The organism is Mesorhizobium sp. M0047 (genome assembly GCF_040323315.1).
Classification (GTDB): Bacteria; Pseudomonadota; Alphaproteobacteria; order Rhizobiales; family Rhizobiaceae; genus Mesorhizobium.
The window spans coordinates 1-48,294 of sequence record NZ_JAMYUW010000050.1 but is presented as its reverse complement, the minus strand read 5'-3'; the positions used below and the strand labels follow the sequence as shown (position 1 = coordinate 48,294).

Genomic DNA, 48,294 nt, shown 5'->3' with positions numbered 1-48,294 from the left:
CCGCTCCCCCCTCATTCAACCACACACCAAACCCCCCCCCCCCTCTACCCCCCCCCCGCCCCCCTCGCCCCCCCCCCCGCCCCGCCCCCCCCCCCCCCCCCCCCCCCCCCGCCCCCCGGCTTCCGTGCTGATCATCTTCCCATCGGAGGCCAGGCGAATAATTCCAAACCGAGCGTTCTGTTGCTCAAAAGTGGATCAGTAAAATATCGCGATGTCATTCAGACCCTTGCTTGGTCACGGACGGATTCGGAGCCGGGAGGAGAAGTCGGAAGCCCTGCAAACGGCAGCCTGGGTCGACTCTTCGGTCGTTTTCGACAATCGGCGCTGGGTGTGCCGGGACGCAGAGCTCCGCTGGACAGCTCCCCACCATCTGATCGTACTGACTGAGGAAGGCGGGACATCGCATACATCGATCCGCTCCGGGGAAAAGTCCGTCTACGACGGGATGGATCGTCCGGGAGACCTCACCTTCGTCCCCGCCGGCGCGGAGCGGCTCGGCATCTATCGGGATGTCAATCTTTCCTATTCGGCCCTGTGGATCGATCCCGAATTTCCAGGAAGCGAAAGGCTTGCGGATACGCCGATCCTGGTGAACAGGAGCGATAGTGTCATCGCAACGCTTTTGAGTTCGCTCCGGGTCGAGATGGCGCTCGGTCACAGGCCGGACACCGGCTATGTCGAGCATCTGGCTGCGCTCGTCAGCATGCGCGTGGCGATGCTGGCCGGCAAGCAGCTCCCGGCCCCGCGTTACGGCCGTCTCAGCCGCCGCACGTTTGCCCGCATCCGGGAATACATCGAGGCACGTATCAACTCCGATATTTCGCTGCGCGAGCTGGCGGCTGTCGCAGAGATGGGAGTCGACACGTTTGCGCGCCGCTTCAAGGCGACGACCGGTCTTGCACCCTACGCCTATGTGATCGAGGAACGGGTCCGGCGGGCGGAGGTCGTTCTGCGTGAAACCGGGTCATCCATCAGCACCATTGCCTTTCGCTTCGGCTTCTCGAGCCAGAGCCACTTCACCGCGACGTTCCGGCGCCTCAGAGGCCTGACTCCTCGGGCCTACCGGGTGCAGTTTTCTCCGGAATCCTGATAGTTCCGCCGATTTCCTGAAAGAAATGCCGAGCCTGCCGGACCACGTCCATAAGCGTCAATGAGCGCACCCGACGCGCCCGCTGTCGGGCCGGGGTCGCTGTCGACCCCTTATCACTGCGCCCGGGAGATCACGCATGGCTGAGACGGACAACAGGAACGGACCGACACGTCGAGCGGTGCTGGAGGGAGGGGCCGCGACCGGTCTGCTGCTGGCAACCGGGCTACCGGTTGAAGCCCAGCAAATGGAGCCCGCCGTCGCAGCCGCATCCACCACGCCGGGACCAACGATGCCGGTGTCGCTGCGCATCAACGCCAGGGACTTTGCCGTCGAGCTCGATCCGCGGACAACGCTGCTCGACACGTTCCGCAATCATCTCGGCCTTAACGGTTCGAAAAAAGGCTGTGATCACGGCCAGTGCGGCGCCTGCACCGTCCTCGTCAACGGGCGTCGGATCAATTCTTGCCTGACGCTCGCTGTCATGCATGAGGGCGACGAGATCACCACTGTCGAAGGGCTCGCCGACGGCGACCGGCTTCATCCCGTTCAGGCCGCCTTCATTGCACGCGACGGCTTCCAGTGCGGATATTGCACGCCCGGCCAGATCTGCTCTGCGGTTGGCATGCTGGGCGAGGCCAGGGAGGGTTGGCCGAGCCATGCCAGCGACGAAGTGGCGGCAGCCTCGGTCGCGCTCGACGATGCCGAGATCCGCGAACGGATGAGCGGCAATATCTGCCGTTGTGCTGCCTATCCGAACATCGTCGCCGCCATCCGCGACGCGGCAGGGGAGGCGTGAGAGATGCGGGCTTTCACTTATGAGCGCGCCGGGAGGGCGGAAGAGGCGGCCGCCGCGGTTGCCAATCGGCCGGATGCCAAATTCATCAGCGGCGGCACCAATCTCCTCGACCTGATGAAGCTCGATATCGAGCGGCCGGCGCATCTCGTCGACGTCAGCCGCCTGCCGCTCGACCGGATCGAGGAAACGGAGGAGGGCGGCCTGCGCATCGGCGCGCAGGTCCGCAACAGCGATCTTGCCGCCGAGCCGCGGGTGAGGTCGCAATACCCGATGCTCTCGCAAGCGCTGCTGGCGGGAGCTTCCGGTCAGATCCGCAACAAGGCATCGACCGCCGGCAATCTCCTGCAGCGCACGCGCTGCTTCTATTTCTACGACCGCAACATGCCGTGCAACAAACGCGAGCCGGGTTCCGGTTGTGCCGCGCTGCAAGGCTTCAATCGCATGCATGCGATCCTCGGTGCAAACGAAGCCTGCATTGCGGTTCATCCCTCCGACATGGCGGTTGCCATGGTCGGGCTCGACGCCAGGATCGAGACCTTGTCGCCAGTTGGCGAAGCTCGCACCATTCCGATCGGCGATCTTCATCGCCTGCCCGGGACAACGCCCGACGTGGAGACCACGCTCGGTCATGGGGAGATGATCACCGCGGTCACCTTGCCGCCTCCTCCGCCCGGTCGGCAACTCTACCGCAAGGTGCGCGACCGCGCCTCCTATGCTTTCGCGCTGGTGTCGGTGGCGGCGGTCGTCGAGAAAAGTGGCGATCGCATACGCAGTGCCCGCATCGCCATGGGCGGGGTCGCGGCCAAGCCCTGGCGCGCGACCGCGGCTGAGCAAACGCTCGCCGGCTCGGTGGCGTCCGATAGCGCTTTTACCGAAGCAGCCGAAGCCGCGCTGGCCGAGGCAGTCGGGCATGGCGACAATGATTTCAAGATCCCGCTGGCCAAACGGACGCTGCGGCACACGCTTGCCGCAGCCGCGGTCGAGCGCGCGTAAGGTCACGCAGAGACGATGGCCCCGAAGGGCCGTTCCTAGATGTTTGTCCCGCAGTCGACGGGCCGGTGGCAGGGAGATCGACATGAAACTCACACGACGCGCCGTTACAGCCGCCGGTGGCGGCCTTCTCGTCTCCCCCGCCGCCGCTTGGGGCGCCACGTCAGATATTGAGCTTCGTCGCGAACTTGAAGCGGCCGTGGAAGCCTTCTTTGGCGGCTGGGCTTCCGGCGACTGGTCGGCTTTCCTCGATCGTTGCGACGAGACGATGACCTTCCAATTTCCGGTTGGTGAGCAACGGGGTAGACACGAACCGCCGAACGGCAAGCGCGCGCTCGCAGCGTGGACCGCCGCACATAAAGCGCAGGGTAACAGGATCACGGAATCGATCGTTGATCTTAAGCTCTTCGCCTCCGATTGGATCATCATTTGCGATCGCGGGAGTGGGACGATCGGCGGCGGGCCCTATACGGGCCTGCACGCGCTTTTCATGCGGGCCGGCCCGACGGGGCGGCTGATCGAGTTTCGAGAGTATTTCGGCGATATTGCTACGTGAACAGCAGCTGCGCGGCGATCACAAAGAGCCGTGCTGCGGCTATGTGAGTTTCCGAGAGCTAAACATTCCAGGTGAGCCCATGCACAAGACCACGACGCTTCGCGGACAGTCCGCCGATTCGACCGGCTTTGTTTCCCGTTCAACGGTGAAATCTTCCCCTCATGTCGAATTCATCGGTCGTCCCGTCGACCGCATCGACGGGCCGTTCAAGGTGACGGGCCGCGCGACATACGCCTATGAACATCCAATCGACGGCGTAGCTTATGGCTATGTCCTCGGCGCTGCCATCGCCAAAGGTCGCATCGCGGAGATCGATATCTCGGACGCCGAAAGGGCACCGGGCGTAGTCGGCGTCATGACGCACCGAAATGCTCCGCCACAACCGGATTTTGGCCCGGCGGTGACACCGACCGTACCGGAGGTTTTCACGCGCGCCCGACCGGCGCTCAACAGTGACCGCGTACGCTACTATGACGAGCCGGTGGCGCTGGTCGTCGCGGAGACGTTCGAGGCGGCGCGCGCCGCTGCGGGACTCATCAAGGTGCGCTACGAAGAGGAGGTGGGCACCTACGATCTACAAGCGCATCTCAGCGATGCCTATGCACCCAGGCGAACAAATGCCGGCCTGGCGACGGACAGCGTTGTCGGCGACTTCGAGAGCGCCTTCGCACAAGCTCCGGTCAAGGTCGATGCGACTTATCGGACGCCCTTCGAGCACCATAACCCAATGGAACCGCATGCGACGATCGCCGTCTGGTCAGGAGACGAGTTGACGATCCACACATCGGCGCAAACGCTTGCGAATTACAGGGCAGGCATTGCCACCACGCTCGGCATGCCGCCGGAGCGCGTGCGCATCGTCAGCCCCTTCGTCGGCGGAGGCTTCGGTTCCAAGTTGATTATCCATGCCGACACGGTGCTGGCAGCGCTTGCAGCGCGGGTCTTGCAGCGTCCGGTGAAGATCGCGCTTACGCGCCAGCAGATGTTCGCCAACACCGGCCACCGCGCCGAGATGATCCATCAGCTGCGCTTCGGTGCGGATAGCGACGGACGGCTCACCGGGATCTCGCATGACGTCTGGTCGGCGACGTCGAGCTTCGAGGAGTATTGCGAGCAGACGGCAGCCTTTGCCCGCTCGCTCTACGCGGCGCCGAACCGCCTTACCCGCCATCGCTTGGTTCGACTCGACATCAATCGCGGCGAATGGATGCGCTCGCCCGGCGAAGCGCCGGGCATGCTAGCCTTCGAATGCGCCATGGACGAACTTGCCGAGCGTCTCAGACTGGATCCGATCGAACTCAGGATCCGCAACGAGCCGACACAGGATCCGGAGCGCGGTGTGCCGTTTTCGACCCGCAACCTCGTGGCCTGCATGGAGGAGGGTGCGCGTCGTTTCGGCTGGCAGGGGCGGGATCCGGTGCCCGGCCGTACCCGGGACGGCCGCAAGCTCATTGGCTACGGCATGGCGGCGGCGATCCGTCCGAACTATATCGGCGCGACGACGGCGCGGGTCGCGATCGACCGGGACGGCCAGGTCACGGCACGGCTCGACATGACAGATATCGGCACCGGCACCTATACGATCTTGACTCAGATCGCCGCGCAAAACCTTGGCTTGCCGCTCTCATCTGTCAAGGTGGAGCTTGGCGACAGCCTTTTCCCGCGCACCGCCGGCTCCGGCGGCTCCTGGGGTGCGACGAGTTCGGGTTCCGCGCTGCATCAGGCGTGCAGCATCCTCAAGCAGCGGATCCTGGAAGTGGCGCGGTCGAGCGAAGCTTCGCCGTTCCGTGGCGTCAATGTCAGCGAGGCGAACTTCGCCCACGGCGAAGTCAGGATCGGCGAGCGTTCGGCAAGGCTGAGCGATCTCATTCGCGATATTGCCCCGGACGGGTTCGTGGCCGAAGGCTCAGTTGCCGCCGCCAATGCCACCGAAACCTACAAGGCCTATTCCCAGCACTCACACGGCGCCCATTTCGCCGAGGTCGCGGTCGATTGCGATACAGGCGAAATCCGGATGCGTCGCTTTCTGGCAGTGATTGGCGCCGGCCGCATCCTCAACCCGAAAACCGCGCGCTCACAAATCATCGGCGGCATGAGCTGGGGCATCGGCGCCGCGCTGATGGAGGAGACGGTGCTCGATCGGCACCACGGCCACTTCGTCAACCACGACCTTGCCGAGTATCACGTCCCGGTCAATGCCGATATCGGCGCGATGGAGGTCGTCTTCCTCGAGGAACACGATGACAAGGCCAATCCACTCGGCGCCAAGGGATTAGGCGAACTTGGCGTCTGCGGGGCGGGGGCTGCTGTCGCCAACGCCGTCTACAACGCCACCGGCGTCAGGGTGCGCGAATTTCCGATCACCCTTGACAAGGTGCTGCCTGGCTTGCCCTTGACCGCCATCTGATCCGGCAAGCACCAGGACGAAGGCGCCAACACGCTCGCCCTTGAGTCCGCGAAGGCTTTTGCTAACCTGACTGTCCCGCCAGCAAACCGCGAGGACATCGAGGACATATGGAACAGGATAGCCAGACGCTTCACGGCGACGGCATCTCGGCGACTGTCGTCGGGCAGGGCGCCGAACTGGTCTCTCTGCGCGATGCCGACGGCACAGAGTTTCTATGGCAGGCCGGCCCGGAATGGCGGCGTCACTCGCCGGTGCTGTTCCCGATCGTCGGGCGGCTCAAGGGCGACCAGTTGCGCCATCGCGGCCGAACCTATCCGATGACGCAGCATGGGTTCGCGCGCGACAAGCCGTTTGCCTGGGCGCAGAGGCGGCCAGGGTCCTGCACGCTGGTTCTCACCGACGACGCCGATACCCGCGCACACTACCCATTCGCCTTTCGCCTGGCGGTGACCTACACGCTGGACCGCCGGCAGCTCGGCGTGACCTTCGACATCACCAACACCGGCGACGAGCCGCTTCCGGCGTCGATTGGGGCGCACCCGGCATTCAATTGGCCATTGCTGCCGGAGCTGGCCAAGACGGATTACCAGCTGGCCTTTGCCGAGGACGAGGGTGCGCCGATCCGCCGGCTGAAGGACGGTTTGCTGTTGCCGACGCCGCAGCCGACGCCTGTCGAGGGCAATATCCTCAAGCTCTCCGAACGGCTGTTCGACGAGGACGCGGTCATTCTCGATCGGCCTGCCAGCACCAGCGTGCGCTACGCCTCCGAGCGTGGTCCGGCGATAGAGATGTCGTGGCAAGGGGTTCAGGAGTTGGGCATCTGGTCAAAGCCGAGTGGCGCGCCGTTCCTGTGCATCGAACCCTGGCACGGCATAGCAAGCCCGGTGGACTTCGACGGCGATTTTGTCGACAAGCCGGGACTGATGCGGATCGCGCCCGGTGGGAAGCGCGTGCTGAGCTATCAGATACGGCTGCTGTGACGTGCCGGCAGATCCAGCCACACCGGCGGTGCCCAATGCCTGACGACAGCCCCAGTTCGGCGGTGTTGGCAGCTTTTGCGCCGGCAGCTTTTCACCGATAGGAATTTTTTCTTGATTCCGTGACCTCAGCTATGGTACAAGTTTGCCTATGGTGCTGATTCGCGCCAGTGACCCGCCTTACAGGCGGGTTTTTCGTTTGATGCTCCGTCAGCCAACGCACCGGCGAAGGCTGCGAAGGAACCCGTTCACATTGACCAGGAGGCGCGCGGCGGTCAGGCCGACAGGACGAGAACGAATCCACTCACCTGTCCCGCCGGGGGAACCGGGTGCGGTTCACGTTGTTACTCCAGCGGGCGGTCGTGGGCCGTCGGATTGGAGTCATCATATCATGACCAATGATCGTTCACCTGAAAACGTTCTGGTTACGCTTCCCACGATTGATGCAAAGGCCGCGCCGACACTCAACAACACCGAGGCGGAGGTGTTCTATTCGGAGGCGATCCGCGAACTCACCGGCACGGACATTCCTTTTCTTGTCGCTGGAACATACGCCTTAAGCGCCTATACGGGCGTCACCCGCCAGACCAAGGATCTCGATATCTTCTGTAAGGCGGGCGACTATGCGCGCATCCTCGCCCATTTCAAACAGCTTGGATATGCGGTCGAAATCGAAGACGATCGGTGGCTTGGAAAAGTGTTCAAGGGCACACATTTCTTCGATGTCATTTTCGGCTCCGCCAATGGCATGATGCCTGTTGGCGATCTGTGGCTGGAACACGCCCGGCAGACCGAGTTGCTGGGCAACCGGGTGAGAATTATCGGGCCGACCGAACTCGTCTGGTCCAAATGCTTCATCCAGGACAGGGGGCGTCACGACGGAGCCGACATCGCTCATACGATTCTCAAGGCGCATGACCAGATCGACTGGCACAGGCTGCTTTCCTATCTGGAGGTTCACTGGGAGGTGCTGCTGATGCACCTGCTCAATTTCAGATGGATCTATCCGAGCGAGCGCGATCATGTTCCGGCCTGGCTGCTCGATGAATTGCTGGACCGCCTCGCCAAGCAGCGACAATTGCCGTCTCCTAGAATGAAGATCTGCCGCGGGCGCCTGCTTTCGCAAGTCGACTACGAAATCGATGTCAAGGAATGGGGCTTTGCCGGCGTCGGCGGCGCGGGAGAATTTCGCGATGGCTGATCGCAACAGGAAGGCCACGCCGGCGGACGGCAAACGCATGCTCAAGATTGCCGCGCTAGGCGACCTGCATGTCAGGGAAGATGGCCATGCCTCTTATCGCGATCTTTTCGGCGAGATATCGCGCGAAGCCGATGTCCTCGTACTCGCGGGCGATCTCACCAATCTCGGTAAGCCCAGTGAAGCGGAGCTCCTCGCCGAGGATCTGCGCAACTGCTCGATCCCGGTGGTGGCCGTGCTCGGTAATCATGACTATGAGTCCGATGCGGCAGAAGATGTCACCAAGATCCTGCGCCAGGCGGACGTTCACCTCCTCGACGGGCAGGCGATCGAAATTGGGGAGGTCGGTTTTGTCGGTGTGAAGGGGTTCGTAGGCGGTTTCGGGTCGCGCATGCTTGGCTCCTTCGGCGAACCGGCGATCAAAGCGATGGTCGCGGAAAGCGTCAGCGAAGCAATGCGGCTCGAAAATGCGATGCGGCAGGTCCGCGCGAAACGCACGATCGTGGTCCTTCACTACGCGCCGGTCGTGGAGACCGTTGCAGGAGAGCCGCCGGAGATATTCCCGTTTCTAGGCTCCTCACGTCTGGCGGAAACGATCGATCGGTTCCAGGTCAGCGCCGTCGTGCATGGCCATGCTCATCGCGGCTCCTACAAAGGTCAAACGCCTGGCGGAGCCAAGGTCTACAACGTCGCCATGCATGTGGCCAAGCCGAGCGGCCGTCCCTATGCCTTGCTCGACATCTGATGCGCGTCGGCATGCAGCCTGACCAGGTTCAATCGTTCAATTCGCTGCGTTGATCGACTTCGCCAGCTCTTCCAGCTTCTTGGGGTCGTTGCCGTGGCGACGCACCAGTTCGCGGGCTTGCTTGGAGGGCAAATCGGTTGCGACGGCAAGCTGCCGCACCTGGAGATCGTCGATGGCAACCTGCGGCAAGGTGTTTTCGAAATCTGCTGCCTTGTCCTTCATGGCGGTTCTCCTCGCTGTCTTTCCAAGACAACGGCTTGAGAATCGGACCGGTTCCGAAAGATATGCAAAACCCGAAGGCCAAGGCCTCGTCGCGACCACCAGCATGTGCGATTCCACTGCGCAATGATCAGAGCGGTAAGGGGTTTAGCCAGGAACCATGGCGTGGTGGATGAGTTGTCCAGGCTGAACGGAGATGACCTCGATGCCCCAGCCAAGAGAACCCGATCCAAATCGCGATGTACCCATGCCGGCTCCGACGTGGAAGCCTGAGCCGATCGAGGAGCCTGAACCCGAAGGGCTGCCGGACGAAACTCCGCTGCCCAATCCGGACGAGAATGAAGAGCCTCCAGTCCAGGCGACATCTGTTCGCAAGCGCGAGACCGCAAGTCGAAGCAAGCGGACAATTGACGACAACCGCGTTCGTCTCGTACTCGGCGTCTAGGAGCCCGAAAAGAAGCAAGACGAGGCACGCAGCCGTGGTGACGCTTCAAAGCTCGGCTGATTCTTCCAAGGGGAAATTCAATGCCTGAGATCCGTTCTCCTCGTCTCGCTGTTCTTATTGATGCCGACAACGCGTCGTCCAAGATCGCTGATGGCCTGTTCGAAGAGATCGCCAAGCTCGGCGAGGCAAGTGTCCGCCGCATTTACGGCGACTTCTCCGGCGTCCGCTCCAAAGGCTGGGCCGACATCCTCTCGAAGCATGCCATCATCCCACAACAACAGTTTGCCTACACGACGGGGAAGAATGCGTCGGACATCACCCTGGTGATCGATGCAATGGACCTGCTTCACAGCGGCCGCTTCGACGGTTTCTGCCTGGTTTCGTCGGACAGCGATTTCACTCGTCTCGCGGCACGTATCCGCGAGCAGGGGATCGATGTATTTGGCTTCGGCGAACAGAAGACCCCGGAGAGTTTTCGCCAGGCTTGCCGCAAATTCGTCTACACGGAGAACCTGCTTGCAACGACGCAGACAAATAGTGAGGACACAAGCCGGGCCACAAACCCGCTTCAGTCTCCCAGCGCCGCTACGCCAATCATTTCGAAAGTCATCGCGCAGATGGAGAGCGAGGACGGTTGGGTCCCACTCGGTGCTGTCGGCACTCAACTCGCCAACCTGGCGTCGGACTTTGATCCGCGGACCTTTGGGTTCCGGAAACTAAGTGATCTCGTGCGGAAAACGAATTCTTTCGAGATCGACCATCCCGAAGGTGGATCGTTGCGAATCCGCATTAAGCCGGCGGCAGCCAGGCAGGCAAGGTCGAAAGCTCGCCGATGAGCGGGTGTCGACGTAAAGGCCTCTCGATCATGCTGGGAGCGCTTTCGCCTTCAGTCCCTGTCGGACAGCACCGCGACGCCGAAGAGCGCCGCCTTCTTGGTGATCAGTCCTTCCAGATCCGCGTCCGACCGCTCCGTCCCCGTGCGTTCCCGCAGCGCGGCGATTGCTGCCTTCATCGATAGCAACGCGTTGCATCGCTCGTTCAGCAGTTCGTCGACAGCGGCGGCCACATCGCACGTCTCAACATGCGGCAACATTGAACTGGCTCCTTTCCTATCAGACGGCACGCCTGCTGTCGCGAGGAACGGCGGGCTTGCCGTCAGTCAATAACCTTCACAATCTTGCGTGTGCCCGGGTCGACCAGCACTGTGTGATTGCCGACGACGACATATTTGTATTTGACATCGGGAACATCGATCGACCGAAGTTCGACCGTATCGGGCAAAGCGGAACCGACACTGAGTTCCACCCCAAGAAGATTGATCGATGCCAGCGGATGCTTGTGCACATATTCGCGGATGACCGTCTGCTGTTCGGGCGTGACAATCACCTCGTCCGCGGCGGCCACGCCGATGCCGGCGAGCAGAATAAGCCCGGTGGCGGCAGGAATCAGATGACTTCTCATCGTCTTCTCCTATTCCTGGAAGGGGAGATCCGCCTTTCACTGCTTCGCAAACGGCGAATCCGTCTTTCTAACGTTCACCGAGACCCCTTGTTCCGTGAGCGACGACTAATTGATCGTGCTGTTGAGGTACCGTAGCGGCCGATCAGCAGCCGCCATGAATCGCTCTGTGACGCGTGAAATTCGCGTGACCAAACGGCGCGGCGGCGTCGGATTCGCACAATGGGATTCTGGGGCGGTATTCAGGCTAGCTGTCAGCGAGCCAATCTTGGAGGCTGCGGGCGAAGCTTCGCGGCGCGACGAAATCGCACGAGGTCTCGCCGGTGCGAAGCAAGAGTACCGGCACATGGTGGAAGGAAGTCTGCACGGCCCGGCCCGGAGCGGTGGTCGGCGCGTGCCAGTCGACGGCTATGCAGGTTGAGAGAACGCTCGCGATGTCGGCCCCCGCTAGGCTGAAACGCACGCGGCCCTCGCCAAGGCAAACCGAACAGCCGAGATCCGGATCGATGGCAAGGGACGGCGCTTGCGTCCCGTCGTCGAGCGCCAGCCAGAGACGGCGCGGTGCAATGCGAATGACAAGAAGGTTCTTGTGACGAACCGTCTCTCCGACCGAGGCGGGAAATCTCGTGCCGAGCGCCGCCGAGAGGCTTGATTCGAATTGTCTCAGTGTTTCGTCCCATGCTTCGACCTGGATGAGCGGGCAATCGGCCACGGACAGGCTGAGATTCGGGCTAGCCATGCAGCCGTTCTCCTTGCGGATCGAGGAATACCGGCGAGACGATGCGGGCACGCACCGTTTCGGCTTTCATGGGATAGACGGCCACGACCTCGCTTCCCTCCGTCGCGACATCGCCGGCAAGCAGTGCCAGCCCGACATAGTGGCCGCGTTCGGGGCTGAAGGTGACGGAGGTGACGCGCCCGCGTCCGTGGCCGTGAGCTTTCTCGCCTGGCAGGAACAGGATGGCGCCACCGCGCAGGCGCTTTCCGCCCTCGATGCATTCCAGACCGACCAGTCGTTGCCGGTCAGGTGCCAGCAGGGCCGGGCGCCGCCGCAGCACATCGCCGACAAAGCCGCTGCGCTTGCCGACGATACGGCCAAGGCCGAGATCGTCGAGCGTCGTGCGCCCATCGATTTCGGGCCCCGCGACATGGCCTTTCTCGACACGCAGCGCACCAAGCGCCTCGACGCCGTAGGGCTTCAGGTCGAACGGCCTGCCGGCTTCGAGCAAGCGGCTCCAGAGCCGTTCACCGGCAGTTGCGCCGACATAGATTTCATAGGCCCGCTCGCCGGAATAGCTGAGGCGCAGGATGCGCAGTGCGCGGCCTTCCCATTGGCTTTCGAGCAACCCCATGTGCGGCAGCGCCTCGTTGGAAACATCGAGCGACGGAAACGCCGCCGCCAGGATCGCACGGCTCTTCGGTCCGGCGACCGACATCGCCGCCCATTCATCGCTCACCGAGGTGACGGCGACGCGCAGTTCCGGCCATGCGGTATCGAGCAGGAATTCCAGCCGCGACAGCACGTCGGCGGCCTTGGCCGTCGACGTGGTCATGAAGAACCGGCTTTCCGCCAGCCGCGTCGTGGTACCGTCGTCGAAGACAATGCCGTCGTCGCGCAGCATTACGCCGTAGCGGGCACGGCCGACTTGCAGCTTGGCGAAGCCGTTGGCGTAGACCCGGTCGAGGAACATGGCGGCGTCCGGACCCTGGACGTCGATCTTGCCGAGGGTGGAGATGTCCATCAGACCAGCGGCCTGTCGCACGTTTCGCATTTCGGCGACGTAGGCTTCATTCACATCGGCTCCGGACTGCTTGTAAAACCAGGGCCGCATCCAGAGGCCGACTTCCAGCATGTCGGCGCCGTTCGCCAGATGCCAGTCGTGCATCGGCGTGCGGCGGAATGGCTTGAAATGATGGCCGGTGGTGCGGCCTGCAAGGGCACCGATGGCGACCGGCGTGAAGGGTGGGCGGAAGGTCGTGGTGCCGGTCTCGGGAACCGTTGCGCCACGCAGGGCGGCCATAGCCGAGAGGGCCAGGAAATTACTGGTCTTGCCCTGGTCGGTGCCCATGCCGAGCGTCGTGTAGCGTTTCAGGTGCTCAACCGCTTCATAGCCTTCGCGATGGGCGAGTTCGACGTCCTTTGTCGTCACGTCCATCTGGAAATCGACAAAGGCTTTTCCGCCTTGGGCGGACGGGATTTCGCGAAGCATGGTCGTAGTGGTCTCGCCCAGATCGAGCTTTGAAGGAGCTGATATAGGCGCCGACTTGCCACAGAAGGATGCAGCTTCAACGCCGGCACGATGACCGCCCTCGATAGCATCGGCGGTCGCATAGTTTGCCATCATTGCGCCGGCGCCGAAACGGTCGGCTGGAAAGGCGCCTGGCACGAAGCCGTCGATGTCTTCGCGATATTGAGGCTTGACGCCCAGATGCGAAGTGAGGTGCACGGTCGGCGACCAGCCGCCGGACACGCAGACCAGATCGCAGGCGGCCTCGGACTGGCCGTACGGTCCGGCGAGCGTCGCGCCCCTGACGGCACGGCCGCCATGCAGGTCGACAATGCGCGTTGCGGTCCGCACCGTGACGCCGATGCGTGCGGCTTCCGCGACAAGCGCCGTTGGCGGTGCGGCGCGCAGATCGGCAACCGTTACCTCTGCGCCGGCTGCAGCATAGTCAAAGGCAGTGCGCCAGGCGCCGTCATTGACAGCAGTGACGATGACTTTCCTGCCCGGCAGAACGGCGAAGCGGTTGAGGTAGGTCCGGGCGGCCGAGGCAAGCATGACGCCGGGCCGGTCGTTGTTCGCAAACACCATTGGACGCTCGATGGCGCCGGTTGCGAAAACGATCGAGCGGGCGCGAAGCAACGTGACTGTTTGCCGAGCTTCGCCGGTTCGCGGCGGGCCGACTTGGTCGCGTTGTTCGACCAGGCCTATGACATTGCCGTCATAGACGCCGAAAGCGCTGGTCCGCTTCATCAGCGTGACGGTGTCGAAGCTTTTCAGTTCGGCTTCGATCTGGTTCAACCATGAAGCAGCCGCGCCGTCCGACCGTTCCGCCAGAAGCTGGCCGCCAAGCAGGAAATCCTGTTCGATCAGCACTACTCGCGCGCCGGCGGCGGCCGCAGCCCGCGCCGCCGACAATCCGGCCGGACCACCACCGACAATTGCGACATCGGCAAAGGCATGACGAACCTCGTAGCGATCTGGATCCGGTTCGGTACCGGCTCTGCCGAGGCCGGCCGCCTTGCGGATGAAGTGTTCGTAGACCTTCCAGGCGCGCCGCGTCGGACCCATGAAGGTCTTGTAGTAGAAGCCGGCAGAAAGAAACGGCGCGAACAGGCCATTGACGCTTTGCACGTCGAAGGCCAGCGACGGCCAGCGATTCTGGCTTTCCGCAGCCATGCCTTCGCCTAGTTCCAGCGTCGTTGCCGGCAGGTTCGGCTCGCGCCTGCCCGCTGTCCCGAGCGTGACCAGTGCGTTCGGCTCCTCCGGCCCGGCGGAAAGAATGCCGCGCGGACGATGATATTTGAAGCTGCGTCCAACCAGGGTGACGCCGTTGGCAAGCAGCGCGGATGCGAGCGTGTCACCACGATATCCGGCGATCTTTTGGCCGTCGAAGCTGAATTCGACGGGATAAGAGCGGTCGATGCGACCACCGCCAGGTAACCGCTTGTTTTGGGCGTTCATGCTCGCGATGTCCTGGCGAAGGTGACGGAAGAAACGACGTGGTTGCGCGTGTCGCGCTCGACCACCAGCCACTGGCGGCAGCCGATCACGTGCTGCCAGAACTCGCGGTGGAGCCCTGCAGGGTTTTTCCGGACATAGACATAGGCGTACCAGGCCTCCGGATCGGGGTCATCATGGGGCGGACGCCTGACGGAAGCATCGCCGCCATAGCGGAACTCGTCATGGTCACGCGGACCGCAGCAGGGGCATTCGATGCGCAGCATTTTCTTCCCGCCTCCTATTGCAGCCAGGCGGAGGGGCCGGCGCCGGCTTCGTCCAGCGTATGGCCAGTCCGGAAACGGTCGAGCCCGTAGGCCGCGATCAAGGGATGCGGCTTGCCGGTGGCGATCGTGTGGGCGAAGCACCAGCCGGAAGCCGGCGTCGCCTTGAAGCCGCCATAGCACCAGCCACCGTTGAGATAGAGGCCGTCGATCGGCGTCGGGCAGATGATCGGACTGGCGTCCGGCGTCATGTCCATCACGCCGCCCCAATGCCGGAGCAGACGGATGCGCGATATGCACGGCATCAAGGCGATCGCCGCCTCCGCCACTTCGCGCACGACGCCGAGATTGCCACGCTGGGCGTAGGAATTGTAGCCGTCGAGATTGCCGCCAAAGACCAGCCCGCCCTTATCCGACTGGCTGACATAGAAATGATCGGCGCCGTAGGCGACGACATGGTCGACCAGCGGCTTCAGCGGTTCGGTGACGAACGCCTGCAGGACATGGCTTTCGATCGGCAGTTCAAGGCCGGCCTTGGCGCCGAGCACGGACGTATGGCCGGCGACGGCAAGCCCGACCTTGGCGGCGCCGATCCGGCCTTTCGTCGTTTCGACGCCGACGATCCGTTCGCCATCGCGAATGAAGCCCGTCACCTCGCAGTTCTGGATGATGTCTACGCCATGGCCATCGGCGGCGCGCGCATAGCCCCAGGCGACGGCGTCGTGCCGCGCCGTGCCCGCGCGACCCTGGAAGATGGCGCCATGGATCGGAAAGCGGGCTGTGTCGGAAAAATCGAGATAAGGCACCAGGCGGCGCACGTCGTCTCGATCGAGGATGTCGGCGTCGATGCCATTCAGCCGCATGATGTTGGCGCGGTGGCCGAAGCCGTCGAGCTGATCGGCCGAATGCGCGGTGACGAGCTGGCCGCGCTGCGAAAACATGACGTTGAAGTTCAGCGCCCGCGACATGCCTTCCCAGAGCTTCATCGAGAATTCGTAGAACTGGGTGTTGCCGTCGAGCAGGTAGTTGGAGCGGATAACGGTGGTGTTGCGGCCGACATTGCCACCGCCGATGTAGCCTTTCTCAAGCACGGCGACATTGCGAATACCGTGGTTCTCGGCGAGGTAGAACGCTGCGGCGAGGCCGTGGCCGCCGCCGCCGATGACGATCACATCGTAAGACGATTTGGGCTCCGCCGCCCGCCAGGCGCGCTGCCAGTTCTTCTGGCCAGACAGCGCATTGCGGAAAATCGAGAATGCCGAGTAGTGCGCCATGTGTGCGGGCCTATCGAACAATCGGGCCGGTCGGCGTGCGGGTCAGCACTTCGGCACCCTCATCGGTCAACAGCACGGTATTGGAGACGAAGTCATCGCCACGACCGGTGCCCATCAGCCACGACAGGATGTGGAAGCTCATCCCGGTCTCGATCTCGAGATCGGAATCATGCCGGAGCCCGGTCACCGAATTGCCGCCTGTCCATGATGGCGGCTGGCCGGCACCGACAAGATAGCCGCAGTGATGGCGGCGATAGTGGGCAAGGCCGGCCTCGTCGGCGACGGCCTGCCAGGCGGCGTAGACATCGCGCGCCTTGGCCGCGGGGCGCAGCGCCCTGACCACCGCGTCGAATGCCTTGGCGGTCACTTCAGCCATTGCGGCGTCTTCGTCGCTGATGTGGCCGATGCGAACGAGCCGGCCGAGCGGCGCGTGGTAGCGCGAGATGCAGCCGGACAGTTCGACGAAGACCGGCTCACCCTTGCGATAAATGCCGTCGCCCCAGGTCGTATGCTCCTCGCCAAGCCGCGCGGCCGGGCGGATGAACGGGCCGAAGCCCGGCGCATGGCCACCGGCGCGGATCATCGCCGAAACACATTGGGCGGCGACCTCTTGCTCGGTGGCGCCGTCCGAGATCGCCGCGATCGCGGCCCCGGCGGCAGCGTCGGTCACCCTGGCAGCCTGCCGCATCAGGGCCTGTTCCTCGGCGCTCTTCACCCGTCGCATCCTGTCGACCAGACCGGAGACGTCGCTCCATTTGGCATCCACCTGCGCCTGGAGCGCCACGGCAAGCCCGTGGCTGAGGCCCGCCGTCCAGTACTCGAGGCCGATCCGCTTACCGGACAGGCCGAGTTCCGCCAGCACCCGCGCCGCAAGATCCGCCGCCGTTTCACTGTCGGAGTGGCCACGGAACGCCGCTGCCGTCACCTGCTTTTCGATCGTCACCCTTTCCATCGAACGGGTAACCAGAACCGGCTTACCCTCGAGCGGGACGATCAGCAGGTGAGGGGCAAAATAGCCCCAGTGATCGAGGCCGGTGAGATAGAAGACGTTCTCCGGCGAGGCGAAGACGGCCGCGTCGAGTTCGCGCTCGGCCAGTGCCATGCGGATCCTTGCAAGGCGGCCGGCGATTTCGGCTTCGGAAAAGGGATTGCGGTCCATTGGATATCCTCGAATTGCCAGTTCTTGCGCCGGTTGTCAGTCGATGACGATAAGTTCGCGCGCCACATCGCAGAGGCGTTCGCCGCCGCGATCCGTGACCACGAAGGATTCCGAGATGGCGATGCCGAAATCGTCGAGCCAAACGCCGGCCATGAAGTGGAAGCACATTCCGGATTGCATCTCGGTGGTGTCGCCGGGGCGAAGACTTGCTGTGCGTTCGCCCCAATCGGGCGGATATGCCAGCCCGACCGGATAGCCGACGCGGCTTTCCTTCTTCAGCCCGTTCTTGCGCAAAACAGCCTGCCACGCCGCTTCAACTTCTTCTGCGGTGTTGCCAGGTCGGGCCTTTTCGAGACCGGCGTCGACGCCCTCGACGATTGCCCTGGCGATATCGAGGATAGCCGCCGGCGGCTTGCCGAAATGCACGGTGCGCGTTAGTGCCGCGTGATAGCGGCGGCGCACGCCGGCAATCTCCAGGATCGCAAGCCCGCTGTCCGGCAGCGGCGCGTCGGACCAGGTTAGATGCGGCGTGCTGGTGCCCTCGCCAACGGGCATCAGCGGACAGATCGCGGCATAGTCGCCGCCCGCTCCGGGCACGCCCATGATCTGCGCGTGATAGATTTCGGCGATGACGTGGTTCTGGGGCACGCCGGGCCGCATCTTGTCGATGGCGCGGTTCATGGCATGCGTGCAGATCGCGCCGGCCTCGCGGATCAGCGCCAGTTCGGCTTCGGATTTGACCAGCCGCGCCCAATTGACGAGGTCGTGGTTGTTGGCGAAGTGCGCGTCGGGCAATCCTTGGGTGAGATGGGCGTGGCAGCGCGCGGTGTAGTAATGCGCGTCCATCTCGACACCGACGCGAGCGGTTCCCCAGCCGCGCGAGCGGATCAGCTGGGCGAGCTCGTCATAGGGATGTTCGACGGGCTGCTGCACCAGCCGTTCCGAGAACGGCACGATGTTTTTCTCCGGTAGGCCAGTGGTCAGGCGCGCGCTGCGGGCATCTTGAGCCCTGCCGAACCAGATCGGCCGGTCCTCCTCCAGATGGACGAGCACGCACTGCGGAACATAAAACGACCATCCGTCATAGCCGGTCAGCCAGCACATGTTGGCGGGATCCTGACAGACGATGAGGTCGAAGCCGGCCTGTTCCATGCGTGCCTTCACGCCAGCCAGGCGCTGCGCATATTCCGCCTGCGTAAATGCCCCGAAATGGTTCGCGCTCGTCACCTGGATGTCCAGCCTTCTGGATATGATCCGCCCTTGGATGGGAAAATCGCTTAAATTGTGCACAACTTGATGGCTACGTGTCATTCTGCTGTCTAATTTTCAAAGGTTTCTGCGTCTTGGCTTGCACAATGTCTAGGGCAGTTGTATACGTCTGGTCAAGCGCGTTTCAACCTCGAAGAAGGCCGCGACGCTGGGAACCATCATCAGTTGTTCAATGGGAGAAAAGCATGTTCAAATCATCGATCTCACGCCGTATCGTCGTGAAGGCGGCGGCCTGCCTGGCGCTCGCAGCGACTTCATTGACATCGCTGCCCGCTCATGCGGAAACCACCCTGGAGCGGGCCAAGAAGGACGGCTATATCCGCGTCGGCTTCGCCAATGAGGCGCCGTTCGGCTATGCCACGCCAGATGGTAAGTTGACTGGCGAGGCGCCCGAAGTCGCCAAGGCGGTGCTCGCCAAGATGGGCATCAAGCAGGTCGACGGCGTGCTGACCGAATTCGGCTCGCTCATTCCGGGTCTGAAGGCCGGGCGCTTCGACATCATCGCCGCCGGCATGTTCATCAACCCGAAGCGTTGCGCCGAGATCAATTTCTCCGAACCGTCCTATGGCATCGGCCAGGCCATGCTGGTGGCAAAAGGCAATCCGAAGGGCGTCAAGGACTATTCCAGCATCAAGGGCAATCCGGACCTCAAGCTCGCCGTGATGGCTGGCGCCGTCGAAGGGGGCTATGCCAAGGACGCCGGGGTCGGCGCAGGTCAGATCGTCGCTTTGCCGGATCAGTCCAGCCTCGTCGCAGCCGTCCAGTCCGGCCGCGCGGACGCTGCCGCGCTTACCGCCCTATCGATCGCCGACATGGCCAAGAAGGCCGACGGCGTGGAATCGACGAAGCCATTCGGCGAAGTTGCCGGCAAGTCGGTGAAGGGCCACGGTGGCTTCGGCTTTCGCAAGGAAGATACCGATCTGCAGCAGGCATTCAACGCCGAACTGAAGAAATTCCTTGGCTCGCCGGAGCATATAGCGCTGGTCGAACCGCTCGGCTTTGGCAAGGACTACCTGCCGAACAAGACCACCGCCGAGCTCTGCGCCGGGAAATAAAGTCCCAACTGCTGGGCGGCGCGAAGGTGCCGCCCCTTTTTTCGGAGAGGCAGATGGGAATTGGCACGCTTGTAGCGATGCTGGCGATTGCACTCGCGGTCATCGGCATCCTGGCGACACAGCAGGCCTACAGCCTGTTTCTACCTGGCTTGCTGCAGGGCGCGGCCTTGACGGTCGAGATCGCCATCCTTGGCAGCCTGCTCGCGGTCATCATGGGTGTGCTTGCCGCGCTCGCCCGGCTTTATGGTCCGGCGCCGCTCAGATGGCTGGCCACGGTCTATGTCGAGATATTCCGCGGCACTTCGGCGCTGGTGCAACTGTTCTGGCTGTTTTTCGTACTGCCGCAATTCGGCGTTTCGCTCGACCCATTCCCGGTCGCCGTCCTGGCGCTCGGGCTGAACGTCGGCGCCTACGGATCAGAGGTCGTACGCGGCGCGATCCTGTCTGTCGCTCGCGGCCAGTGGGAGGGATGCACGGCGTTGAATATGAGCCGTGCCCAGATGCTGCGGCGCGTGATCCTGCCGCAGGCCTTTGTGGCAATGATACCGCCCTGGGGCAATCTGTTCATCGAGCTTCTCAAATCGACGTCCCTGGTCTCGCTGATCACGCTCTCGGATCTCGCCTTCAAGGCGCAGCAGATGAACCAGAATACGTTCAAGACCCTTCCAATCTTCACCCTCGTCCTGCTGATGTATCTCGTCATGTCGCTGGTCCTCACCATCGGCATGCGGCTGCTCGAAAGGCGGGCGTCGGCTGGTCTGGCGCGGGGGAAGGCAGCATGATCTGGGACTGGAATTTCACCCTCGAAATCCTGCCGGTGCTGGCGCACGCGGCGATCGTCTCGGTCGAAGCGACGCTGATCGGCTTCGTGCTTGCCGCCACACTGGGCCTGGTGCTGGCGGTCGTGCGGATCGCCGTACCGCGGACCGGCTGGACGATTTCGGTTCTGGTTGAACTGATCCGCTCGACCCCACTGCTCATCCAGATATTTTTTATCTACTTCGTCTTCCCGAAATTCGGCCTCGTGCTCGACGCATTCACCGCCGGCGTGCTTGCCATCGGCATCCACTACGCCGCCTATTGTTCCGAGGTCTATCGCGCCGGTTTCGACAACATCCATCGCGGTCAGTGGGAAGCCTCGATCGCGCTCAATCTGTCGGCCTGGACGACGTTTCGCGACATCATCATCCCGCAGGCGATTCCACCGATCGTTCCAGCACTGGGCAACTATCTCGTCGCCTTGTTCAAGGAGACGCCCTTGCTTTCCGCGATCGCCGTGATGGAGCTGATGCAGACGGCCAAGATCATCGGCTCGGAAACATTTCGCTACACCGAGCCGATCACGCTGGTCGGCCTGTTCTTCCTTGCCATGAGCCTGGTTTCAGCCGCGCTGATCCGGACTCTCGAACGCATGCTCAACCAGAGGGCCACGCGATGACGGAACAACCGATGGTCCGTTTTGACAATGTGTCGAAACGCTATGGCTCACTGACCGTCCTCGACGGGCTCAATCTTGAAATCGCGCGCGGTGAAAAGGTTTCCATCATTGGCCCTTCCGGCTCCGGCAAGACGACGGTGCTGCGAATGCTGATGACGCTGGAAACGATCAACGACGGCGTCATCTGGGTCGAAGGCGAGCCGCTGACCCACATGAAGAAGAACGGCATGCTCGTTCCCGCCGACCTTGCGCATATTCGCCGCATCAGGGCGAAGATCGGCATGGTGTTCCAATCCTTCAACCTCTTCCCGCACATGACGGCGATGGCCAACTGCATCGAGGCGCCGATGACGGTGCTTGGCATGAAACGCGCGGATGCAGAGGCGCGAGCGGCCGAATTGCTGGAACTGGTGGGGCTGGCTCAGAAGAAGGATCATTACCCGTCGCAGCTGTCCGGTGGCCAGCAGCAACGCGTCGCTATCGCCAGGGCACTGGCCATGCGACCCAAGATCATGCTGTTCGACGAGGTGACGTCGGCGCTCGACCCGGAGCTTGTCGGCGAAGTGCTGCAGGTGATAAGGCAGATCGGGCGCGAGCATGATCTGACCATGCTGATGGTGACCCATCAGATGGGCTTCGCCAAGGAGTTTTCCGATCGCGTTTGCTTCTTCTACCAAGGCAAGATTTGTGAGCAGGGGCCGCCAAACGAACTGTTCGGGGCGCCCAAAAATGAGCGGACACGGCAGTTTCTGCATGCTGTCCTGGAGGCTGGATGACGCTTGAAACGGATGCCGCGCCCACAGCCGTGACCCCGCGCCCGCTCTCGGCCCGGGAGCGGTTCGAGCGCATCTACCGGATCTTGCGCGACCGCATCTGCCTGCTGGACTATGCTCCGGGAAGCCATCTCTCCGAGGAAGAACTCGCCCAGGAATTCGAGATCAGCCGGACGCCGGTTCGGCGCGTGCTGGCGCGCCTCGAATCCGAAGGTCTTGTTCAATCCGTCCATGGCGTCGGCACGATCGTCACGGACGTCGATATCGAGGAACTCCAGCAGGTCTATCATCTGAGGCTGGAGCTGGCGCTTCTGGTCGGCAAGCTGTCGCCGATCCCGCGCAAGCCGGAAGATCTCGATCGGATAAGGGCGCTTATCGCACGCTGTGACTCCGATATCCTCAACCCCGATCAGCGCGCTTTCTTGCGCCTTAACATGGATTTCTTCTACGAACTCACCGCGATGACCGGCAACCAGCCGCTGCGCGAGATCAGCGAGCGCCTGTATTTTCAAGTCGCGCGGGTCGTCCTGAAGATGATGCCGCAATTGGGCCTTGTCGAAGAATTCACCGCCTTCCGCCGGGAGATGGAGGAAGTCCTTGCCGCTGCGGAGATCGGAGACTGGGAGTCGATCGGCCACATCAGGCGCGCCCACATCTCAATGAGCTTTCGCCGCATGATGCGTCACGCCGATGAGGCCACCGATTTCGACAATGGCATGTGATCTGCGGGCATGTGATTTGCGCACCGGTCAGCGGTCGATCTCGCCGAACACGATATCAAGTGAGCCGATGATTGCGGCGACATCGGCGATCATGTGCCCTCGGGACAGGAAATCCATCGCCTGCAGATGGGCGAAGGAAGGCGCGCGTATCTTGCATCGATAGGGAACGTTACTTCCGTTCGAAACCAGATAGACGCCGAATTCGCCCTTCGGAGCCTCGACCGCCGCATAGACCTCGCCGGCGGGCACACGATGCCCTTCCGAATAGAGTTTGAAATGCTGGATGGTTGCTTCCATCGAACGCTTCATTTTGGCACGTGGCGGCGGCGTGATCTTGTGATTGGGGATCGCCACCGGCCCCTGGCCTTGCGGCGAGCGCAACTTTTCCAGGCATTGCCTCATGATCCGGACCGACTGGCGCATTTCCTCCATCCGAACCAGGTACCGATCATAACAGTCTCCATTCTTTCCGACCGGTATGTCGAAATCCATCTCGGGATAACATTCGTATGGCTGTGCCTTGCGCAGGTCCCATGCCGCTCCCGATCCGCGCACCATCACGCCGGAGAAGCCCCACGCCCAGGCGTCATCGAGCCCAATCGCGCCGACATCGACATTGCGTTGCTTAAAAATGCGGCTGTTGGTGAGCAGGTCGTCGAGATTGTCGCAGACCTTCAGGAACGGGTCGCAGAAATTCCAGATATCATCGAGAAGCTCGGAAGGCAGGTCCTGGTGCACGCCGCCGATCCTGAAATAATTCGCATGCATACGGGCGCCCGAGGCGCGCTCGTAGAAGACCATCAACTTCTCACGCTCTGCGAAACCCCAAAGCGGCGGGGTCAGTGCGCCGATGTCCATGGCCTGGGTCGTGACATTGAGGAGATGCGACAGAAGCCGGCCGATTTCGCAAAAGAGGACACGGATAAGTTGCCCGCGCCTTGGCACTGATATTTCGAGCAATTTCTCGGCGGCGAGGCAGAAGGCATGCTCCTGATTCATCGGTGCGACATAGTCTAGCCGGTCGAAATAGGGCAGGGCCTGCAGATAGTTCTTGTACTCTATGAGCTTTTCCGTGCCGCGATGGAGCAGGCCGATATGCGGATCGGCTCGGTCGACGATCTCACCATCCAGTTCCAGCACCAACCGCAGGACCCCGTGGGCCGACGGATGCTGCGGTCCGAAATTGATGGTGAAGTTGCGAACAGCGGCTTCGGCCATGGCGGCTCTCCGCGACATCTGCGTTTCGTTGCTTCACGGCGTAGCCGTATGTTCGGACGGCCGATCAAGTTGTCGTTTGGATGATCAGCGTCAAAGTGCCATCACCATCGATGTTGGCGGCCACGACCTGTGAAGAGTTGAGCCCGTTGGCCCTCAGCGCCAATGTTGCCTGAGGCGATGCATCGATGGAGTTCTGCAGACGCAGCAGATCTTGCGCACTGGTCTGGGTAATCACGGCTTCCGCCTGTGCCTTGATTTCCGCAGGTAGGTCCTCGACGGCTACGATGGCGACATCGGTGAAATTCTCAGCAGGAGCCCCTTGCCGGGGCGGTATCGGCTCGGGCTGGGGTTCCATCGGTGTCATCTGTGGACCCGGCGGGGCGATGGTTTGCCCGTAGAGAGGCTGCATGATGACCGCTCCGGAAAGCGCGGCAACTATCGTCAACATTCGCATGGTCGTTCCCTTGCTTTCTCCGCAGGACGATTGGAGACACAACCTTTATGCCGAATGATGGTTCCGTGGGTCGGCCGCATTGGGCCAATTTCAATTGTTGTCGCATATCGGCTCAGCGGGTTTTGTACGAATCATACCATCAATTGATCTCCATCTCGGACAGGCTCAAAATGAAAGCTAACGTGGCCATGGGGAGGAGCCGCATGAGTATCGCTAGGGGAGCAATAAGGCCCGTCGGTACCGCGAGGGAATTTCTGGCGTTGGAGCTTGGAAGCGCGCGATACGGCGATATCGTCTCGGTCAAAGCGATGATCGAGGCAATTCGCAGGGACGCGCCTTACATGCGGGATACGGATAACGAATTGATGGAGGAGATCGTCGACCTGACGCGGAAGTTGGGGTTGGCCGTCCTTTTTGATTCCCGCGAATAGGGCCGACAATTTCACGCCCATAGCTGAATTCTCTACGACTTCCTTCTCTCTGTGGGAGCAAGTCTGCGCCAGCTATTGATGAACTCACAGGGCGGTCTGCGCCACTTCGTACGAAACCGACAATTGGCTCCTGAGTGAAAATGCGCAATCATTGCGAAATGGGACGCCGATTGGACGACAAACTTGATTGCAAGGCTTGCGGGACGATCCAGATGGACATACCCGACAACGCCAAGGAGTCGACGCCAATCTATTGCAGCAATTGCGGTGCCTTCCTCGGCGAATGGGGTGAATTGCAGGACGATTTCTATCGCCAGGCTCGCGGCACCGAAGCATTCGACTTGCGCGACGGAAATATTATCAAGAAGTAGGACGCGACAATAGCAGCGTCCGGACGGTTGCTGGAGCTGGAGGTTGCTGGGTCGGTATGGGATCGCTCCTTTGTCGGCCGAGCGCACCTGTTCGGCCATGGCATCGGTGCCGGTTAGCTGACATCGATGATGACCATCAGTCCGCCGCCGCCCTTTTCCTCGACATTGTTGTTCGTCGTGTGATGCGGAATGTGGCAGTGGATCAGCCATTTGCCGGGCCGCTGTGCTTTCCAGACGACGTCATAGCGCTGCCCCGGCCCAACATTGATCGTGTCGGCCAGGAAGCGTGCCGAAGGGGCAAGTGTCTCGCCGTCACGGGCGGCGAGCTCGAACGGTCCGCCATGGATATGCATCGGATGGATAAAGCCATTGTTGGTGCCGATGAAACGCACCTTCAGCGTTTCGCCGACCTTCATATGGATCGTATCGGTTGAAGGATACGCTTTGCCGTTGATGGTGAAGAAGTTCGGCATGCCGCCTTCCATCGGCATCGCCGGGTAGGTCAGGCCGTCACGCACCAGCCATTCCTGGAGCTCGATAATATAGTCCTGGTCGGCCTGGACCTCGTCGGCGGGATTGGCGGGGTCGATGATCAGCGCTCCGTAGAGCCCGAGTGCCTGGGTGCGGTCGGGCTTGGCGTGCGGATGATAGAAATAGGTCCCGTGCTGTGTGGCGGTGAATTCATAGGAGTAGGTTTGCCCGGGCTCGATCGGCACTTGGGTAATCTCGGCGGGTCCGTCCATCTGGTTCGGCAGGATCATGCCGTGCCAATGCACCGTCGTTTCCTCCGGCAGGTCGTTGGTGACATTGATGCGGACCCTGTCACCTTGGCGAATGTGGATGCGCGGCCCGGGAATCTGTCCGTTATAGGCGTAGGCATCGACCGCGACGTTGGGCAGTATCTGCCAACGGATCACTGACGGCCTGAGTTCGAACACCTTGACGCCGTTCTCCAGGCGGAACGGCAATTCCTGGCCGCCCTTGGCGGACAGATCGTAGGATGCTGTCACCCGACGCGGATCGGCTGCCGCCATGTCACGCATCGCCTCGGCCGGGGTATCGCGGCCCATGATCATGCCTCGCGGCATGATTACCCCGCCGACATCACGGGCCGACAGCGTCAGGTTCAGCCAGTTAGCCGGTGCGGCCATGCCGATCGCCAGCGCAATTACGGATACAATGCCGAGTGCCGAAACCTGCGGCGTCGTGGCGTCCGTCTTCATCTGGTGGCCACTGCTTTTGCCGCTGTGGGAGGTCTCGTTGTGGCCTGTTCCGTGCGGTTGGTGAGCAGATTTCTCTCGACTGCTCGTTCCGGTGGTCTGCCGGCGCTGCGTCATCAATCCATGCTTCAGTCCGCGCGCCACCAGCCAGACATTGGCAGGGTAGGCGAGTGTGAAGCCGGCGATGACGCCGATCGACATCACGCCCCAGAACAGCAGTTCCGTCGGCTCCATCGCGCGCATGTCGCGCCCCATCATCAGGAATCTCATGACAGGCGCCATACCCGCCATCATGAAGTTCATCGAAATGAATTCGGGCAGGAAGCTTTTGCGCACGTTTTCCCAATAGCTGCCGCCCATCATCGACTTCATGAACAGCGACTGAAAGATGAACAGACCGAAGGCGAAGCCGGAAACATATTCGACAATGAGGTCGAGCCACATAGGAAGGCCGAGCGTCGCCGTGACGACGGCGGCGAGGATGATGCCTGTAGCATCTCCGGCAACGCAGTGAATGGTCGAGCCGACGCCCTGTTTCCACAGCGGCCTCGTGAAGTCCTCGTGCTCGCCCGGTCGCGGCTCCTTGTCGGCCAACACATAGAGCAGCAGGCCGACGGGGCCCATATAGAGGGTGACCAGGATGACCCCCATTTCATCACCGCCGGTTCGGGATTGTTGCGGTGCTGATCTATCCCGACATAGACCGTCGAGGCAGCAGCAAGAATGAACCAGGCAACAAGAAAATAGTCGATCGGCTGGACGAGCATGGGCAAACCGCGGGCAGTGATGACCCCATCTCTTCGATGAACGCGTCCGGCGCGTTTACGATCCAGCCGGTTGAACTTGGCGGTGACGAATTCTGTCAGGCTTTTGCTCTTGTCGCAGCATCGCTGCGCGATAATTCCTCTGAAGGCGTGGGTGCATCTCCCTTTGAAACAGGAGCCGACCATGAAACATCAGACACTCGACCAACTGCATGCCGTCGCCGCCATCGAGTCCTCGGCTGCATATTCGGCAATGACACGAAACCAGCGCATCGAGCGCTGGGCTGAACTTCTCGAGCAGAATCCCGAGCGGCTCCTCGCAGCGTTTTCCGGCACCGAGCATCTGCACCCGGAAGCTCGTGCCACGGTGCGTGGCGAGGGTTCGGCAATTGCCGTCGCGTTCGAAGACTCGGTGCTGCGCGCGTCGGGCCTAAGGAATGACACCTATGGCGAAGCCAAGCGCTTCTTCGAGTTGAATGACTGGCAACTGCACGACATCGTCTGCGACTGTCACGTAGGCGCTTCCATGAAGGCGCGGTGGGCGGCAGCCCGGGTCCGCGCAACGATCGGCGGCAACAGGTTTCTCGCTTGGTTGAGGCAAAGGATCATGCACTGATCAGGGTTGGGAATCGTCGCGTGCCCCTAGCCGTGCGATTCCCGCCCGCCCACCTCCCCAATCATCGCCTGTCCTGGCGATACAGCCGGTCGGTTGCGCGGTCACGCTCTTTGCTTTCGGCGGGGCCAAGGCGGCGGCGTGTCAGCAAGACATAGGCCATCAGTATGATCAGCAACAGTGGCCCGCCGGCCACGACAATCAACCACATGACGCTTTCAAACATGACGCGTCTCCTTTCCCGAACAACCGTTAAGGAGAAGAACTGTTCCGTTCACGCCGACATCGGCCACGCGATCCGGGTTCCTTCCGCCGGCTGCAAGCAACCCATCAAATCCGTTCGTATGTTCCGACGAGTTCTGCCTGCTCGATCAGATGTTTTTGTGCTTCCTGCCAGATACGCTGGACGTCGGCGCTTGCCGGGATAGCAAGGTTTGGCGTGTCGAGTGCGGCCAGCCGGAAATGATAATGATGGACGCCGTGCCCGACCGGCGGTTCAGGGCCGTCATAGTAGGCGTTGCCGAAATCGTTCGTCGCCTGCCTGAGGGCCTGCGGACCCGGCTTGCCGCTTGCCGCCTCGGGAAGTTCCCGGGTGTCGGCGGATATGTTGAACACTGCCCAATGGCCGAACGTTCCGCTTGGTGCATCCGGATCCTGGACGACGAGAACAAGGCTCCTCGTATCATCAGGTACCCCCGACCACTTCAGCGGCGGAGACACGTTCTTGCCGTCCCGCGTATATCTTTCAGGGATTTTTGCGCCTTCGGCAAAGGCGGAACTGCTGAGCGTGAGTGGCATGAGTTGCTCCTTCGGAAGACAGTTGCTGCGCGGATATCGGCGTATGGAGCCGACCTCAACGACCTCCCCGACGCTTGTTGTGAGAGCTTTCCTGGTTCTCTCCGCGGATGATGTTCCGATCATCGGGGTCGGCAATATCCCTCAGCTTGGGCCTGAGGTTGTCCTGCCGCGAGGCTGCGCGCTCAGCGTCGGACTTTGCCAGCTCAGTCTTCGCGTCGAAGTCCTTGCCGGCATTCTTAGTATTCTCGCGCTTTTCGATTACGCGAAGGCTTTGCTCGTGGGTTTTGTTTCCGGCCATCGATAGCCTCCTTTCTCGTGCAATTCGGCACGCTACTTGTTCGTCCGCATTTTCTGCCTTGGATTGATCCCGCCGGCGGCCGTCGTGTCATTCTCGACGTCGCCTTCGATCGTGTTTTCGCCTTCAAGGTCGAGGTCATCGCCTTCCTTGATCGTGCCCTTGGAGGTTCCGATGCCCGGATTGTTCACCAGGTCGGCATCGCTCGGCTTTTTCCACTTTGGATGTCTGCTCGTGCTCATGAGACAACTCCTTCGAGGGGTTCGGTTTCAAAACCCGAGGCCAGCCGAAATGTTCCGGGCCATTCGCCTTTCGCCGGCGGCTAAAGTCCGAACGGATAGGTGTCGGGAACACCAGCTCTTGCATGCTCCGGGCCAAGCGGCGTTACCGCGGTGGTTTTGTCGAACCACAAGAAGGCGTCGAATTGCTGGGGCAGCGAAACATCCGCATAGTGGCTTCGCAGTTCGGTTTCCGGCCGATAGATCACCCCGATGAAGCGCTCCAGCCTGCGTTCCAGGAGCCGCTCGCGCAGCGCCTCGTCGCGCTTCAGGTCGAGCAGAAAACGCGGAATGCGGCAGTCATGGCAAAGCCGCTCGTAGCTGTCTGCGTGTGAGGGCCGCACCTGCTTCACCTTCATTTCGCCGTCCCAGTCGGAGGCGGCGGCCACGGTGCCGGAATGCGTGCCCAGGCCGATCAGGGCTGCCCTGTCGCCGAACCGTTGCCGGCAAAGCTGGCCGATATTCAGTTCGTCCCGGACAACGCCCATTTCGGTATAACGGGCATCGCCGATATGCGAATTGTGCGCCCAGACAACCGCCTTGGAATTCGGTCCGTTGGCGTCCAGCAGATGTTCCAGCGTTTCGAACATATGCGTGTCGCGGAGGTTCCAGGATTCCGCGCCGCCATAGTACATGATCCGGTAATAGCGTTCGGCGGAGGCAATCAACCGGGCGTTCTGAGCGGCATCGAGAAAGTCGCTGCCGTCCCGTCGGGCATTGTCCAGTTGCCTGGCGAGCAGGTCTCGACATTGCTCAAGAACCGCCTGCTCGCATGCCCGGTAGCCCGAGGTCAGCGCCGCACGGCCGTAGGTGGACGGTTCATTTTGCCATGGGGTCAGGCAGCCATAGCGCTCGCGCGCGATCTTTGCTGCCTGCGGATCAACCCGATCAAGATATTCGAGAACCGCAGCAATGGACCCGCTCATATTGTAGATGTCGAGACCGTAGAATCCCGCTTGCCTGGATGGCTCGAGCTTCTCGTTGTGGTCGCGCATCCAGCCGGTGAAGGCCGCGACGTCGGTGTTGCGCCACATCCAGGTCGGGAACCGCTGGAATGGCGCGCTGACACCGGCACGTGGCTCGCGATGACGAACATAGCGGTCGATGGCCGCGGCATCGGGCCAATCAGCTTCGACCGCAACGATCGTGAAACCGTGCTTGTCGACGAGCCGGCGGGTGATCGCCGCGCGCACCCTGTAAAACTCCGACGTGCCATGGCTTGCTTCGCCGAGCAGAACGACGCGCCGGTCGGCGAACCGATCGAACACTTCGCCGAAGGCGGGGTCGTCGAAATCCGGAAGCGGTTCGGCGGCCATTGCGATCATATCGGGCAGACTGGCGGGATGCGGATGTCGGAGCGGACGACGGATCTCGGCGATCTCGCCACCTTCGGGCCAGCCTTGCTCGCCGATGAGAGGGACGAACCGCACGCCGCCAAAATCCTCCTCGCTGTAGCTTGCAGCGCCCGTTCGGGTGACCTTGAGCAGGCGTTGCGAATCCAGATCGTCACCGACCGGAATGACAAGCCTGCCGCCGACATCGAGTTGTTCCTGCAGGGCGAGCGGCGCGCCTGGTCCGCTGGCCGTCACCACGATGGCGTCGTAGGGCGCTGCTTCCGGCCAGCCCTTGGTGCCGTCGCCGGTCCTGACCTCGATGTTCTCGTAGCCAAGCCTCTCAAACCGACGCCTCGCGGTTTCAGCCAATCCGGGATGGCGCTCGATCGTGTAGACCTGTTCGACGATCCGGCTCATCACGGCCGCCGCATAGCCCGAGCCGGTGCCAATCTCCAGTACGTGGTCGCCAGCCTTGACGTCCGCCAGTTCAGTCATGAGCGCGACGATGTAGGGTTGCGAAATCGTCTGCCCGTCAGCGATGGGCAGTGGTCCGTCTTCATAAGCGAATTCTTCGAAGCCGGGATCAACGAAAGCCTCGCGCGGAACTTCCCGCATGGCCTGCAGGATCTCGCGATTGCGGATGCCACGCCGGGCGATATGCACATTGACCATCCGATCGCGAGCACTGGGAAGATCGAGCATTTTCAGCTCCCTTGGCGGCCGCTTGTCCGCAATTGTTCAAGGATATCCTTCGACATTAGCGGGTGGGCCACTTCCTCTGCCTTCGGCGGCTCTCCCGGCTCATGCCTCTAACCGTTGGAGGGCCTCAAAGTTCCTTCTGTGTTGCAGGACAAGTCCACTGACCCGGCTGGAGACGCCGACGGTTTCTTGCTTGCCCAAGCGTCGCCTGGACATTCCTTCGAACGCCATCGCCAATTTGGGCTTGCTCAGGCGCGAAGTCGCTCCAGTTATCTCCAGCGAAACGATGCTGGAAAACCGATGCTGGAGACTGGACGATGAACGACAAGGCTGCCGCGCAGGCGATCAGCCTCGAACGGATCGATCTCATGAACCGCTACTGGAGCGCCGCGAATTACATCTCGGTTGGCCAGATTTATCTGCTCGACAATCCGCTGCTGCGCCAACCCTTGAAAGCCGAGCATGTCAAGCCGCGGTTGCTCGGCCATTGGGGTACAACCCCGGGCCTCAATTTTCTCTACCTGCATCTGAACCGAATTATCCGTGAGCGTGATCTTGATGTGCTGTTTATCTGCGGTCCAGGACATGGCGGTCCGGCAATGGTCGCCAACACCTGGCTCGAGGGCACCTATAGCGAGATCTACCCCGATATCGGCCAAGGCGAAGACGGCCTGAGAAAACTGTTCCGGCAATTTTCCTTTCCAGGCGGGGTGCCAAGTCACGTGGCGCCCGAAACGCCCGGCTCCATTCATGAGGGCGGCGAACTGGGATATGCCCTGGTCCATGCTTTCGGCGCGGCCTTCGACAATCCGGATCTGGTGGTTGCCTGCGTCGTTGGCGACGGCGAGGCCGAAACCGGTCCGCTCGCGGCAGCGTGGCATTCCAACAAATTCCTGAACCCGGCCTCGGATGGCGCAGTGCTGCCAATCCTTCATCTCAATGGCTACAAGATCGCCAACCCGACGATCCTCGGCCGCATGGATGACCAGGAGTTGCGCAACCTGTTCACCGGCTACGGCTACGAACCGTTCTTTGTCGAAGGCCATGAGCCGGTCGCCATGCACCAAGCGATGGCCAGGACGCTCGACAGTGTGCTCGATCGGATCCATTCCATTCAGGAACAGGCACGAGGTCCGGGACGGCGTGGCGAACGTCCGCAGTGGCCGATGATCGTCCTGCGCAGCCCCAAGGGCTGGACTGGACCGAAAGAGGTCGATGGCGAAAAAGTCGAGGGTTTCTGGCGTTCGCATCAAGTGCCGGTATCGAACGCCCGCGGCAATGACGAGCACCGCAAGATCCTCGAAACCTGGATGCGAAGCTACGAACCGGAAAAGCTGTTCGATGAGGATGGACATCTGCTGCCGGAACTCGCGACCCTTGCCCCGACAGGAACAAAGCGCATGGGCGCAACTCCGTATGCGAATGGCGGGTTGTTGAAGCGCGACCTGGCGCTGCCGGACTGGAAGAGCCTGGCGCTCGAAGTGCCTCGGCCCGGAGGCGTCATTGCCGAGGCGACACGGATTTGCGGTGGCTATCTTCGTGAAGTCTTTCGCCTTAACGCCAAAGCGCGAAATTTTCGGCTGATGGGACCGGACGAGACGTCTTCCAATCGCCTTGACGATGTATTCGAGGTCACGGATCGGATCTGGATGGAGCGCATCGAACCCTACGACGTCCATCTTTCCCGCGACGGCCGGGTGATGGAAGTGCTGAGCGAGCATCTCTGCCAGGGCTGGCTGGAAGGTTATCTGCTTACAGGCCGCCACGGTTTGTTCTCGTGCTACGAGGCGTTCATTCACATCGTCGACTCCATGGTCAACCAACATGCAAAATGGTTGAAGACCTCTGGCGAGCTTGCCTGGCGCAAACCGATCGCTTCACTCAATTACCTGCTGACCTCTCATGTCTGGCGCCAGGATCACAATGGATTCAGTCATCAGGACCCGGGCTTCGCTGACCTTGTCGCCAACAAGAAGGCCGACACGGTCAGGCTCTATTTCCCGCCGGATGCCAACACGCTGCTGTGGATCACCGACCATTGCCTGAGAACCTACAACCGCATCAACGTCATCACCGCCGGCAAGCAGCCGACGCCGCAGTGGCTGTCTATCGAAGATGCTGAAGCGCACTGCAAGGCCGGCGCGGGCATCTGGGAATGGGCTGGCACGATTTCAGAAGGCGAGGAACCGGATGTGGTCCTCGCCTGTGCCGGCGATGTGCCGACGCTGGAGACGCTGGCCGCGACGGACATTCTTCGCTCTGCAATCCCCGATCTGAGAATCCGCGTCGTCAACGTTGTCGACCTGATGACGTTGCAGTCGAACACCGAGCATCCGCACGGTCTCACCGACCAGGCTTTCGATGCGCTGTTCACGAAAACAAGGCCGGTGATTTTTGCTTATCACGGTTATCCCTATCTCATCCATCGCCTGACCTACCGTCGTGCCAATCATGACAACATGCATGTGCACGGCTTTCGCGAGGAGGGCACGACGACAACGCCATTCGACATGGTGGTACTCAACGAACTCGACCGCTACCACCTTGCACTTGCCGCGATCGCACGTGTGCCGGGCTTGGCCCAAAGAGCGGAAAGCCTCGCTGGCGAACTTCACGATCGACTGGCCAAGCACAAGGCCTATGTCCGCGAGCACGGCGAAGACATGCCCGAGATCCAGAAATGGAGTTGGCCGGCTGCGAACGGGGCAAAGGCCAGTTGATGAGTCAGTCGATCCTGGCGCTGAATGCCGGTTCGTCCAGCGTCAAGTTCGCGCTATACGATCTTGGCTCGTCGGACGGCCAGCAGCTCGTTTCGCGCGGCACTCTGGATCTGGGCGACACGCCCAGACTCACCGCAAAGGCGGCCGATGGGACAGTGCAGTGTGATAGGGAGTTTAACGCGGACGATCCTCATGGCGCGGGGATTGGCGAACTACTGACCCTGGTGCAGGGCGAACTTGGTGGAAGAGAACTGATCTGTGTCGGCCATCGCATCGTGCATGGCGGTAACGAGTTCAGCAAACCAGTCCGTCTGACGCCCGCTACCATTGAGGCGCTGGACAGGCTGACCGCACTCGCGCCTTTGCATCAGCCTCGCAGTCTCGCGCCAGTTCGCGCGATAGCCGCATTGCAGCCGGACCTGCCACAGGTCGGATGTTTCGATACCGCGTTCCATCAAACGATCGATCCGCTCGTGCGGCGCTTTGCCCTGCCGCAAAAATATGAAGGGGAGGGACTGCGACGCTACGGATTTCATGGCCTCTCCTACGAATATATTGCTAGGCGGCTGAGCGAGATATCGCCCACGCTCGCGGCAAAACGGACAATCGTTGCTCATCTCGGCAATGGGGCAAGCCTTTGCGCTCTGCGCGACGGCAAAAGCGTCGATACGACGATGGGCTTTTCGGCACTGGATGGTCTCGTCATGGGTACACGTTGCGGCGCCATCGATCCCGGCGTGCTGTTGTACTTCCTGCTGGAGAGGGGCATGGCAGCGGACGAGCTGCAGACAATGCTTTATGAGAAATCCGGACTGCTCGGCGTGTCCGGCGTTTCGGGCGACATGCGCACGTTGGAGGCAAGCAGCGACCCTCGTGCCCGCGAGGCGATCGAGCTTTTCGCTTTCCGCGCCGCGAGGGAAGCAGCAGCGCTCGCAAACACGATGGGTGGTCTCGAATGCCTCGTGTTCACCGCAGGCATCGGCGAACGTTCATCGTCCATCCGCAAGGCGATATGCGAAAAATTGACGTGGCTCGGCGTGGCGCTCGACGACCCGGCCAATGACGCCCACGCCGAGATCGTCAGTCGTCCGGACAGCAAGGTGGAAGTGCGTGTGATTGCGACTGACGAGGAAAGCGTCATCGCGCGCCATAGCCGCTCGGTAATGCAGGCCGGGTCCGCAACTTAAGGCGAGCGAGCCGGCTTCTGCTCACCTTGGGACTATCCCTGCCGTGCTTTCGCACGAGGCCTTGCCTAGCAAGTCCGCGGCCGTGAGAAGGCGCCAACACCTGCGGGCGCCTTAAGCGTCGCCCCCTGTCGCCGATCATGGATGTGTCAGCAAAGGGAACCAGATAGGGCGTGCCGCGTCATAGAAGCAGAGTTCTGTTGCTGTCCAGGGAGTGACATCGATGATCAGGCTCCTTCTTGTCGCCGCGGCGGCGCTCGTCCTCGCATGCGGCGGGACGGAGGCGGCCAAGCTGGACCCATCCGCTGTCAATCAGGCCCAATTCGCCGCCGGCGAGCCGACGGGCATCGATCCGACAGTTCTGAAGGCGCAGATTCTCCTGGATCGCGCCCGTTTCTCGCCGGGCCTGATCGACGGCCGGCTATCAGAGAATTTCGCCAAGGCTATTAGCGCCTTTCAGACGGCGAACGGATTCCGGGCCGACGGCAAGCTCACTCAGGAGACCTGGGACAAGCTCGTGGCGAATTCCGCCGGTCCGGTCCTGGTAACTTATGAGGTAACGTCCAAGGACATACACGGGCCGTTCACCAGGCGCATTCCGGCTCGCATGGAGAAGATGGCCCACCTGCGGCGGCTCGGCTATCGCAATGCGGTGGAGAAGCTGGCGGAGCGCTTCCATATCAGCGAACAATTGCTCAGAGGGCTCAATCCGGGTGTCGGCTTCAAGAGAGCAGGCGCGACGTTGGCGGTACCGGATGTTGGACGGGGCGATCGTCCTGACGCCGTTGCCGCTATCGAGGTCGACAAGGGCGCTCGCTTGGTGCGTGTGCTCGATCCGTCCGGCAAATGGCTCGCAGTCTATCCCGCCTCGATCGGCAGCGACGAAAAGCCGGCGCCGAGCGGTACGGCGGAAGTCAAACGCGTGGTGCATAACCCCACCTATCACTACGATCCGGACTTCGCCTTCAAGGGAGTGAAGAGCAAGCGGCCCTTTACCATCGCTGCGGGGCCCAACAATCCCGTGGGATCGGTCTGGATCGACCTCTCAATCGAAAGCTACGGCATTCACGGCACGCCCGAACCCGGCAAGATCGGCACAACCTTCTCGCATGGCTGTATCCGGCTGACCAACTGGGATGCCGAAGACCTCGCTGCCATGGTGCAGCAGGGCACGAAGGTTAACTTCAAGGACGAGATGGCGGACGCTGGCGATACGCGGCCGCAGTAACGTTCGCCAACCGCGACATGGAAGCGCGCGGTTCCCGATTGCGAGACCAATATGGTGTTCCGTGGCGGTGCGGCCGCCCGGGATGAAATCGGCTCTATGAAGCGTTCATGGAACAACGCTCAAGCCAGGCCCTCTAAAACTGGCGCCATTCAGCAAAGATCACTCGGGCATCCGCGCATGCAGCGTGCGGCGCCCTGGGAGACGGAAATGCCCGCTAACGCCTATATCAACCGGATTGCGACAGCGGTTCCCGAATATGAGGTTCATAGCTTCTATCTTCGGTTCGCGGCCTCCATGATCGCCGTCCGTCACCGCAGGATTTTCGAACGGATGGCCGGCCTTGCCGGCATAGAGAGCCGCTATTCCTGCTTTGCACCTGCTCTCGACCCGGAAGGGCCATCTGCCGACCTTTGCGGAACCTTCATTCGCGGCGCGTTCCCGGGGACTTCCGTGAGAATGGCGATGTTTGGCGAAGCCGCTCCTGTGCTGGCGCAAAAAGCCGTCGACGGGCTGCACCTTGCCGATGATGCATCGCCTATCACGCATCTCATCGTCACCACCTGCACCGGTTTCTCCGCGCCCGGCATCGACTTGGATCTGGTCAAACGCTGCGGCCTCCCGGACGGCATCGAACGCACGATAATCGGTTTCATGGGCTGTTACGCGGCGATCAACGGCCTCAAGCTTGCCCGCCACATCGTCAGGTCAGATCCGCGAGCCAGGATCCTGCTGGTCAATATCGAGCTCTGTACCTTGCATCTCAGGGAAAGCCCCGAACTGGAAAAGCTGCTGTCCTTCTGCCTCTGGGGCGATGGCTGCGCGGCAACTCTTGTCACCGCCGAACCGCCCGGCCTTGCACTCGACAGCTTTCATTGCATGGTCGCGGATGAGCGGCGCGACCTGATGAGATGGGATATTCGCGACCATGGCTTCGACATGGTTCTTTCCGGCCAGGTGCCGACGGCGATCCAAGAGGTATTGCGGAGCAACCATGATGCCTTTCTCGGCGACCGGCCACCGGACGCGATCGACCTCTGGGCCGTGCACCCGGGCGGACGTTCGGTTCTCGATGCCGTCGAGAGGGCGCTGAAACTCGAGCCCGCCGCGCTGACGCCATCGCGCGAGGTGCTGCGCCGATATGGCAACATGTCGTCGGCGACGGTGATGTTCGTGATGGAAGAAATGCTGAAGGCCCCATCCGGACTGCTCGGCTGCGGAATGTCGTTCGGGCCCGGACTGACTGCCGAAACCATGCTTTTTCGAACCGTGTCATGAACGCGCTCAGTCACCGCAGCCTCGTCCCGGAAATCCTCGACGGACTTGCGGCCGGCGACCCGCGGGCGCTGGCCTCGCGCCGCGACCTCCGTTGGATCAATGCGTTGATGTTTCAAGCGCCGATCATGGCGTCTTTGCTCAGGAAATTCGTGCCACGACCACCGCGCCGCATATTGGAGATCGGCGCCGGCGACGGCACCTTCATGCTCAAGCTCGCGAAGCGAATGGCACGGCACTGGCCCGAGGTAGAGCTGACGCTGCTCGACCGCGTCTGTCTCGCCGGTCCCGGAATTCTCACCGAATTCAACAGGTTGGGATGGGGCGCTGAAGTCGTCACCGCCGACGTCTTCGACTGGGCCGAAGGGAACGGGGGCGAGTGGTTCGACGCGATCACCGTCAATCTCTTCCTGCATCATTTCGATGACACCGAGCTCGTGCGTCTGTTTTCACTGCTGGCGTGGAAAGCCCCGCTGCTCCTGGCGACGGAACCGCGGAGGGCAAGGTTCGCGCTGGCCGCGACCCGTCTTCTCCCGGCGATCGGCGCCAACGACGTCACTCGACATGACGCGGCTCAGAGCGTGCGTGCCGGCTTTCGTGGTAAGGAGCTTTCCGACCTCTGGCTTGCGGCCGGCGGCAGGCCACTCGAGGAGCGGCGTGCCGGTCCGTTCTCTCACGTCTTCGTCGGCGCCAGTGCGCGATCGAGATGATCATGAGGCGACCATCCACGCACGATGCGATTGTCATCGGGGCCGGCCCGGCAGGCACTTCGCTGGCTTTGCTGCTGGCCCGGCGCGGGTGGTCCGTGGCGATCGTGGAAAAGAAAATGTTCCCGCGCCGCAAGGTATGTGGCGAATACATCTCCGCGAGCAATCTGGCACTTCTCGACCGACTGGAGGTCGGCGATGCCTGGCGCGCCAATGCCGGCCCCGAAATCCGCCGCGTCGGCTTCTTTTCCGGCGCGACTTGCATCGAGGCGCCGATGCCGGGTGCAAAATATGGGCCTCCTGTAGAAGGCACCTTCGGCCGGGCGCTCGGCCGGGACATGCTGGACCATTTGCTGCTGCAGGCGGCGCGATCGGCGGGCACTGAAATCTTTCAGCCTTTTCGCCCCGTCGCCATTGATCAGGATGGCGAGATGCAAGCCGTGCGAATTCAGGCAAAGGACCGGAATTCCGGGGACGGAACGACAATCTTGCGGTCCCAGGTGGTCGTCGCCGCGCATGGTTCCTGGGAACCGGGACCGCTGCCAAGCCAGCTCAACAAGGCCAGCCACCCGTCTGACCTGCTCGGCTTCAAGGCGCATTTCACCGGGGCGTCGCTCGCGTCTGATCTGATGCCTCTGCTGATATTTCCCGGCGGCTATGGCGGCATGGTCCTTGCCGATCATGGCCGCATGTCGATCTCTTGCTGCATAAGGCGTGACATGCTCGCGCGGCTGCGCATGAACCATGTCTCCGAACCTGATAGGCCCCGGCAGGACGGCCATCCGTCGGCGGCTGAGGCGGTCTTTCGCCATCTCATGGCTTCTTGCCGAGGTGTGAGCGATGCTCTTGACCGGGCGTGCCTCGACGGTCCGTGGCTTGCAGCCGGCCCGATCCGGCCTGGCATCCGCGCCTGCTATGAAAAGGATATCTTTCGCGTCGGCAATGCCGCAGGCGAGTCTCATCCGATCATCGCCGAAGGCATCTCGATGGCACTTCAGTCCAGCTGGCTGCTGGCCGCCGAACTCGCCGGCGCGTCAAGCGGCCAGGCGGGCCGCGAAGCTGCAGGCAGACGCTATCAAGCGGCCTGGAGGAAACTGTTTTCGACACGGGTCTACGCAGCTGCAGCCATTGCCCGAACGGCCCTCTGTCCCGGCGGCGCAGCATTGATGGGTGCGGCTGTCCGCAGTTTCCCGCAAGCGCTGACACTGGGCGCCCACATGAGCGGCAAGACCAGAGCGATCCCCGGTCTTGCATGATCGGCGCTGCGGCGCTTCGCTTGCGTTCGTGGCATTGAGCGAGCCGGGTTATGGAACATTCCGTAGCAGCCAGCGTTCTGCCTGTGGTTTCGGGTTAGGCCCCCTAGCCGGCATAGACGGGCATCTTGGTCCTCTATGCGCGCCATCTTGGACATGCACTGCCGCCGGCGTGGACGCGTCGGCGCGACGTCTGTTGGAGGCATCATAATGACCCACAACCCGCGCAGCACAGCCAGCGTCTCCGGCCATCCAATCCATCCCATGTTGATTCCTTTCCCGATCGCGTTTTTTGTTGCCACCTTGGTTTGCGACCTGATCTTCTGGCGAACCGCTAACCCGGGCTGGGTCACCGGTACGCTTTGGCTCCTTGGAGCGGGCCTGATAATGGCCGCCCTGGCAGCCCTTGCCGGCCTCACGGATGTCTTGGGCGATGTTCAAATTCGCAATCTTACAACGGCATGGCTTCATGCAGGTGGAAATGTACTTGTCGTCCTGATCGAACTTTACAACTGGTACTCCCGATACGAGCATGGCGCGGCGGCTGTGGTTCCCACCGGCCTGATCCTCTCGTTGATAGTGGCTCTCATCCTGCTGTTCACAGGCTGGAAGGGATGGGAGATGGTCTATCGGCATCGCGTGGGCGTCGCTGACGGGTCGAACGAGTTGCGCTGAACCGGCGCGTAGCCAAGGTGCCTGTTCGAACTCTCCGAAGGCGCAGTTGGGAAATGTCCGCAGGCAGATGGAGGCGTTAGGACTGGACGGTGGGAGTGCGTTACTTCCTTCTGAGGCGGCTATCCTTCCGCCTTGAAGTTCTTGGCTTCCTTTTCAACCTTCGAACTGTCCTTGCCATGCTTTTGCATGAGGTCCTTGGCCTGTTTCGGCGAAACGTCGGTCGTCTCCGCCAGGCGCAATGCCTTCTTGTCCTTGCTTTCGATCTTCGGTTTCTTGGTAGGCATAGATTCTCGAACTCCTATTGCACTCGCGATTCCAGCCCAATCGGCTTTGCCAGCATTTCGTTGGCCTCGATACGGCACAACGGCGGGACTACGGGGAGGTTCCCCCGAGACTTCTCACAAGTCGGTTGCGGATTTGATTTCCACCGACCATTCACGCCGCCAACGGCGCTCGCAATGTCTCGAAAGTCGGTCGAACAGCAGCGAAGGTGCTCGGCGATTTCGTTGGAGACAGCCAATTCTACATCACCGTTGATGGTGATCTCAAACAGATGCAAACCGCCAACCGCATCGGCGCCAGCAAGCGCATCGGCAAGACCGCAAGGTCGTTCACTGACGTGAAGCGCCGCCCTTTGACGCCTAACGCATGCACGAGCCCAATGAAATCTGGCGCCTTGAGAACTGCCAACTCCGGCTGAAGTCCTTTGTTCGCCAAAGCTCCTGGAACCTCGATCTATCGATCGCGTTTCCGACCGGAGGTTCGAAAATGGTCCGGCGTCCGTCCTGGAAATCGATGATTGATCATAACGCGCCGCTGGTGTTGCCGTCGGCCGGTGACGCGCTGACGGCCCGGTTGATCGAGCGCGCCGGGTTCCCGGCCTATCAGATCGGTGGCTTCGCTATGGTCGCGGCCATGCACGCGGTGCCTGACATCGATCTCGAACAGTTCGGTGAAAAGCACGCCAGGGCGCGCGAAATCGTCGAAGCTTCCGACCTGCCGGTGCTGATCGACGGCGACGACGGCTATGGCGATGTCAAGAATGTGACGCGCACTGTCAGGAGCTACGAGGCGATCGGTGCCTCGGCCCTGTTCATCGAGGACCAGAAGCCACCAAAACGCTGCGGCCACATGCCAGGCAAGGAGGTCGTTGCGTCGGAATTCATGGAGGAAAAGATTCGCGCCGCCGTCGCGGCACGCGACGACCCGGATTTCTTCCTGCTTGCCCGCACCGATGCGCGGCAACCGCACGGGCTGCGCGACGCGATAGAGCGCGGCAAGCGCTACCTCGATGCCGGCGCCGACGGTGTTTACGTCGAGGGGCCGACCAGCGTGGAGGAACTGACACAGGTCGGCGAGGCGTTTAGGGACGTTCCACTGGCCACAAGCATCCTGGAGCGTGGCGGCCAGACGCCTTGGCAATCGCCTGCCGAATTGCATGAAATGGGCTACGACATGATCCTTTATCCGACGACGCTTTTGTTCCGCGCTGTCCATGCCGTGCAGCAGGCGCTCGACGATTTGCGGCAAGGCAAGCCGCTGGCGCCGGAAGCAAGCGTCGACCTCGCCAGCTTTGAGGACATCGTTCGCATATCAGAATGGGCCGGCATCGAGAACCGTTTCATGGCTCAACCTCACGACGGCATGATAAAGAAGATCAAGCAAAAGCTGTCCGGACAGTGACCCCCGCAAAGCCCCTTAAAGCACTTCATTTCCCGCCTGCCTCCCGTTTCACAAACCGGTGATGTTTGTGCCGGTCGCGAATGAATTCATTGAAGAAGCGGCCTTTGGATGACGCCTTTCTGAAAGCGGCGTAGGTTGCCGGGGGCACGTCCCCGTAATCATAGCGAATACCACTCGGCACAAACCAGACGGAAAGGATCCTGGTCGTGGGGTCGTAGCTCGTTTCGCGGATCACAGTCGACGGCATGTCGGCACCCGTTGTCACTCGGACAAACCCCCTCAGGATTGTCCGGTTCCACGGCGGGAGATGCTATTCTGCTATCTGTCACGCGGATTGCCGAATTCCGCATTGCGCTTTCTCGAATACTGATCGATGCGCGGCAGGTCGTCGTCAACATCGACCCAAGGCAGTCGCAGGTCCCAATAGGCATGTGCCTGGGGCCGGAAACGCTCGGGATTATCGAAGAAGCCGATTGTCAGATAAAGCTCATTCGGCAGGCCGTCATCGCTGTAGCCTATCGAGGTCCCGCAGTCCGGGCAGAATGTCCTTACGACGCCGCGAGTCCGGGAAAAGGTTTTCGGCGTTCCCTTGAGCAGCCGGAATTGCTCGGGCCGATAGCCAACCCAGACCGCAAGCGGACTTCCAATGGCCCGCCGGCAATCGTCATCATGATCGTAGCATATCCAGAAAGGCTCACCGTGCATGACGGCGACAACCCCTCCGCAGAAACAGGCGCCGGTCTCAAGTCGCGGCATTGGGAGACCTGATCGCTGCTGGATTCAGACAGGAGGGCGGTGGTGATACTGCGAATCCTCGGGCGCCAGCGCTCAGCGCATGGATTGGGAGTTCTGTTGCATTGGGCATGGTCAAGGAAACTCCGATGGACGGTCTTCGAACCGGTGAACCCGAAGTTGGTTCCAAGCACGCCAACTCCAGCCTGGTAGAAAACAACACAGGCGTCGGCGATCGGAGTGCGCGCGCCGACGCCGCCGGGAACCGCGAAAATCGGCGGTAGCCCAAACCGCTGACCACCCGGATGAATGGTGTTGGAAACAAACCTTGAGGTTGCGGGATGGATTCGTTTCACCATCTAAGGACCATGTCGTCGCTGAAAACCAGGACTACCGCTTCCGCGCGCCAAACCGATCTCTTCGGTGCTGCCGACGATCTGCCGCAGGGATTTTTCTACCGCCCGGACTTGATCACGCCGGAAGAAGAAACCGAACTCGCCCGGCAACTGCAAATCCTGCCATTCCAGGCATTTGATTTTCATGGCCATCTGGCAAACCGGCGCGTCATCGGTTTCGGCATGCGCTACGATTACGACCGGCGTGAAGTCGTGGAGGCGCCCGCGATACCTGATTTTCTACTGCCTCTGCGCAAGAAGGTCGCGGCCTTTGCAGGCCGGCCTGCCGAAGCTTTCGAGCAGGTGTTGGTCAACGAGTACCAGCATGGCGCTGGTATCGGCTGGCATCGCGACAAGCCACACTTCGAAGATGTGGCCGGCGTTTCGCTGCTGGCGCCGTGCAGTTTCCGCCTCCGGCGAAAGAATGGCACCAGATGGGATCGACGGACCATCGTCGTCGAGCCAAGGTCGGCCTATCTAATGACCGGTCCATCGCGCTCGGAATGGGAGCACAGCATCCCACCGCTTGCGGAGCACCGTTATTCAATCACCTTGCGGACATTGCGCCCTCGAAATCCCTGATGCCTCGCGCACTGGCTTTTCAGAATCGCGGGGCCTTGCGACGCGGTCGGATCATCACGACTCCTTGAACGCGAGCCGCTCCTGGGAACATCCCAACCGAAGGTTTGTTTGAAGCAGAAGTCCAGCTTTCAGCAAGGTGAAGAATCCGATGGCCAGTTCACAGTCAATGATGGTGGTCGCCAGGCGCCCGATCCACCAGACGCCGATGGCAGTTGCTAACGCCTGTTTCATCGGACGCTGACCTATCCAGCCAACCAGGCAACGCGGAATTGGACCATCTTGCCCGAAAACTGGGAGCTGCTCCTGCGCCAGTGGGAATATTCGCATGCAATCGCCGCCGGGCTCAATGCCTTGGCGTTGCTGATGCTTTTCATGTCGGCGCTTCGCACCGTACCGCGCTAAAGCACCAAGTCATTCTGGTCTTGTGTTCCCTTACGAAAAGCCCCACCGGCGCTGGGCCGGTGGGGCATAGTCCGAAAAGCCGACGCGATGGCTTTCCCGTCGCTGGAGTAAGGCGACTGCGACCTCAACACTCAAGGAAAGCCTAAGTTCCATTGTTTGCTAATATATCATCGCGTGAAGCCCGATTGCTTCATCTATCTCGGTGCAAAATCCGTCAGCGCTTTCACGAATGGCTCCGGCGCCTCGATAGGCAGAAACTCACCACAATTGGCGATCACCTGGCCATGCAGGTTCTTCGCGCCTGACAGCCTCAAACCCTCGAGATAGTCGTCGATCGACCCGAAGTCCGCGTCACCCCGGATGGCGAAAAAGAGGAATTCGCGCGGCGGGAAAAGACATGGCTCCGCAGCCGGCCAACGGTCTGCATGCTGTGTCCGTCCGCGGAACAAGGATTTGTTCTTGGCGTTAAATGCCAAGCGATCCCGCAACAAGTTGCATTAACGCGCCGCCGCGTGGCAGTCGCGGCGACTGCAGCTGGCTGGAATAATGCAGGAGATCTCACATGCCACTTAAAGCCTTCGCCCTCAATTGCTCGCTTAAAGCTTCGAATGACAGAGAGAAATCCTCCACAGATCGGCTGCTTGCCGATGTCCTGGCTGCGCTGGTGCCATACGGCGTCAAAGGCGAAATCGTCCGTTCCGTCGACCACGGTATCAAGGCAGGTGTGCTTTCCGATATGGGCGAGGGCGATGATTGGCCGGAACTCAGGAAGAAAATAATGGCGGCCGACATCTTCGTGCTCGGCCTACCAATCTGGCTCGGCCAGCCCTCGAGCGTCGCCAAGCGCGTTCTGGAGCGAATGGATGCGTTTTTGGAGGAGACCGATGACAAAGGGCGCATGCCGGCAGCAGGAAAGGTGGCTTTGGTGGCCATCGTCGGCAACGAGGATGGGGCGCACCACTGCCACGCGGAATGTTTTCAAGCATTGAACGACGTCGGCTTCACCATTCCCGCCAACAGCGGGGTCTATTGGGTCGGCGAAGCCATGGAAGATGTCAACTATGTCGACTTGCCGGAAACACCGGAAAAGGTCTCTGGCACTATCGAAATGGCCGCTTCCAACGCCGCCCACCTCGCTGGATTGTTGAAAGGCCAAGGCTATCCAGGAGTCACGGGATGACCTTGGTCAAGGCATGTTGAAACTGCCGATGATCGACATGTCAGAGCCAGTGGACCCGCCCGGGAACTGGAAGGCTGGTGGCGAGTTCATATCCTCAGCAGGCGGCCGCCGGTGGCTTCGGACGGCGGGAAGCTGCAAACAGGAGAGGAAACGTCATGAGTCTCGGCACCATCCTCATCATCATTCTAATTCTTGCATTGCTTGGCGGCTTTAGTGGACTTGGCGGCGGGCCATTCTACGGCACCGGCTATTATGGTGGCGGCGGCCTCGGTCTGGTGCTGCTTATCGTTATTATTCTGGTCGTGCTCGGGCGCATTTAGCGTCACCTGACCCGAATGTTCGGCTCGTCGCTTCTGAGCGCGGCGGCTTTGTAATGCCTGACGCAAAACGACAGCCAAGGAGAGAGCGCTGAACGCCAATGCTTCCGGTGGGGTGAGGGCGCCAAAATCGCGGCTTCGCACCGTCTTCGGGCCGGGCTTGATAACCGGAGCCTCCGACGATGATCCGAGCGGCATTGCCACCTATTCACAGGCCGGCGCGCAACTTGGCTACGGACTGGCATGGACGATGTTGTTCAGTTATCCGCTGATGTCGGTCGTTCAGGAAATCAGTGCGCGCATTGGCCGGACCACCGGCCGGGGCATTGCCGGCAACATGCGGGTCTACTATCCAGACTGGCTTCTGCAGACGATTGTTTGTCTTCTTCTCATCGCCAACACCATCAACATCGGCGCCGACCTTGGTGCCATGGCCGATGCGTTGCGGCTTATCGTTGGCGGTCCGCAACTCCTCTACGTCGCGCTTTTTGCGGGCATATCCGTGGTTCTTGAGATATTTCTAAAGTACAGCAGCTACGTTTCGATCCTGAAATGGCTGACCGTTTCGCTGTTTGCCTATTTCGGTACGATCCTGTTCGTGCACGTGCCATGGGCAGAAGTCGCGCGCGGACTATTCATCCCGACATTGTCGCCAGACCCGCAATTCTGGACCACGGTCGTGGCCATTTTCGGCACCACCATCAGCCCTTATCTGTTCTTCTGGCAAGCCTCGCAGGAGGTTGAAGAAGAAAAAGCCAGTCGACGCAAGCCTCTGAAAAAGGCACCGCGGCGGTCAACCCACGCCATCAAGCGCATCCGGTTGGATACTTATGTTGGAATGGCACTCTCGAATCTGGTGGCCCTTGCCATCATAATCACCGCAGCCGCCACACAGCATGTCAGGGGCATCACCGACATAACATCCTCAAGCCAGGCCGCGGAAGCGCTGAAGCCCGTCGCCGGCCAGTTCGCGTCCACGATTTTTGCCGTCGGCATCATCGGAACCGGGCTCCTGGCAATTCCGGTCCTTGCCGGGTCGGCTGGTTATGCGCTTGGCGAGGCGCGCAAATGGCCGATCGGGTTGGAGCGCAAGCCGCTGCAGGCGAAAGCGTTCTACGCGGCGATCGCTCTGGCGACGCTCCTTGGTGCGTGTCTCGACTTTACGCCTGTCAATCCGATCAAAGCCCTCTACTGGAGCGCGGTGGTCAACGGCGTGGTCGCGGTCCCGGTGATGGTGGTGATGATGCTGATGACGGCGCGACGCGATGTGATGGGGAGTGCCGTTGTCCCATTGGCCATGCGCCTGGTGGGGTGGGCAGCGACAGGCATCATGGCGCTGGCGGCCGCGGTCATGATTTTCCAATTGTTCTATTAGCAGGCGTTCATGGTAAGCAGGACAATCGCAATGTGGTCAGTGCGCCGGCTCGCTGACGAGACTGAATTTCTTGACTTCGCAGTGCTGGTCCAAGAGCGAAAGCAAATCTGTCGGCGGGCCGCCACGGTCCGGCCGCGTCCAGGCGATTTCAAATGAGAAGACAGGATCGTGGTGATCCGGGCGCTCCATACCAACCAAGCGTGCCCGGTAACCCAGCGGCTTGACGAGCTCGCCGAGATCGCTCGTCTTTCCCTCCCTCCAGGCGATATCGAGTTCGGCGTGATGGTCGCGGGGAATGCGCACGTCGATCCATTTCAGCACGAGAAGTGTCAACAAGGTCAGCGCCGTCCCAGCCAACCCCAAACCGTACTGACCGCCGCCGAACGCCAGCCCGATCGCAGTCATCACCCACAATGTGGCGGCCGTCGTGACCCCGCTGACAAGATTGCCGCGGCGAAGAATGGCGCCGCCGCCGATAAAGCCGACACCGGTCAGCACGCCAAGCGGAAAGCGCAACACGTCCATGGAGGCAAAGGAACCGGGAGTTTTGCCGACGACTCCCAGCAGCAGATTTGCCTGAGACATTGTGAGAGCGGCGGCCAGACCGACCAGAATGGTTGTCCGCAGCCCTGCCGCGTGGCCGCGCGCTTCGCGATCCAATCCTATCAGCGCGCCGGCAAGCACAGTGAAAACCAACCGTGCCGCTATATCTTGCCAATCCGGACTAAGGGGCATCGCAATGACCTGCATTCGAACCCTCGTGGGCACTCAATCCGCGGTCGCACGTTAGGTTCCCGACGCCATCTTGCCGGCGAGCCGCGCGATCAATTGGCAGATGAGATACGGCGCCGGGTCAGCCCAGCGAGCAATGGATTTAGGGGCGCGGATGGCGAACCGGAATCTGCACCACATTTTCCGATCCAGGCAGGTCGAACGCCATGGCCAAGCGGCGGACGGAGGCCATTTCCACGATCAGTTCTTCGATCGAGAGGTCCGGCAAACCTGTCTTCACCTTCTGCCTTACCCTGGCTGCAAGTTCATGAACCCTGACGGGGACGAAAAGCGGACTGTCGTCCAGGAGGTGGCTGATTTCGATCACCACGTCGGCGTCGATGTCTTTCGGCAATTCCCGCATGGGCGTCACCTTGATCTCGAAATGACAGTCACGTCTTTCGATCCGCGGCGATCAGGGCACTGCCCATCAGCCGATGGCGGAGGCTAGGGTACAGAGCGCAGATCAACAGCCGGATACATAAAACCGTCAGCGCTGGCATGTCACGAAAAAACGTCGGTACGGCAATAACCAAGTGCTTGTGCACGCAATCCACATGCGTCTTGTTTGAAACGCAGCGCCCGCAGTGGCTCTCTCCCCGGCAGAGAGGAACAAAAAATATCGTCCCGAATTGAGATTGATAGATTGGAGGATCGAATGTCCAGGGCGAAATCATGAATCGTTAACCTGCAAGGACGGCTTGGCGGTAGGTCGGGTTCATGAGGGCTTTGAGGCGCTTACGCTTGAGCGAGGTCTTTGAAGGCTCGCGTCGGAGCATGTTGAGCACCGCGCGGCGGATCATGGCGAGGTTGCGCGCCGAATGGT

Annotated in this window: 57 protein-coding genes; 33 read left to right on the top strand and 24 right to left on the bottom strand. The window is 61.4% G+C overall.

Going from position 1 to position 48,294, the window contains the following annotated elements; all coding sequences use genetic code 11:
- The first annotated feature begins 445 nt into the window (after positions 1-445).
- The 8 genes from NKJ89_RS31275 (at position 446) to NKJ89_RS31240 (ending at position 8,759) form a co-directional block, all read left to right on the top strand.
- Entirely contained in the window at positions 446-1,090 is a 645-nt protein-coding gene (locus tag NKJ89_RS31275) for a helix-turn-helix domain-containing protein (RefSeq protein WP_352608297.1), read from the top strand.
- A gap of 136 nt (positions 1,091-1,226) precedes the next feature.
- The gene (locus tag NKJ89_RS31270) at positions 1,227-1,886 is read left to right on the top strand and encodes a 2Fe-2S iron-sulfur cluster-binding protein (protein ID WP_352608295.1); all 660 of its coding nucleotides are present in this window, start codon (positions 1,227-1,229) and stop codon (positions 1,884-1,886) included.
- A 3-nt stretch (positions 1,887-1,889) separates the two neighbouring features.
- Positions 1,890-2,879, top strand: coding sequence for an FAD binding domain-containing protein (locus tag NKJ89_RS31265; RefSeq protein ID WP_352608293.1), 990 nt, complete (start codon positions 1,890-1,892; stop codon positions 2,877-2,879).
- 82 nt (positions 2,880-2,961) lie between these two features.
- A complete protein-coding gene (locus tag NKJ89_RS31260) occupies positions 2,962-3,432 on the top strand; it encodes a nuclear transport factor 2 family protein (RefSeq protein ID WP_352608291.1) in 471 nt (156 codons plus the stop codon).
- Between the two features lie 79 nt (positions 3,433-3,511).
- Complete coding sequence (locus tag NKJ89_RS31255) at positions 3,512-5,839, top strand: xanthine dehydrogenase family protein molybdopterin-binding subunit (protein WP_352608289.1); 2,328 nt, start codon at positions 3,512-3,514, stop codon at positions 5,837-5,839.
- 107 nt (positions 5,840-5,946) lie between these two features.
- Positions 5,947-6,819 (top strand): aldose 1-epimerase family protein, encoded by an 873-nt coding sequence (locus NKJ89_RS31250; protein ID WP_352608287.1) that lies wholly within the window; start codon positions 5,947-5,949, stop codon positions 6,817-6,819.
- Positions 6,820-7,207: 388 nt separating this feature from the next.
- Positions 7,208-8,017 (top strand): nucleotidyltransferase family protein, encoded by an 810-nt coding sequence (locus tag NKJ89_RS31245; RefSeq protein WP_352608285.1) that lies wholly within the window; start codon positions 7,208-7,210, stop codon positions 8,015-8,017.
- The gene (locus NKJ89_RS31240; RefSeq protein WP_352608283.1) at positions 8,010-8,759 is read left to right on the top strand and encodes a metallophosphoesterase family protein; all 750 of its coding nucleotides are present in this window, start codon (positions 8,010-8,012) and stop codon (positions 8,757-8,759) included. The genes NKJ89_RS31245 and NKJ89_RS31240 overlap by 8 nt, the downstream gene beginning before the upstream one ends.
- A gap of 36 nt (positions 8,760-8,795) precedes the next feature.
- Here NKJ89_RS31240 and NKJ89_RS31235 read toward each other — a convergent pair whose 3' ends face one another.
- Complete coding sequence (locus NKJ89_RS31235) at positions 8,796-8,981, bottom strand: hypothetical protein (RefSeq protein ID WP_023757900.1); 186 nt, start codon at positions 8,979-8,981, stop codon at positions 8,796-8,798.
- Positions 8,982-9,225: 244 nt separating this feature from the next.
- On the opposite strand from NKJ89_RS31235, the gene NKJ89_RS31230 reads away from it, so the two are divergent.
- Positions 9,226-9,423: a hypothetical protein gene (locus NKJ89_RS31230; RefSeq protein ID WP_352608307.1), complete on the top strand. Its 198-nt coding sequence runs from the start codon at positions 9,226-9,228 to the stop codon at positions 9,421-9,423.
- Positions 9,424-9,503: 80 nt separating this feature from the next.
- Complete coding sequence (locus NKJ89_RS31225) at positions 9,504-10,259, top strand: NYN domain-containing protein (protein ID WP_023757899.1); 756 nt, start codon at positions 9,504-9,506, stop codon at positions 10,257-10,259.
- Between the two features lie 50 nt (positions 10,260-10,309).
- Here NKJ89_RS31225 and NKJ89_RS31220 read toward each other — a convergent pair whose 3' ends face one another.
- From NKJ89_RS31220 to NKJ89_RS31185, 8 genes are all read right to left on the bottom strand, one after another.
- Positions 10,310-10,516 carry a hypothetical protein gene (locus NKJ89_RS31220; protein ID WP_023757898.1) on the bottom strand — a complete coding sequence of 69 codons (207 nt, stop codon included), beginning with the start codon at positions 10,514-10,516 and terminating at the stop codon, positions 10,310-10,312.
- A gap of 62 nt (positions 10,517-10,578) precedes the next feature.
- Positions 10,579-10,884, bottom strand: a complete 306-nt coding sequence (locus NKJ89_RS31215; RefSeq protein WP_352608281.1) for a DUF1236 domain-containing protein — start codon at positions 10,882-10,884, stop codon at positions 10,579-10,581.
- Positions 10,885-11,128: 244 nt separating this feature from the next.
- A complete protein-coding gene (locus NKJ89_RS31210; RefSeq protein WP_352608279.1) occupies positions 11,129-11,620 on the bottom strand; it encodes a sarcosine oxidase subunit gamma family protein in 492 nt (163 codons plus the stop codon).
- The gene (locus tag NKJ89_RS31205; protein ID WP_352608277.1) at positions 11,613-14,567 is read right to left on the bottom strand and encodes a sarcosine oxidase subunit alpha family protein; all 2,955 of its coding nucleotides are present in this window, start codon (positions 14,565-14,567) and stop codon (positions 11,613-11,615) included. Before NKJ89_RS31205 ends, NKJ89_RS31210 begins: the two co-directional genes overlap by 8 nt.
- Positions 14,564-14,830 carry a sarcosine oxidase subunit delta gene (locus NKJ89_RS31200; protein WP_352608275.1) on the bottom strand — a complete coding sequence of 89 codons (267 nt, stop codon included), beginning with the start codon at positions 14,828-14,830 and terminating at the stop codon, positions 14,564-14,566. Before NKJ89_RS31200 ends, NKJ89_RS31205 begins: the two co-directional genes overlap by 4 nt.
- A gap of 14 nt (positions 14,831-14,844) precedes the next feature.
- Positions 14,845-16,101, bottom strand: coding sequence for a sarcosine oxidase subunit beta family protein (locus NKJ89_RS31195; protein WP_352608273.1), 1,257 nt, complete (start codon positions 16,099-16,101; stop codon positions 14,845-14,847).
- Positions 16,102-16,111: 10 nt separating this feature from the next.
- Complete coding sequence (locus tag NKJ89_RS31190; RefSeq protein WP_352608271.1) at positions 16,112-17,260, bottom strand: M24 family metallopeptidase; 1,149 nt, start codon at positions 17,258-17,260, stop codon at positions 16,112-16,114.
- A gap of 36 nt (positions 17,261-17,296) precedes the next feature.
- Complete coding sequence (locus tag NKJ89_RS31185; protein WP_352608269.1) at positions 17,297-18,487, bottom strand: M24 family metallopeptidase; 1,191 nt, start codon at positions 18,485-18,487, stop codon at positions 17,297-17,299.
- 227 nt (positions 18,488-18,714) lie between these two features.
- Between NKJ89_RS31185 and ehuB the strand changes: the two genes are divergently transcribed.
- Genes ehuB through NKJ89_RS31160 form a run of 5 tightly spaced genes read left to right on the top strand, consistent with a single transcriptional unit; the run spans position 18,715 to position 22,517 of the window.
- Positions 18,715-19,584 (top strand): ectoine/hydroxyectoine ABC transporter substrate-binding protein EhuB, encoded by an 870-nt coding sequence (gene ehuB / locus NKJ89_RS31180; RefSeq protein WP_352608267.1) that lies wholly within the window; start codon positions 18,715-18,717, stop codon positions 19,582-19,584.
- 53 nt (positions 19,585-19,637) lie between these two features.
- The gene (gene ehuC, locus NKJ89_RS31175) at positions 19,638-20,366 is read left to right on the top strand and encodes an ectoine/hydroxyectoine ABC transporter permease subunit EhuC (protein WP_352608265.1); all 729 of its coding nucleotides are present in this window, start codon (positions 19,638-19,640) and stop codon (positions 20,364-20,366) included.
- On the top strand, positions 20,363-21,022 hold the full coding sequence (gene ehuD, locus NKJ89_RS31170) for an ectoine/hydroxyectoine ABC transporter permease subunit EhuD (protein ID WP_352608263.1): 660 nt from the start codon (positions 20,363-20,365) through the stop codon (positions 21,020-21,022). Before ehuC ends, ehuD begins: the two co-directional genes overlap by 4 nt.
- Entirely contained in the window at positions 21,019-21,798 is a 780-nt protein-coding gene (gene ehuA / locus NKJ89_RS31165) for an ectoine/hydroxyectoine ABC transporter ATP-binding protein EhuA (protein ID WP_352486724.1), read from the top strand. Before ehuD ends, ehuA begins: the two co-directional genes overlap by 4 nt.
- Positions 21,795-22,517 (top strand): GntR family transcriptional regulator, encoded by a 723-nt coding sequence (locus NKJ89_RS31160; RefSeq protein ID WP_023757886.1) that lies wholly within the window; start codon positions 21,795-21,797, stop codon positions 22,515-22,517. The genes ehuA and NKJ89_RS31160 overlap by 4 nt, the downstream gene beginning before the upstream one ends.
- 27 nt (positions 22,518-22,544) lie before the next feature.
- Here the strand turns inward: NKJ89_RS31160 and NKJ89_RS31155 are convergent, their stop codons facing one another.
- A complete protein-coding gene (locus NKJ89_RS31155) occupies positions 22,545-23,735 on the bottom strand; it encodes an NADH-quinone oxidoreductase subunit D (RefSeq protein ID WP_352608261.1) in 1,191 nt (396 codons plus the stop codon).
- A 64-nt stretch (positions 23,736-23,799) separates the two neighbouring features.
- A complete protein-coding gene (locus NKJ89_RS31150; protein ID WP_352608259.1) occupies positions 23,800-24,189 on the bottom strand; it encodes a hypothetical protein in 390 nt (129 codons plus the stop codon).
- 170 nt (positions 24,190-24,359) lie between these two features.
- On the opposite strand from NKJ89_RS31150, the gene NKJ89_RS31145 reads away from it, so the two are divergent.
- Both NKJ89_RS31145 and NKJ89_RS31140 read left to right on the top strand, forming a co-directional pair.
- Complete coding sequence (locus tag NKJ89_RS31145; protein WP_352608257.1) at positions 24,360-24,620, top strand: hypothetical protein; 261 nt, start codon at positions 24,360-24,362, stop codon at positions 24,618-24,620.
- 170 nt (positions 24,621-24,790) lie between these two features.
- Complete coding sequence (locus NKJ89_RS31140) at positions 24,791-24,991, top strand: hypothetical protein (RefSeq protein WP_032907017.1); 201 nt, start codon at positions 24,791-24,793, stop codon at positions 24,989-24,991.
- A gap of 113 nt (positions 24,992-25,104) precedes the next feature.
- Here the strand turns inward: NKJ89_RS31140 and NKJ89_RS31135 are convergent, their stop codons facing one another.
- Positions 25,105-26,862 carry a multicopper oxidase domain-containing protein gene (locus tag NKJ89_RS31135; RefSeq protein ID WP_502904188.1) on the bottom strand — a complete coding sequence of 586 codons (1,758 nt, stop codon included), beginning with the start codon at positions 26,860-26,862 and terminating at the stop codon, positions 25,105-25,107.
- Between the two features lie 29 nt (positions 26,863-26,891).
- On the opposite strand from NKJ89_RS31135, the gene NKJ89_RS31130 reads away from it, so the two are divergent.
- Entirely contained in the window at positions 26,892-27,263 is a 372-nt protein-coding gene (locus NKJ89_RS31130; RefSeq protein WP_352608305.1) for a hypothetical protein, read from the top strand.
- A complete protein-coding gene (locus NKJ89_RS31125; RefSeq protein ID WP_023757880.1) occupies positions 27,160-27,591 on the top strand; it encodes a hypothetical protein in 432 nt (143 codons plus the stop codon). The genes NKJ89_RS31130 and NKJ89_RS31125 overlap by 104 nt, the downstream gene beginning before the upstream one ends.
- 61 nt (positions 27,592-27,652) lie before the next feature.
- On the opposite strand, the gene NKJ89_RS31120 is transcribed toward NKJ89_RS31125, so the two are convergent.
- The 5 genes from NKJ89_RS31120 to NKJ89_RS31100 form a co-directional block, all read right to left on the bottom strand.
- Positions 27,653-27,814, bottom strand: a complete 162-nt coding sequence (locus tag NKJ89_RS31120; RefSeq protein ID WP_023757879.1) for a hypothetical protein — start codon at positions 27,812-27,814, stop codon at positions 27,653-27,655.
- A gap of 104 nt (positions 27,815-27,918) precedes the next feature.
- Positions 27,919-28,386, bottom strand: coding sequence for a YbhB/YbcL family Raf kinase inhibitor-like protein (locus NKJ89_RS31115; RefSeq protein ID WP_352608255.1), 468 nt, complete (start codon positions 28,384-28,386; stop codon positions 27,919-27,921).
- Between the two features lie 55 nt (positions 28,387-28,441).
- Complete coding sequence (locus NKJ89_RS31110) at positions 28,442-28,684, bottom strand: hypothetical protein (RefSeq protein ID WP_352608253.1); 243 nt, start codon at positions 28,682-28,684, stop codon at positions 28,442-28,444.
- Positions 28,685-28,716: 32 nt separating this feature from the next.
- Positions 28,717-28,923 carry a hypothetical protein gene (locus tag NKJ89_RS31105; RefSeq protein WP_023757876.1) on the bottom strand — a complete coding sequence of 69 codons (207 nt, stop codon included), beginning with the start codon at positions 28,921-28,923 and terminating at the stop codon, positions 28,717-28,719.
- Positions 28,924-29,003: 80 nt separating this feature from the next.
- A complete protein-coding gene (locus NKJ89_RS31100; RefSeq protein WP_352608251.1) occupies positions 29,004-30,995 on the bottom strand; it encodes a protein-L-isoaspartate(D-aspartate) O-methyltransferase in 1,992 nt (663 codons plus the stop codon).
- A 314-nt stretch (positions 30,996-31,309) separates the two neighbouring features.
- On the opposite strand from NKJ89_RS31100, the gene NKJ89_RS31095 reads away from it, so the two are divergent.
- The 7 genes from NKJ89_RS31095 to NKJ89_RS31065 all read left to right on the top strand — a co-directional run bounded on the left by NKJ89_RS31095 (position 31,310) and on the right by NKJ89_RS31065 (position 40,031).
- Positions 31,310-33,712, top strand: a complete 2,403-nt coding sequence (locus NKJ89_RS31095) for a phosphoketolase family protein (RefSeq protein WP_352608249.1) — start codon at positions 31,310-31,312, stop codon at positions 33,710-33,712.
- Positions 33,712-34,899, top strand: a complete 1,188-nt coding sequence (locus NKJ89_RS31090) for an acetate/propionate family kinase (RefSeq protein ID WP_352608303.1) — start codon at positions 33,712-33,714, stop codon at positions 34,897-34,899. Before NKJ89_RS31095 ends, NKJ89_RS31090 begins: the two co-directional genes overlap by 1 nt.
- Before the next feature lie 220 nt (positions 34,900-35,119).
- Positions 35,120-36,124: a L,D-transpeptidase family protein gene (locus tag NKJ89_RS31085; protein WP_352608247.1), complete on the top strand. Its 1,005-nt coding sequence runs from the start codon at positions 35,120-35,122 to the stop codon at positions 36,122-36,124.
- A 207-nt stretch (positions 36,125-36,331) separates the two neighbouring features.
- Positions 36,332-37,399 (top strand): type III polyketide synthase, encoded by a 1,068-nt coding sequence (locus NKJ89_RS31080; RefSeq protein ID WP_352608245.1) that lies wholly within the window; start codon positions 36,332-36,334, stop codon positions 37,397-37,399.
- Complete coding sequence (locus NKJ89_RS31075; RefSeq protein ID WP_352608243.1) at positions 37,396-38,106, top strand: methyltransferase domain-containing protein; 711 nt, start codon at positions 37,396-37,398, stop codon at positions 38,104-38,106. Before NKJ89_RS31080 ends, NKJ89_RS31075 begins: the two co-directional genes overlap by 4 nt.
- 2 nt (positions 38,107-38,108) lie before the next feature.
- Positions 38,109-39,359: an NAD(P)/FAD-dependent oxidoreductase gene (locus NKJ89_RS31070; RefSeq protein ID WP_352608241.1), complete on the top strand. Its 1,251-nt coding sequence runs from the start codon at positions 38,109-38,111 to the stop codon at positions 39,357-39,359.
- Between the two features lie 207 nt (positions 39,360-39,566).
- A complete protein-coding gene (locus tag NKJ89_RS31065) occupies positions 39,567-40,031 on the top strand; it encodes a DUF2231 domain-containing protein (RefSeq protein WP_352608239.1) in 465 nt (154 codons plus the stop codon).
- A 119-nt stretch (positions 40,032-40,150) separates the two neighbouring features.
- Here NKJ89_RS31065 and NKJ89_RS31060 read toward each other — a convergent pair whose 3' ends face one another.
- The gene (locus NKJ89_RS31060) at positions 40,151-40,315 is read right to left on the bottom strand and encodes a hypothetical protein (protein ID WP_352608237.1); all 165 of its coding nucleotides are present in this window, start codon (positions 40,313-40,315) and stop codon (positions 40,151-40,153) included.
- A gap of 206 nt (positions 40,316-40,521) precedes the next feature.
- On the opposite strand from NKJ89_RS31060, the gene NKJ89_RS31055 reads away from it, so the two are divergent.
- Both NKJ89_RS31055 and NKJ89_RS31050 read left to right on the top strand, forming a co-directional pair.
- Positions 40,522-40,731, top strand: coding sequence for a hypothetical protein (locus NKJ89_RS31055; RefSeq protein ID WP_352608235.1), 210 nt, complete (start codon positions 40,522-40,524; stop codon positions 40,729-40,731).
- Positions 40,732-40,826: 95 nt separating this feature from the next.
- Positions 40,827-41,714 carry an isocitrate lyase/PEP mutase family protein gene (locus tag NKJ89_RS31050; protein ID WP_352608233.1) on the top strand — a complete coding sequence of 296 codons (888 nt, stop codon included), beginning with the start codon at positions 40,827-40,829 and terminating at the stop codon, positions 41,712-41,714.
- A gap of 25 nt (positions 41,715-41,739) precedes the next feature.
- On the opposite strand, the gene NKJ89_RS31045 is transcribed toward NKJ89_RS31050, so the two are convergent.
- Together NKJ89_RS31045 and NKJ89_RS31040 are read right to left on the bottom strand one after the other, a co-directional pair.
- Positions 41,740-41,961: a KTSC domain-containing protein gene (locus NKJ89_RS31045; RefSeq protein ID WP_352608231.1), complete on the bottom strand. Its 222-nt coding sequence runs from the start codon at positions 41,959-41,961 to the stop codon at positions 41,740-41,742.
- Between the two features lie 71 nt (positions 41,962-42,032).
- Positions 42,033-42,419, bottom strand: a complete 387-nt coding sequence (locus NKJ89_RS31040; protein ID WP_352608301.1) for a GFA family protein — start codon at positions 42,417-42,419, stop codon at positions 42,033-42,035.
- A gap of 395 nt (positions 42,420-42,814) precedes the next feature.
- Here NKJ89_RS31040 and NKJ89_RS31035 point away from each other — a divergent pair, with 395 nt between their 5' ends.
- Positions 42,815-43,423, top strand: coding sequence for an alpha-ketoglutarate-dependent dioxygenase AlkB (locus NKJ89_RS31035; RefSeq protein WP_352608229.1), 609 nt, complete (start codon positions 42,815-42,817; stop codon positions 43,421-43,423).
- Positions 43,424-43,477: 54 nt separating this feature from the next.
- Here the strand turns inward: NKJ89_RS31035 and NKJ89_RS31030 are convergent, their stop codons facing one another.
- Positions 43,478-43,654, bottom strand: coding sequence for a hypothetical protein (locus tag NKJ89_RS31030; protein WP_352608227.1), 177 nt, complete (start codon positions 43,652-43,654; stop codon positions 43,478-43,480).
- A 48-nt stretch (positions 43,655-43,702) separates the two neighbouring features.
- Between NKJ89_RS31030 and NKJ89_RS31025 the strand changes: the two genes are divergently transcribed.
- Entirely contained in the window at positions 43,703-43,825 is a 123-nt protein-coding gene (locus NKJ89_RS31025; protein WP_023757861.1) for a hypothetical protein, read from the top strand.
- 194 nt (positions 43,826-44,019) lie between these two features.
- On the opposite strand, the gene NKJ89_RS31020 is transcribed toward NKJ89_RS31025, so the two are convergent.
- Positions 44,020-44,316, bottom strand: a complete 297-nt coding sequence (locus NKJ89_RS31020) for a hypothetical protein (protein WP_352608225.1) — start codon at positions 44,314-44,316, stop codon at positions 44,020-44,022.
- Positions 44,317-44,387: 71 nt separating this feature from the next.
- On the opposite strand from NKJ89_RS31020, the gene NKJ89_RS31015 reads away from it, so the two are divergent.
- The 3 genes from NKJ89_RS31015 (at position 44,388) to NKJ89_RS31005 (ending at position 46,697) form a co-directional block, all read left to right on the top strand.
- Positions 44,388-45,005: a flavodoxin family protein gene (locus tag NKJ89_RS31015; protein WP_352608223.1), complete on the top strand. Its 618-nt coding sequence runs from the start codon at positions 44,388-44,390 to the stop codon at positions 45,003-45,005.
- 155 nt (positions 45,006-45,160) lie between these two features.
- Entirely contained in the window at positions 45,161-45,325 is a 165-nt protein-coding gene (locus NKJ89_RS31010; protein ID WP_023757858.1) for a DUF3309 family protein, read from the top strand.
- A gap of 157 nt (positions 45,326-45,482) precedes the next feature.
- The gene (locus NKJ89_RS31005; RefSeq protein WP_502904186.1) at positions 45,483-46,697 is read left to right on the top strand and encodes an Nramp family divalent metal transporter; all 1,215 of its coding nucleotides are present in this window, start codon (positions 45,483-45,485) and stop codon (positions 46,695-46,697) included.
- 36 nt (positions 46,698-46,733) lie between these two features.
- On the opposite strand, the gene NKJ89_RS31000 is transcribed toward NKJ89_RS31005, so the two are convergent.
- Both NKJ89_RS31000 and NKJ89_RS30995 read right to left on the bottom strand, forming a co-directional pair.
- Positions 46,734-47,447 carry an MgtC/SapB family protein gene (locus tag NKJ89_RS31000; protein ID WP_352608221.1) on the bottom strand — a complete coding sequence of 238 codons (714 nt, stop codon included), beginning with the start codon at positions 47,445-47,447 and terminating at the stop codon, positions 46,734-46,736.
- 124 nt (positions 47,448-47,571) lie between these two features.
- Entirely contained in the window at positions 47,572-47,832 is a 261-nt protein-coding gene (locus NKJ89_RS30995; RefSeq protein WP_023757855.1) for a hypothetical protein, read from the bottom strand.
- Between the last annotated feature and the right edge of the window lie 462 nt (positions 47,833-48,294).

Bases quoted from the DNA above. Each gene is read 5' to 3' on its own strand.
- NKJ89_RS31275 (WP_352608297.1), top strand. From the start codon at position 446: ATGGATCGTCCGGGAGACCTCACCTTCGTCCCCGCCGGCGCGGAGCGG.
- NKJ89_RS31270 (WP_352608295.1), top strand. From the start codon at position 1,227: ATGGCTGAGACGGACAACAGGAACGGACCGACACGTCGAGCGGTGCTG.
- NKJ89_RS31265 (WP_352608293.1), top strand. From the start codon at position 1,890: ATGCGGGCTTTCACTTATGAGCGCGCCGGGAGGGCGGAAGAGGCGGCC.
- NKJ89_RS31260 (WP_352608291.1), top strand. From the start codon at position 2,962: ATGAAACTCACACGACGCGCCGTTACAGCCGCCGGTGGCGGCCTTCTC.
- NKJ89_RS31255 (WP_352608289.1), top strand. From the start codon at position 3,512: ATGCACAAGACCACGACGCTTCGCGGACAGTCCGCCGATTCGACCGGC.
- NKJ89_RS31250 (WP_352608287.1), top strand. From the start codon at position 5,947: ATGGAACAGGATAGCCAGACGCTTCACGGCGACGGCATCTCGGCGACT.
- NKJ89_RS31245 (WP_352608285.1), top strand. From the start codon at position 7,208: ATGACCAATGATCGTTCACCTGAAAACGTTCTGGTTACGCTTCCCACG.
- NKJ89_RS31240 (WP_352608283.1), top strand. From the start codon at position 8,010: ATGGCTGATCGCAACAGGAAGGCCACGCCGGCGGACGGCAAACGCATG.
- NKJ89_RS31235 (WP_023757900.1), bottom strand. From the start codon at position 8,981: ATGAAGGACAAGGCAGCAGATTTCGAAAACACCTTGCCGCAGGTTGCC.
- NKJ89_RS31230 (WP_352608307.1), top strand. From the start codon at position 9,226: ATGCCGGCTCCGACGTGGAAGCCTGAGCCGATCGAGGAGCCTGAACCC.
- NKJ89_RS31225 (WP_023757899.1), top strand. From the start codon at position 9,504: ATGCCTGAGATCCGTTCTCCTCGTCTCGCTGTTCTTATTGATGCCGAC.
- NKJ89_RS31220 (WP_023757898.1), bottom strand. From the start codon at position 10,516: ATGTTGCCGCATGTTGAGACGTGCGATGTGGCCGCCGCTGTCGACGAA.
- NKJ89_RS31215 (WP_352608281.1), bottom strand. From the start codon at position 10,884: ATGAGAAGTCATCTGATTCCTGCCGCCACCGGGCTTATTCTGCTCGCC.
- NKJ89_RS31210 (WP_352608279.1), bottom strand. From the start codon at position 11,620: ATGGCTAGCCCGAATCTCAGCCTGTCCGTGGCCGATTGCCCGCTCATC.
- NKJ89_RS31205 (WP_352608277.1), bottom strand. From the start codon at position 14,567: ATGAACGCCCAAAACAAGCGGTTACCTGGCGGTGGTCGCATCGACCGC.
- NKJ89_RS31200 (WP_352608275.1), bottom strand. From the start codon at position 14,830: ATGCTGCGCATCGAATGCCCCTGCTGCGGTCCGCGTGACCATGACGAG.
- NKJ89_RS31195 (WP_352608273.1), bottom strand. From the start codon at position 16,101: ATGGCGCACTACTCGGCATTCTCGATTTTCCGCAATGCGCTGTCTGGC.
- NKJ89_RS31190 (WP_352608271.1), bottom strand. From the start codon at position 17,260: ATGGACCGCAATCCCTTTTCCGAAGCCGAAATCGCCGGCCGCCTTGCA.
- ehuB (WP_352608267.1), top strand. From the start codon at position 18,715: ATGTTCAAATCATCGATCTCACGCCGTATCGTCGTGAAGGCGGCGGCC.
- ehuC (WP_352608265.1), top strand. From the start codon at position 19,638: ATGGGAATTGGCACGCTTGTAGCGATGCTGGCGATTGCACTCGCGGTC.
- ehuD (WP_352608263.1), top strand. From the start codon at position 20,363: ATGATCTGGGACTGGAATTTCACCCTCGAAATCCTGCCGGTGCTGGCG.
- ehuA (WP_352486724.1), top strand. From the start codon at position 21,019: ATGACGGAACAACCGATGGTCCGTTTTGACAATGTGTCGAAACGCTAT.
- NKJ89_RS31160 (WP_023757886.1), top strand. From the start codon at position 21,795: ATGACGCTTGAAACGGATGCCGCGCCCACAGCCGTGACCCCGCGCCCG.
- NKJ89_RS31155 (WP_352608261.1), bottom strand. From the start codon at position 23,735: ATGGCCGAAGCCGCTGTTCGCAACTTCACCATCAATTTCGGACCGCAG.
- NKJ89_RS31150 (WP_352608259.1), bottom strand. From the start codon at position 24,189: ATGCGAATGTTGACGATAGTTGCCGCGCTTTCCGGAGCGGTCATCATG.
- NKJ89_RS31145 (WP_352608257.1), top strand. From the start codon at position 24,360: ATGAAAGCTAACGTGGCCATGGGGAGGAGCCGCATGAGTATCGCTAGG.
- NKJ89_RS31135 (WP_502904188.1), bottom strand. From the start codon at position 26,862: ATGGGGGTCATCCTGGTCACCCTCTATATGGGCCCCGTCGGCCTGCTG.
- NKJ89_RS31125 (WP_023757880.1), top strand. From the start codon at position 27,160: ATGAAACATCAGACACTCGACCAACTGCATGCCGTCGCCGCCATCGAG.
- NKJ89_RS31120 (WP_023757879.1), bottom strand. From the start codon at position 27,814: ATGTTTGAAAGCGTCATGTGGTTGATTGTCGTGGCCGGCGGGCCACTG.
- NKJ89_RS31115 (WP_352608255.1), bottom strand. From the start codon at position 28,386: ATGCCACTCACGCTCAGCAGTTCCGCCTTTGCCGAAGGCGCAAAAATC.
- NKJ89_RS31110 (WP_352608253.1), bottom strand. From the start codon at position 28,684: ATGGCCGGAAACAAAACCCACGAGCAAAGCCTTCGCGTAATCGAAAAG.
- NKJ89_RS31105 (WP_023757876.1), bottom strand. From the start codon at position 28,923: ATGAGCACGAGCAGACATCCAAAGTGGAAAAAGCCGAGCGATGCCGAC.
- NKJ89_RS31100 (WP_352608251.1), bottom strand. From the start codon at position 30,995: ATGCTCGATCTTCCCAGTGCTCGCGATCGGATGGTCAATGTGCATATC.
- NKJ89_RS31095 (WP_352608249.1), top strand. From the start codon at position 31,310: ATGAACGACAAGGCTGCCGCGCAGGCGATCAGCCTCGAACGGATCGAT.
- NKJ89_RS31090 (WP_352608303.1), top strand. From the start codon at position 33,712: ATGAGTCAGTCGATCCTGGCGCTGAATGCCGGTTCGTCCAGCGTCAAG.
- NKJ89_RS31085 (WP_352608247.1), top strand. From the start codon at position 35,120: ATGATCAGGCTCCTTCTTGTCGCCGCGGCGGCGCTCGTCCTCGCATGC.
- NKJ89_RS31080 (WP_352608245.1), top strand. From the start codon at position 36,332: ATGCCCGCTAACGCCTATATCAACCGGATTGCGACAGCGGTTCCCGAA.
- NKJ89_RS31075 (WP_352608243.1), top strand. From the start codon at position 37,396: ATGAACGCGCTCAGTCACCGCAGCCTCGTCCCGGAAATCCTCGACGGA.
- NKJ89_RS31070 (WP_352608241.1), top strand. From the start codon at position 38,109: ATGAGGCGACCATCCACGCACGATGCGATTGTCATCGGGGCCGGCCCG.
- NKJ89_RS31065 (WP_352608239.1), top strand. From the start codon at position 39,567: ATGACCCACAACCCGCGCAGCACAGCCAGCGTCTCCGGCCATCCAATC.
- NKJ89_RS31060 (WP_352608237.1), bottom strand. From the start codon at position 40,315: ATGCCTACCAAGAAACCGAAGATCGAAAGCAAGGACAAGAAGGCATTG.
- NKJ89_RS31050 (WP_352608233.1), top strand. From the start codon at position 40,827: ATGATTGATCATAACGCGCCGCTGGTGTTGCCGTCGGCCGGTGACGCG.
- NKJ89_RS31045 (WP_352608231.1), bottom strand. From the start codon at position 41,961: ATGCCGTCGACTGTGATCCGCGAAACGAGCTACGACCCCACGACCAGG.
- NKJ89_RS31040 (WP_352608301.1), bottom strand. From the start codon at position 42,419: ATGCACGGTGAGCCTTTCTGGATATGCTACGATCATGATGACGATTGC.
- NKJ89_RS31035 (WP_352608229.1), top strand. From the start codon at position 42,815: ATGTCGTCGCTGAAAACCAGGACTACCGCTTCCGCGCGCCAAACCGAT.
- NKJ89_RS31030 (WP_352608227.1), bottom strand. From the start codon at position 43,654: ATGAAACAGGCGTTAGCAACTGCCATCGGCGTCTGGTGGATCGGGCGC.
- NKJ89_RS31015 (WP_352608223.1), top strand. From the start codon at position 44,388: ATGCCACTTAAAGCCTTCGCCCTCAATTGCTCGCTTAAAGCTTCGAAT.
- NKJ89_RS31010 (WP_023757858.1), top strand. From the start codon at position 45,161: ATGAGTCTCGGCACCATCCTCATCATCATTCTAATTCTTGCATTGCTT.
- NKJ89_RS31000 (WP_352608221.1), bottom strand. From the start codon at position 47,447: ATGCAGGTCATTGCGATGCCCCTTAGTCCGGATTGGCAAGATATAGCG.
- NKJ89_RS30995 (WP_023757855.1), bottom strand. From the start codon at position 47,832: ATGCGGGAATTGCCGAAAGACATCGACGCCGACGTGGTGATCGAAATC.